Annotated in this window: 49 protein-coding genes and 1 pseudogene (1 of these 50 cut by a window edge); 21 read left to right on the top strand and 29 right to left on the bottom strand. The window is 69.3% G+C overall.

The features are described 5' to 3' along the window. The 7 genes from OGL92_RS05985 to OGL92_RS05955 all read right to left on the bottom strand — a co-directional run. Positions 1 to 210: the start of a YCF48-related protein gene (locus OGL92_RS05985; RefSeq protein WP_263142114.1), read on the bottom strand. Its footprint begins 858 nt before the window's first position; the window shows 210 of its 1,068 coding nt (coding positions 1-210); it begins with the start codon at positions 208 to 210; its stop codon lies beyond the left edge, outside the window. Positions 211 to 601: 391 nt separating this feature from the next. Beyond that, on the bottom strand, positions 602 to 3,271 hold the full coding sequence (pepN, locus tag OGL92_RS05980; RefSeq protein WP_263141665.1) for an aminopeptidase N: 2,670 nt from the start codon (positions 3,269 to 3,271) through the stop codon (positions 602 to 604). Positions 3,272 to 3,284: 13 nt separating this feature from the next. Further along, a complete protein-coding gene (locus OGL92_RS05975) occupies positions 3,285 to 4,115 on the bottom strand; it encodes a DUF2797 domain-containing protein (protein ID WP_263141664.1) in 831 nt (276 codons plus the stop codon). Next, on the bottom strand, positions 4,115 to 4,375 hold the full coding sequence (locus tag OGL92_RS05970; RefSeq protein WP_263141662.1) for a DUF1315 family protein: 261 nt from the start codon (positions 4,373 to 4,375) through the stop codon (positions 4,115 to 4,117). The genes OGL92_RS05975 and OGL92_RS05970 overlap by 1 nt, the downstream gene beginning before the upstream one ends. Before the next feature lie 45 nt (positions 4,376 to 4,420). Continuing rightward, positions 4,421 to 5,296: a rhomboid family intramembrane serine protease gene (locus OGL92_RS05965; protein ID WP_263141661.1), complete on the bottom strand. Its 876-nt coding sequence runs from the start codon at positions 5,294 to 5,296 to the stop codon at positions 4,421 to 4,423. Then, entirely contained in the window at positions 5,293 to 6,264 is a 972-nt protein-coding gene (locus OGL92_RS05960; protein ID WP_263142113.1) for a metallophosphoesterase, read from the bottom strand. Before OGL92_RS05960 ends, OGL92_RS05965 begins: the two co-directional genes overlap by 4 nt. Before the next feature lie 2 nt (positions 6,265 to 6,266). Next, positions 6,267 to 7,154, bottom strand: coding sequence for an NAD(+) kinase (locus tag OGL92_RS05955; RefSeq protein ID WP_263141659.1), 888 nt, complete (start codon positions 7,152 to 7,154; stop codon positions 6,267 to 6,269). Positions 7,155 to 7,269: 115 nt separating this feature from the next. Here OGL92_RS05955 and OGL92_RS05950 point away from each other — a divergent pair, with 115 nt between their 5' ends. After that, positions 7,270 to 8,229, top strand: coding sequence for a DUF1853 family protein (locus tag OGL92_RS05950; RefSeq protein WP_263141658.1), 960 nt, complete (start codon positions 7,270 to 7,272; stop codon positions 8,227 to 8,229). On the opposite strand, the gene OGL92_RS05945 is transcribed toward OGL92_RS05950, so the two are convergent. From OGL92_RS05945 to OGL92_RS05930, 4 genes are all read right to left on the bottom strand, one after another. Beyond that, positions 8,226 to 9,335: a cyclic nucleotide-binding domain-containing protein gene (locus tag OGL92_RS05945; protein WP_263141657.1), complete on the bottom strand. Its 1,110-nt coding sequence runs from the start codon at positions 9,333 to 9,335 to the stop codon at positions 8,226 to 8,228. The genes OGL92_RS05950 and OGL92_RS05945 overlap by 4 nt on opposite strands. Further along, on the bottom strand, positions 9,332 to 10,255 hold the full coding sequence (locus tag OGL92_RS05940; protein WP_263142112.1) for a pyridoxal-phosphate dependent enzyme: 924 nt from the start codon (positions 10,253 to 10,255) through the stop codon (positions 9,332 to 9,334). The genes OGL92_RS05945 and OGL92_RS05940 overlap by 4 nt, the downstream gene beginning before the upstream one ends. Positions 10,256 to 10,308: 53 nt before the next feature. Then, positions 10,309 to 11,673 (bottom strand): chromosome partitioning protein ParA, encoded by a 1,365-nt coding sequence (locus OGL92_RS05935; protein ID WP_263141656.1) that lies wholly within the window; start codon positions 11,671 to 11,673, stop codon positions 10,309 to 10,311. A gap of 255 nt (positions 11,674 to 11,928) precedes the next feature. Beyond that, the gene (locus OGL92_RS05930) at positions 11,929 to 13,965 is read right to left on the bottom strand and encodes an NADPH-dependent 2,4-dienoyl-CoA reductase (protein ID WP_263141655.1); all 2,037 of its coding nucleotides are present in this window, start codon (positions 13,963 to 13,965) and stop codon (positions 11,929 to 11,931) included. A gap of 207 nt (positions 13,966 to 14,172) precedes the next feature. Here OGL92_RS05930 and OGL92_RS05925 point away from each other — a divergent pair, with 207 nt between their 5' ends. The 3 genes from OGL92_RS05925 to OGL92_RS05915 all read left to right on the top strand — a co-directional run bounded on the left by OGL92_RS05925 (position 14,173) and on the right by OGL92_RS05915 (position 16,882). Further along, on the top strand, positions 14,173 to 15,288 hold the full coding sequence (locus OGL92_RS05925) for a carbon-nitrogen hydrolase family protein (protein WP_263141653.1): 1,116 nt from the start codon (positions 14,173 to 14,175) through the stop codon (positions 15,286 to 15,288). 6 nt (positions 15,289 to 15,294) lie between these two features. Continuing rightward, on the top strand, positions 15,295 to 16,332 hold the full coding sequence (locus OGL92_RS05920) for an AraC family transcriptional regulator (RefSeq protein WP_263141651.1): 1,038 nt from the start codon (positions 15,295 to 15,297) through the stop codon (positions 16,330 to 16,332). 91 nt (positions 16,333 to 16,423) lie between these two features. Next, entirely contained in the window at positions 16,424 to 16,882 is a 459-nt protein-coding gene (locus OGL92_RS05915; protein ID WP_263141648.1) for an HIT domain-containing protein, read from the top strand. A 255-nt stretch (positions 16,883 to 17,137) separates the two neighbouring features. Here the strand turns inward: OGL92_RS05915 and OGL92_RS05910 are convergent, their stop codons facing one another. The 5 genes and pseudogenes from OGL92_RS05910 to OGL92_RS05890 form a co-directional block, all read right to left on the bottom strand. Beyond that, entirely contained in the window at positions 17,138 to 17,800 is a 663-nt protein-coding gene (locus OGL92_RS05910; RefSeq protein ID WP_263141645.1) for a polysaccharide lyase family 7 protein, read from the bottom strand. Between the two features lie 376 nt (positions 17,801 to 18,176). After that, positions 18,177 to 19,262 carry a copper-containing nitrite reductase gene (nirK, locus tag OGL92_RS05905; protein WP_263142111.1) on the bottom strand — a complete coding sequence of 362 codons (1,086 nt, stop codon included), beginning with the start codon at positions 19,260 to 19,262 and terminating at the stop codon, positions 18,177 to 18,179. Positions 19,263 to 19,540: 278 nt separating this feature from the next. After that, positions 19,541 to 19,725 (bottom strand): annotated as a pseudogene (locus OGL92_RS05900) (pirin family protein); the annotation flags it as partial. Between the two features lie 204 nt (positions 19,726 to 19,929). After that, entirely contained in the window at positions 19,930 to 21,321 is a 1,392-nt protein-coding gene (locus OGL92_RS05895) for an L-cystine transporter (protein WP_263141617.1), read from the bottom strand. A gap of 307 nt (positions 21,322 to 21,628) precedes the next feature. Further along, the gene (locus tag OGL92_RS05890; RefSeq protein ID WP_263141614.1) at positions 21,629 to 24,019 is read right to left on the bottom strand and encodes a membrane-bound PQQ-dependent dehydrogenase, glucose/quinate/shikimate family; all 2,391 of its coding nucleotides are present in this window, start codon (positions 24,017 to 24,019) and stop codon (positions 21,629 to 21,631) included. A 221-nt stretch (positions 24,020 to 24,240) separates the two neighbouring features. Between OGL92_RS05890 and OGL92_RS05885 the strand changes: the two genes are divergently transcribed. After that, positions 24,241 to 24,816: a diguanylate cyclase gene (locus OGL92_RS05885; RefSeq protein ID WP_263141613.1), complete on the top strand. Its 576-nt coding sequence runs from the start codon at positions 24,241 to 24,243 to the stop codon at positions 24,814 to 24,816. A gap of 15 nt (positions 24,817 to 24,831) precedes the next feature. Here OGL92_RS05885 and OGL92_RS05880 read toward each other — a convergent pair whose 3' ends face one another. Continuing rightward, positions 24,832 to 25,740 (bottom strand): LysR substrate-binding domain-containing protein, encoded by a 909-nt coding sequence (locus OGL92_RS05880; RefSeq protein WP_263141611.1) that lies wholly within the window; start codon positions 25,738 to 25,740, stop codon positions 24,832 to 24,834. Between the two features lie 89 nt (positions 25,741 to 25,829). Here OGL92_RS05880 and OGL92_RS05875 point away from each other — a divergent pair, with 89 nt between their 5' ends. Together OGL92_RS05875 and OGL92_RS05870 are read left to right on the top strand one after the other, a co-directional pair. After that, positions 25,830 to 26,888: a nitronate monooxygenase gene (locus tag OGL92_RS05875; RefSeq protein WP_263141608.1), complete on the top strand. Its 1,059-nt coding sequence runs from the start codon at positions 25,830 to 25,832 to the stop codon at positions 26,886 to 26,888. 345 nt (positions 26,889 to 27,233) lie between these two features. Continuing rightward, on the top strand, positions 27,234 to 28,439 hold the full coding sequence (locus OGL92_RS05870; protein ID WP_263141606.1) for a GAF domain-containing sensor histidine kinase: 1,206 nt from the start codon (positions 27,234 to 27,236) through the stop codon (positions 28,437 to 28,439). A 27-nt stretch (positions 28,440 to 28,466) separates the two neighbouring features. On the opposite strand, the gene OGL92_RS05865 is transcribed toward OGL92_RS05870, so the two are convergent. From OGL92_RS05865 to OGL92_RS05840, 6 genes are all read right to left on the bottom strand, one after another. Beyond that, positions 28,467 to 29,261 (bottom strand): SDR family oxidoreductase, encoded by a 795-nt coding sequence (locus OGL92_RS05865; protein WP_263141604.1) that lies wholly within the window; start codon positions 29,259 to 29,261, stop codon positions 28,467 to 28,469. Positions 29,262 to 29,358: 97 nt separating this feature from the next. Beyond that, on the bottom strand, positions 29,359 to 29,766 hold the full coding sequence (locus OGL92_RS05860; RefSeq protein ID WP_263141602.1) for a hypothetical protein: 408 nt from the start codon (positions 29,764 to 29,766) through the stop codon (positions 29,359 to 29,361). Continuing rightward, positions 29,763 to 31,229: an efflux transporter outer membrane subunit gene (locus OGL92_RS05855; RefSeq protein ID WP_263141600.1), complete on the bottom strand. Its 1,467-nt coding sequence runs from the start codon at positions 31,227 to 31,229 to the stop codon at positions 29,763 to 29,765. The genes OGL92_RS05860 and OGL92_RS05855 overlap by 4 nt, the downstream gene beginning before the upstream one ends. Further along, positions 31,226 to 32,305 (bottom strand): HlyD family secretion protein, encoded by a 1,080-nt coding sequence (locus OGL92_RS05850; RefSeq protein WP_263141598.1) that lies wholly within the window; start codon positions 32,303 to 32,305, stop codon positions 31,226 to 31,228. The genes OGL92_RS05855 and OGL92_RS05850 overlap by 4 nt, the downstream gene beginning before the upstream one ends. Before the next feature lie 27 nt (positions 32,306 to 32,332). Continuing rightward, a complete protein-coding gene (locus OGL92_RS05845; protein WP_263142109.1) occupies positions 32,333 to 33,850 on the bottom strand; it encodes an MFS transporter in 1,518 nt (505 codons plus the stop codon). Positions 33,851 to 34,148: 298 nt separating this feature from the next. Beyond that, entirely contained in the window at positions 34,149 to 35,051 is a 903-nt protein-coding gene (locus OGL92_RS05840) for a LysR family transcriptional regulator (RefSeq protein ID WP_263141596.1), read from the bottom strand. Between the two features lie 136 nt (positions 35,052 to 35,187). Here OGL92_RS05840 and OGL92_RS05835 point away from each other — a divergent pair, with 136 nt between their 5' ends. From OGL92_RS05835 to OGL92_RS05805, 7 genes are all read left to right on the top strand, one after another. Beyond that, a complete protein-coding gene (locus OGL92_RS05835; protein ID WP_263141595.1) occupies positions 35,188 to 35,643 on the top strand; it encodes a universal stress protein in 456 nt (151 codons plus the stop codon). 313 nt (positions 35,644 to 35,956) lie between these two features. Further along, positions 35,957 to 39,121, top strand: coding sequence for a PAS domain S-box protein (locus OGL92_RS05830; protein ID WP_263141593.1), 3,165 nt, complete (start codon positions 35,957 to 35,959; stop codon positions 39,119 to 39,121). Positions 39,122 to 39,385: 264 nt separating this feature from the next. Beyond that, a complete protein-coding gene (locus OGL92_RS05825; protein ID WP_263141590.1) occupies positions 39,386 to 39,649 on the top strand; it encodes a LysR substrate-binding domain-containing protein in 264 nt (87 codons plus the stop codon). 203 nt (positions 39,650 to 39,852) lie between these two features. Then, the gene (locus tag OGL92_RS05820; protein WP_263141588.1) at positions 39,853 to 41,364 is read left to right on the top strand and encodes a CoA-acylating methylmalonate-semialdehyde dehydrogenase; all 1,512 of its coding nucleotides are present in this window, start codon (positions 39,853 to 39,855) and stop codon (positions 41,362 to 41,364) included. A 100-nt stretch (positions 41,365 to 41,464) separates the two neighbouring features. Beyond that, positions 41,465 to 42,361, top strand: a complete 897-nt coding sequence (gene mmsB / locus OGL92_RS05815) for a 3-hydroxyisobutyrate dehydrogenase (RefSeq protein WP_263141586.1) — start codon at positions 41,465 to 41,467, stop codon at positions 42,359 to 42,361. Then, positions 42,358 to 43,416, top strand: a complete 1,059-nt coding sequence (locus OGL92_RS05810; RefSeq protein ID WP_263141585.1) for an enoyl-CoA hydratase/isomerase family protein — start codon at positions 42,358 to 42,360, stop codon at positions 43,414 to 43,416. Before mmsB ends, OGL92_RS05810 begins: the two co-directional genes overlap by 4 nt. Positions 43,417 to 43,441: 25 nt before the next feature. Continuing rightward, positions 43,442 to 44,593: an acyl-CoA dehydrogenase family protein gene (locus OGL92_RS05805; protein ID WP_263141582.1), complete on the top strand. Its 1,152-nt coding sequence runs from the start codon at positions 43,442 to 43,444 to the stop codon at positions 44,591 to 44,593. A 32-nt stretch (positions 44,594 to 44,625) separates the two neighbouring features. On the opposite strand, the gene OGL92_RS05800 is transcribed toward OGL92_RS05805, so the two are convergent. Both OGL92_RS05800 and OGL92_RS05795 read right to left on the bottom strand, forming a co-directional pair. Further along, entirely contained in the window at positions 44,626 to 45,522 is an 897-nt protein-coding gene (locus tag OGL92_RS05800) for a LysR family transcriptional regulator (RefSeq protein ID WP_263141580.1), read from the bottom strand. Positions 45,523 to 45,834: 312 nt separating this feature from the next. Further along, positions 45,835 to 46,506: a TetR/AcrR family transcriptional regulator gene (locus tag OGL92_RS05795; RefSeq protein WP_263141578.1), complete on the bottom strand. Its 672-nt coding sequence runs from the start codon at positions 46,504 to 46,506 to the stop codon at positions 45,835 to 45,837. A gap of 118 nt (positions 46,507 to 46,624) precedes the next feature. Here OGL92_RS05795 and OGL92_RS05790 point away from each other — a divergent pair, with 118 nt between their 5' ends. The 5 genes from OGL92_RS05790 (at position 46,625) to OGL92_RS05770 (ending at position 51,362) form a co-directional block, all read left to right on the top strand. Beyond that, positions 46,625 to 47,761, top strand: a complete 1,137-nt coding sequence (locus tag OGL92_RS05790; protein ID WP_263141576.1) for an ABC transporter permease — start codon at positions 46,625 to 46,627, stop codon at positions 47,759 to 47,761. Next, positions 47,758 to 48,552, top strand: coding sequence for an ATP-binding cassette domain-containing protein (locus tag OGL92_RS05785; protein ID WP_263141573.1), 795 nt, complete (start codon positions 47,758 to 47,760; stop codon positions 48,550 to 48,552). The genes OGL92_RS05790 and OGL92_RS05785 overlap by 4 nt, the downstream gene beginning before the upstream one ends. Further along, positions 48,552 to 49,487 carry an MlaD family protein gene (locus OGL92_RS05780; protein ID WP_263141571.1) on the top strand — a complete coding sequence of 312 codons (936 nt, stop codon included), beginning with the start codon at positions 48,552 to 48,554 and terminating at the stop codon, positions 49,485 to 49,487. Before OGL92_RS05785 ends, OGL92_RS05780 begins: the two co-directional genes overlap by 1 nt. After that, on the top strand, positions 49,484 to 50,125 hold the full coding sequence (locus OGL92_RS05775) for an ABC-type transport auxiliary lipoprotein family protein (protein WP_263141569.1): 642 nt from the start codon (positions 49,484 to 49,486) through the stop codon (positions 50,123 to 50,125). Before OGL92_RS05780 ends, OGL92_RS05775 begins: the two co-directional genes overlap by 4 nt. A gap of 163 nt (positions 50,126 to 50,288) precedes the next feature. Then, entirely contained in the window at positions 50,289 to 51,362 is a 1,074-nt protein-coding gene (locus OGL92_RS05770; protein WP_263141566.1) for an NAD(P)-dependent alcohol dehydrogenase, read from the top strand. Between the two features lie 101 nt (positions 51,363 to 51,463). On the opposite strand, the gene OGL92_RS05765 is transcribed toward OGL92_RS05770, so the two are convergent. After that, a complete protein-coding gene (locus tag OGL92_RS05765) occupies positions 51,464 to 52,300 on the bottom strand; it encodes a hypothetical protein (RefSeq protein WP_263141563.1) in 837 nt (278 codons plus the stop codon). Here OGL92_RS05765 and OGL92_RS05760 point away from each other — a divergent pair. Beyond that, entirely contained in the window at positions 52,299 to 52,427 is a 129-nt protein-coding gene (locus tag OGL92_RS05760; protein ID WP_263141560.1) for a hypothetical protein, read from the top strand. The genes OGL92_RS05765 and OGL92_RS05760 overlap by 2 nt on opposite strands. A gap of 226 nt (positions 52,428 to 52,653) precedes the next feature. Here the strand turns inward: OGL92_RS05760 and OGL92_RS05755 are convergent, their stop codons facing one another. The 3 genes from OGL92_RS05755 to OGL92_RS05745 form a co-directional block, all read right to left on the bottom strand. Next, a complete protein-coding gene (locus OGL92_RS05755; protein ID WP_263141557.1) occupies positions 52,654 to 53,739 on the bottom strand; it encodes a sigma-54 dependent transcriptional regulator in 1,086 nt (361 codons plus the stop codon). A gap of 255 nt (positions 53,740 to 53,994) precedes the next feature. After that, on the bottom strand, positions 53,995 to 54,612 hold the full coding sequence (locus tag OGL92_RS05750; RefSeq protein ID WP_263141554.1) for a hemolysin III family protein: 618 nt from the start codon (positions 54,610 to 54,612) through the stop codon (positions 53,995 to 53,997). A gap of 163 nt (positions 54,613 to 54,775) precedes the next feature. Continuing rightward, on the bottom strand, positions 54,776 to 55,639 hold the full coding sequence (locus tag OGL92_RS05745) for an exodeoxyribonuclease III (RefSeq protein WP_263141551.1): 864 nt from the start codon (positions 55,637 to 55,639) through the stop codon (positions 54,776 to 54,778). A 253-nt stretch (positions 55,640 to 55,892) separates the two neighbouring features. Between OGL92_RS05745 and OGL92_RS05740 the strand changes: the two genes are divergently transcribed. After that, complete coding sequence (locus OGL92_RS05740; RefSeq protein ID WP_263141548.1) at positions 55,893 to 56,579, top strand: hypothetical protein; 687 nt, start codon at positions 55,893 to 55,895, stop codon at positions 56,577 to 56,579. Positions 56,580 to 56,599: the final 20 nt, after the last annotated feature.

Genomic DNA, 56,599 nt, shown 5'->3' with positions numbered 1-56,599 from the left:
CGCGATGTCGATCAGCAGCCCCTGGGCCGCGCGCGGCGACTCGATGGCGTACGGGGTGGCATCGGCCGCGTGCAGGGACAGCGGAGTGGCGAAGAGGGTCAGGACGGAAAGCGCCGCCACCAGCGGCAGGACCCTGGCCAGCGGAAGGTGGAAGCGGAACGTCGCGAGGGACGGAAGCTGCTCATGCACATCGGACGGGGTGCGCCACATGACGGGCTCACTCATACACCTTCCCCTTTATTGTTATTAGGTGGTACTGCTTCATGGCAGGAAAGCCATCCTAGCCAGTTTTCGAAAGCCCTGACAATCGCCGCGACGTTATGTTTTGTTAAGCCGAAACCCGCGTCGTTGAGGCTCCATTGCCCTGCTGAATCGCGGCTGCGCAGGCCCCTGAATGATGCTTGCGCGCACCCTGGAAATCCGAAGCGAAGCCGGTGGGCGGATGGCTGGCGCCGAACCCGTGCACCACGTGCCGCGGTGGCCGGGCGCGTCGGACGACGGCGGCCGGACCGAACGGATGCCGCCGCTGGAAGCGAGAAGACGGCGCGCGACGGACATCCGCGCGCCGGGAAGAAGCCGGCCCGGTGGTCGGGCCGGGCGATCAGGCGAGGCTTTTGCTGACCACTTCGTAGACATCGCTGGACAGCGCGCCGGAGGCGAGGATGCGTTCCAGTTCGCCGCGCATCAGGCCCTGGCGCGCCTCGTCGTACTTGCGCCAGCGGGTCAGCGGGGTCAATTGCCGGGAGGCGATCTGCGGGTTCAGCGCATTGAGGACGATCACCTGGTCGGCGAGGAAGCGGTAGCCGGCCCCGTCCGCCCGGTGGAAGTTGACCAGGTTCTGGTTGGCGAAGGCGCCGATCAGCGCGCGCACCTTGTTCGGATTCTTCAAGGTGAACGCCGGATGCCCCATCAGCGCCTGGACTCGCTCCAGTCCGCCGGGCAGCGGATTGCCGGCCTGCACGCTGAACCATTGGTCCATGACCAGCGGGTTGTCCTTGAAATGCTCGGCGAAGGCGCCCAGCGCCTTGGCCTTTTCATCCTCGAAGCTGGAATTCACCAGCACCGCCAGGGCGGTCAGCCGCTCGGTCATGTTGTCGCAATGCTGGTACTGGTCCAGGCAGGCCTCGAGGATCTCGGTCTTGCCACTGAGCATCAGGTAGGACAGCGCGATGTTCTGCAGGCTGCGCCGGGCGATCTGCCCGGCCTCGGCGGCGTAGGCCACCCGTTGCGACTCCGCGCGGTTGGCGCGGTAGCGGGCCAGCAGCGGCTGGTACAAGGCCTCGGCGAGGCTGCGGCGGGCGAATTCGCGGGCCGCATGGATGGCATCGACGTCGGCGACCTCGCTGATTTCCGCCAGATAGGCCTCGCTCGGCAGGGACAGCATCTCGGCCACCATCGCCTGATCCAGGCTGTCATCGGCCAGCAGCGTGCCGAGGGCCTCGACCAGCCGCGGGTCCAGCACCAGCGCCTCGCCGCGCCGATGGGCCGCGATCAGTTCCTGCAACACCTGCACCGCCAATTGCTGCCCGGCGTCCCAGCGGTTGAAGCCGTCGCTGTCGTGCTGCATGAGGAACATCAGTTGGTCGCGGCTGTAGGGGAAGCTCAGCTTGACCGGCGCGGAGAAGCCGCGCAGCAGCGACGGCAGCGGTTTCTCGGCGATGTCGAGGAAGGTGAAAGTCTGCTCCGCCTCGGTCACGCGGATCACCCGGTTGCCGCCTTGGGCGCTGTCCTCGCCTTCCAGGCGCAGCGGCAGTTCGCGACCGGCAGCATCGAGCAAGCCCAGTTCCACCGGGATCACGAAGGGCTCCTTGTGGGGCTGCCCCGGAGTCGCCGGGCAGCTCTGGCGGAAGGTCAGGCTGTAGCGCCGCGCCTGCGGGTCGAAGCGCTCCTCCACCGCCAGGCGCGGGGTGCCGCCCTGGCTGTACCAGCGCTTGAACTGGGTCAGGTCGACGCCATTGGCGTCCTCCATGGCCTTGGCGAAATCGTCGCAGGTCACCGCCTGGCCGTCGTGGCGCTGGAAGTACAGGTCGCTGCCCTTGCGGAAGCCCTCGGCGCCCAACAGCGTATGGATCATCCGCACCACTTCCGAGCCCTTCTCGTAGACCGTCAGGGTGTAGAAGTTGGAAATCTCGATGAAGGCGTCCGGGCGCACCGGGTGGGCCATGGGGCCCGCGTCTTCGGCGAACTGGTGGGTGCGCAGGTAGGCGACGTCCTCGACGCGCTTGACCGTGCGCGAGTTCATGTCGGCGGAGAATTCCGCGTCGCGGAACACGGTGAAGCCTTCCTTCAGCGACAACTGGAACCAGTCGCGGCAGGTCACCCGGTTGCCCGACCAGTTGTGGAAATACTCGTGGGCGACGATCGCCTCGACCCGCTGGTGAGCGGCGTCGGTGGCGGTCTCCGCCTTGGCCAGCACGGCGCTGGAGTTGAAGATGTTGAGCCCCTTGTTCTCCATGGCGCCCATGTTGAAGTCGTTGACCGCGACGATCATGAAGATGTCCAGGTCGTACTCGCGGCCGTAGACCTCCTCGTCCCAGCGCATCGACTTCTTCAGGCTGTCCATGGCGTGCTGCACCTTGTCGATGTTTTCCGGCTCGACGTAGATGCGCAGCGTCACGTCGCGGCGGCTCATGGTGGTGAACACGTCTTCCACGCACCAGAGGTCGCCGGCGACCAGGGCGAACAGGTAGGCGGGTTTCTTGAACGGGTCTTCCCAGGTCGCCCAGTGGCGCCCGCCCTCCTCGCTGCCGGTGGCCCGCGGGTTGCCGTTGGAGAGCAGCACCGGATAGCGCTGGCGTTCGGCGCTGACGGTGGTGGTGAAGACGCTCATCACGTCCGGGCGGTCGAGGTAGTAGGTGATCTTGCGGAACCCTTCGGCCTCGCACTGGGTGCAGAACATCGTGCCGGACTTGTACAGGCCCTCCAGCGCGGTGTTGCTTTCCGGGTGGATGCGCACCGTGCTGTCCAGGGTGAAGCGGGCCTGCTGCGGCTGCAGGGTCAGGTGGCTGTCGTCGAGGCGGTAGTCGCCGGGCGCCAGGGCGCGGTCGTCGAGGGACAGCGAGAGCAGCTCGAGCTGCTGGCCGTCCAGCATCAGCGGCGGCAACGCGCCCGCCTGCTCGCCTTGCCGCTCGGGGTTGCGGCGCATGATCAACTGCGCATGGACCAGGGTGTGGTCCTCGAACAGCTCGAAGGTCAGGTGGGTCTCGTCGATCAGATAATCCGGCGCCTGGTAGTCCTTCAGGTAGATCATCTTCGGCTGTTCGGTGCGCATGGGCTTCGTGCCTCTAGTGAGCGTGCACGGCCAGTTGGTAGGCCGTGTACTTGCGGATATTGATCACGCCGGTATCCAGGATCAGATACTGGCCCTTGATGCCGTGCAGGGTACCTTCGACCACCGGTGTCTTGTCCAGATCGAGACTGACGATCTTGCTCGGATAAGCCTCCACCGGGTAGCGGATGTCGATGGGCTTGATCCCGGTCAGCAACTGGATCGCTTGCAGGCCGTGACGCTGCTGCAACGCCAGCAGGCCCTCGGCGCAAGCCCCGAGGATGCTGTCGCGCAACGCCGCCAGGTCCAACTCCGGGGCCTCGCCTTTGAGCAGGGCGCGCCAATTGGTGCGATCGCCCACCTGGCTGCGCAGCAGGTCCTCGACCTGGCCGGATTGCTGGCGGGTCGCCACCCGCAGGATCGGCAGCGCCTGACGCGCGCCCTGGTCGATCCAGCGGGTGGGAATCTGGCTGGCGCGGGTGATGCCGACCTTGATCCCCGACGAGTTCGCCAAGTAAACGATGTGGTCGCTCATGCAGAAGCGCTGGCCCCACTCCGGGTCGCGGCAGGTGCCCCACTCGTGGTGGCATTTCTCCGGGCTGACGATGCAGATGTCGCACTGCGGCAGCGAGGTGAAACAGGGGTAGCAGTAGCCCTGGGCGAAACTCTTGTTGGTGCGCCGCCCGCAATGGCTGCAGTGGATCGCCCCGAGGTATTCCAGGCGCAGGCGGCGGCCGATCAGCGGGTTGACCTGCACCTCGGATTCGCCGAGGCGGAAGGCGTAGCGCACCGGCGAGTCCAGTTGCACGGAGAGTTTGCTGAGGGCGCCACGGCCGAGCTCGACCATCAGTGCAGGGCGTCCGACTTCAGCAGGATGTTGGGAACCGGAGTGCCCTTGGAGGCGCATTGCTGCTCGCCCATGTAGCCGGTGCGCTGTTCTTCCGGCAGGTGCTTGGCCTCGTAGGCGATCATCGCCTGCAGGCTCAGCTCCTTCTGTTCCTGGGTCAGCTTGCGGCCATCCGACCATTTGCCGGTTTCCACCGCCAGCTTGAGGCTTTCGTAGACGTCGGGGGTGATGTTGCTGATCAATTGGGCGAACGAGGACATGCAGGGCTCCCGGGGGCGAGAAAGGAAAATGGAAGGGCGACCAGTCTAGCGACGCCGGCGCGCCAGCGCACCGCCCAGCAGCCCGGTGACGCAACCGGCCAGCAGGCCGCCGACGTGGGCGGCGTTGGCCACCGCGACGCCGCCCAGGGAGAAGACGTCGGTCAGGCAGATGGCCAGCCAGCCGAGCATCATCGCCACCACCCCGCGCGGCAGGCGGAAGGCGGCGTTCGGCGCCAGCCACTGGTACAGCCAGCAGTGCCCGAGCAGGCCGTAGAGCACCCCGGACAACCCGCCGAAAATGGTCGGCCCGCCGAACAGGTACTGAGCGGCGTTGGAAACCAGGCCGAACGCCAGGGTCAGCCCGAGCAGCATCCAGCGGCCCTGATGCGCCTCGATGCGGCGCCCCAGCTCCCAGAACCACAGGGCGTTGAACACCAGGTGCAGGGGGCCCATGCCGGGAATCCAGAAGTGCAGGAGGATCGGCGAGAACAGCCGCCACCACTGGCCGCTGGACAGGGTCTCGGCGAATGGCGCGAACCACAGGTAGTCGCCGTGGACGCTGAAATCGACGAAGGTCAGCCAGTGCACCAGGGCGAGGTTCTCGCCCATCAGCGTGGCCAGGGAAACCGCCAGCGCCGCCAGCAGTACCAGCAGGGTCAGCGGGCTCGAACGCGCCTGACGCAGCAGGCGCCCGTCGCCGGCGGCGGGCACCTGGACCACCCGCGCGGCCTCGGCTTCGCCTTCGGGAAAACGCGCATAGAGCGCGCGCACGTCCTCGGCCAGGCGCGCGTCCGGCACCCAGACCACCTGTTCGCCGGACTCCTCGCTGATCCGGTGCGGCACGCGCAGGCGCAGCAACAGGCCGACGAAGGCCTGGAGGTCCCGCTCCAGGGGCAGGCGCAGGGCTTCCACCGGCTTCATGGCAGGGCTCCCGCGCGCTCGACCTCGACCCAGACGAACTTGTCCGGGTCGAGGCGGGTTTCCCGGTCCAGCCGGTAGGCCACCAGCTTGCCATGCATCACCGCGCTGTAGTCCAGGCAGGCCAGGTTGTCGCGGATCGGCGCCGGGCGTCCGCGCCGCCAGTAGTGGCCGACGAACAGCAAGGGCTCGTCGGCGCCGTAGAGCAACAGGTTGGCCTTCTGCGCCGGGCTCAAGGGCCGCTCGGCGACGTGCTCGGGCAAGGCATCGGGCTGGAACACCACGTCGCCATAGGTCTGCGGGTCTTCCTCCCAGAACTTGGTGCGGAACGCCGTGCGGGTCAGGCCGTCGCGGCCGGTCAGGGCCATGCCCTGGGGCAGCGGCAGGTCGGTGCCGCGCAGCAGGCGCTCGGCCACTCGCGAGGCGAAGCTGGCGGGCGAGGCCGATGCGCGGACGAAGGCCGCGTCGATGCGCCCGTCGGGATGGGTCGCGCGCAAGGCCCCGATCAGGCCGGCATCCCAGCAGGCATGCACCAGGCGGAAGCGTCCGGCGTCGATGAACAGCGGCAGGCGGTAGAACCAGGCGAGGAAGTCGCGCCAATCGTCCGGGTAGGCCTCGAACTGCTCCAGGGTTTCTTTGAGCAACCGCGCGTGGCGCGGCGTGTGCTCGCGGACGAAGGCCCGGCCGCTGTCGGCCGGCGCCGGCGTGCTCCAGCCGAGGGCGCTGTACTCGTGGTTGCCCATGATGCACAGCGCCTCACCGGCCTCGACCATGCCGTGCACCAGGTGCAGCGTCTCGCGGATGCGCGGACCGCGGTCGATGAGGTCGCCGAGGAACAGCGCCATGCGCCCTGGGTGGCGCCAGACGCCGCCCTGGAGCCGGTAGCCGAGCTCGCTCAGCAGGCGCTCGAGAGTGTGGGCGCAGCCGTGGATGTCGCCGATCAGGTCGTAGCCGCGATCCGGGTCGAGGATCATCAATCGACCCCGCCCAGCCGGTTGCTCCAGCCGAGCTTGGTCCGGCAGATCTCGTAGTAATTGTGATCGATGGGGTGGATCAGGCGCAGCTTCTGCGGCTTCTTGTTCACCGTGATGGCATCGCCGGGGGCACAGGTGAAGTGGTTCTGGCCGTCGCAGGAAACCAGCGGGTAGATCTGCAGGTTGGGCGAGACGACGATCTTCAGTTCGCTGTTGCTGTCCACCACGATGGGCCGGCTCGACAGGGTGTGCGGGCACATCGGCACGATGACGATGGCGTCCAGCTTGGGATGCATGATCGGCCCGCCGGCGGACAGCGCGTAGGCGGTGGAGCCGGTGGGCGTGGCCACGATCAGCCCGTCGGCCTTCTGCGTGCAGACGAACTGGCCGTCGATGTGCATCTCGAACTCGATCATCTTGGTCGACTTGCCGGGGTGCAGCACCACGTCGTTGAGCGCGTTGCCCTGGCCGATGGCCTCGCCATGGCGGCGAACTTCCGCCTCCAGCAGAAAACGGCTCTCGACGATGTACTCGCCGTCGAGCACCTCGGCGACCTTCACTTCCAGTTCGTCGGGTTTGATGTCGGTGAGGAAGCCCAGGCTGCCGCGGTTGATCCCCAGTACCGGCACCTTGTGCCGGGCCAGGGCCCGCGCGGCGCCGAGCATGCTGCCGTCGCCGCCGACCACGATCACCAGGTCGCAGACTTCGCCGAGATTCTTCCGCGAGGAAATCTGCAGGCCGTGGCCGGGCAGCACTTCAGCGATGGTTTCTTCGAGGATCACATGGAGCTGGCGGTCGAGCAGGAAGCGCTTCAGCCGGCGGATGGTGTCAAGGACCTGGGCACTGCCCAGGCGACCGATGATGCCGATGTTCCGGAATTGCTCCATGGGGCTCTCTGCGGCGGGCGGTAGGCGTCGATTATGGGCGAAAGCCCGGCGCAGCGGCAAACGCCACGGCCGGACGGGCCTGCGCGAAGCCCGCCGGCGCGGGTATGCTGCGCGCATGACGCCCTTCGCCGAACTTCAGGACCTGCCGCGCCGCCTGCGTGGCGCCACGTTGCGCGACCTGGCCTGGACGCTGCTTTCCCCGCCCCTGCTGGCGACGCCCGGCGCCCCGCAGCGGCATCCCTTGCAGGCCAGCGAATGGGCGGCGCGGCCCTCCGCGCTGGCCGACTGGCTGCTGGCCCTGCAACGGGATCCGGCGCCGCTGCTGGCGGGGTTGGCCGAGCCGGCGAATCCTCGCCTGGGGCGCTATTACGAAAGGCTCTGGCAGTTCGCCCTGGGGCAGGCGCCGGGCATCGAGCTGCTGGCCAACAACCTGGCCATCCGCCAGGACGGCCGCACCCTCGGCGAACTGGACCTGCTGCTGCGCGACGCCGAGGGCCTCCACCACCTGGAACTGGCGGTGAAGTTCTACCTGGGTCACCGCGACGCAAGCGGCACGACCCGCTGGATCGGCCCGTCCCGGCATGACCGCCTGGACCTCAAGCTGGCGCACCTGCGGGAGCGCCAGTTGCCGCTGTCGGCCCACCCATCCACCCTGGCCCTGCTCGCCGGGCGCGGCCTGGGTGCGCCCGAGCCCGGTCTGTGGCTCGGCGGTTATCTGTTCTATCCCTGGCGGGAAGGCTGCCCGCCGCCGCCCGGCGCCCCTTCCCATCACTCGCGCGGCCGTTGGCTGTTTCGGCGCGATTGGCGGAAGTTGCAGGCGGAATGCCCGGGAGGCCGCTGGCAGCCGGTGCCACGCATGGCTTGGCTGGCGCCGCTGCGCCTGGAAGAACCGCCCCCGACCTTGGACTGCGAATCCTGGCGGGGCGCTCTGGAGGTCCCTGCCCCGGCCATCCTGCTGGCACGCCTGGAACCCGGCGCCGAGGGTGGCTGGGAGGAACGCGAGCGCTGTTTCCTGGTGCCCGATGCGTGGCCGGCCACGGACCACCCGCCGCGCGACGCGACGCCGCGTCCCTAGCGGCTGCGCTCGGTGCGCCCGCCGGAGCGCGCCAGGTAGCCCGAGCCGGTTTCGCAGAGCAAGCCGTCGCGCTGCACCGCCGGCAGGCTGTCCAGCCCGTCGCGCAAGGCATAGGCCCGGTAACCCAGTTGCGAGAGCAGAAATACCGCGCTGGCGCTGCGCTTGCCGCTGTCGCAGTAACACAGGTAGGTGCGCGCCTTGTCCAGCAGCCGCGCCTTCAGCCGCAACAGGTTCAGCGGCATGCTCAGGGCTTCGTGGGCGTGCCCGCGCTGGTACTCCTCCAGCAGGCGCACGTCGAGCCATTGCGCGCCGCTGCCGAGCAGGCGCGCCGCCTCGCCGAGGGAGACTTCGTCGACCACCGGCGCCTTGAGCAGGGCGAAGAAGTCCTGGCGGTCCAGTTGCAGCACCGTGCCCGCCTCGAGCAGCGTCACCGTGGCGTTGCGCGGGCGGTCGGCCAGCAGCGCTTCCTCGCCGAAGCAGGCGCCGACCTCCAGCTCCGCCAGCACCTGTTGCTCGCTGGCGGCGCCGCGGATCACCTCGGCGCGCCCGGCCTTGAGGAAATAACAGCAATCGCCGGCCTCGCCCTCGCGCAACACCTCGTGCCCGGCCGGCAGGTCCAGGCGCCGCAAACGGGCGAGCATGGCGCGCACGTTGCCCGGCGGCACCTTGGCGAACAGCGGGTTCTCCAGCAGGCGCTCCAGCCATTCGATGTCCTCGCCGTCCTGGCCGAGTTCGAGCAGCAGGTCCTGATAGGCCGAGCGCCAGGTCACCAGGCGCGTCAGGGTGGCGCTGTCCAGCGCCAGCAGGCTGACCTCGGTGAGCGCGCGGGCTTCCTGCAAGCGCGGCAGGCTCGGCGAGAGCGGGTGGCAACTGGCGCGGCTGCCGGCGACCAGCCTCTCTTCGCGGCCCTCGGCATCGCACAACAGCAATTCGCCGGAGAGCAGGTAATAGGTCATTCGCGCGTGATCGCCGCGTCGGAACAGCACCTGGCCGGCCAGCAGCGGCTGTGGCACCAACTGCCCGCGCAGCTCCCGCCACTGCTGCTCGGAGAGGACGTTCAGCGGCGTCAGGCTGCGCAATTGTTCGGGATTCAGCGGTTCGCTCATGGGGCCTCCCTGACGCCATCGCCTTGAGTGTAGCCAGCCAGTTCGCGCAAGCGCGGCAGACAGGCGCGTCGCCCTTGCAGGCCGCCGGTATGCAGCATCACCAGCCGCGTACCCCGGGCAATATGACCGCTCTCGACCGCCTGGCGCAAAGCCAGTAGCGCCTTGGCGGTGTACAGCGGCTCCAGCTCGATCGAAGCCTCGGCTTCGCAGGCGAACAGGAAGGCCGCCAGCTCGGGGTCCAGCCGGGCGAAGCCGCAGCGGCTGGCATCCGTCAGGCGATAGCCGGCATCTTCCCGCCCGGCCTCCCGCAGCAGTCGCCCCACCTGGGCCTCGACGCCATGATCGGCGGGCACCGCGAGGGCGCCGTGCACCGGGTGCCGGCCCGCCTCGCCGAGGACCAGGCCGGCCAGGGTGGTGCCGCTGCCCACCGCCAGCCAGAGGGCGTCGTAATCGGTCCAGCCCAGCCCCGGCAGGCCGGCGCGGACCTGCTCCACCAGTTGCGCGCAACCGCGGGCACCCTCCAGCCCGCCGCCGCCCTCCGGCACCGGCAGCAACTCGGGCCGCAAGGCGCGCCAGGGCGCCCAGAAACCGGGCTGGTGGCGTGCCCGGTAGCCGCCATAGCCGAGCCAGTGCAACTGCATGCCGAAGGCTTGCAGGTCACGCACGGTGGGCGTGTCTTGGGGATGACCGCGCAGCAGACCGGCGGTGGCGAAACCGAATCGGTGCCCCGCCGCGGCGAGTGCATGCAGGTGATTGGAGTGGGCGCCGCCCAGGCTGATCAGGCCTTCGGCGCCCAGGCGCGCCGCGCGGGCCAGGTGCGGCTCGAGCTTGAACCACTTGTTGCCGGAGATCAGTGGATCGAGACGATCCAGACGCAGCAGGGCCAGTTCGACACCCGCCCGCGCCAGCCAGTCGAACATCAGGGCGTGCAACGGCGCGCGCGGGCGCCAGTCGGGCAGGCGCAGCGGCAATGTCAGTTCAGTGCGCGCACGCGGCTGGTCGCCTTGTGCCGGGCGCAGCAGTTAGAGTCGCCGGGGACGAAGCGGCTCGGCGAGTCGACCCGGTCGATGGGCATGGCGCAGCGCTCGCCGCCGGGCAGCGCGGCCTCGCAGGTGGGCTGCTGGTAATGGCCCAGCCACTGGCGGTATTGCGCTTCGGAGACGAAACACTTGGCGGCGGCGTAGGCCAGCGGGTTGTCCTGGTAGCGGGCGATGTCCTGCAGGGCGATGGTCAGGTGGCCGGCGCCGGGGTGGTAGACCACGAAGACCACGCCGAGCTTGGCCAGGCGCTCGAGGATCTGGTCGCCGCTGAGGCTGGCGAAGCGGTCGCGCTCCTGCTTGAGGCGGTCGATTTCCTCCTGCAACTGGGTATCCAGCTCGTTGCGGTAGGCCAGCTCGACGTCGCGGATGGCGATCTGCTCCTTGTACTCGATGACCGCGGCGGCGATCTTCGCCTGCAATTCGTTATCGAACTGGGCACGCAGGATGTCCGCCTCGGTGCGGCCGTGGCGCTCCAGGGCGCGCAACTGCCGGCTCATTTCCTCGCGGCTCTTCTGGAAACTGTCGCCCTGGGTGGCCAGTTGGGTCTTCAGGCTGGCATGCAGGCTCTCCTGCTGGCGCAACGCTTGCCGCAGGGCCTGGATTTCCGTCGCCAGGGCTTTCCGCTGCTCCTCGGCGGCCAGCTTGAAGCGCGCCAGTTCCTCTTCATGTTGCTGGGTCAGGCTCTGGATCCGCAGGCGCTGCTGCTTGATCAGTTGCGCGGTCTTCAGGCGGTGCTCGCCGTCCAGCTTCGCGGCGAGCTGCTCGGCCGCCTCCAGGGAAGGGTCGGCGGCGTACCACTTGTCTTCGGGGGCCATCTGCAGGCGCTGCGGCTCGACCGGCGGCGCGTCGTCCTCGACCAGGATGCCGAGGTTGTTGCGCTTGGCCGCATCGCGCAGCAGCACCAGGTCGTTCTGCGCGGGGGCGAGGCTCGGGTCCCACATGTGCATCTGGTGCCAGGACACCGGGCACTGGCTGCGGCACGCCAGGCGAATCGGCCCGGCGCCCAGGTCGGGGCCGCGCCCGGCGCGTTCGGCGAGGTGCCGCAAAGGCATGTTCCAGCCGCCGTCGGCCTGGCCCTGCTCATCGAAATCCAGATAGAAGAACACCACCGAGCGCAGCAGCAGGCGGGGATTGATCAAGACGTAGGCGACGCGCATCTGCTGGTCGGCGAACTCCGCCATGTTGACCACCCCGTCGAGCATCGCCTCGAACTCGGTGAACAGCATTTCTTTGCAGATGCCGCGTTCGTTGAAGAACATGACGGCTTCCACCATGCGTGGCTTGCTCTGCATGCTCATCGGGTGTCCTCCAGGCCAACGGGGTATGTCCCGGACGGGACAGACGCGGCGCGCCCGAGGCCGGCGCCGGTCTTTTTTCGCCAGTCTAGGGGAAACGCCGGTCGCAACACTGTGACTGGGTTGGCAGAGCCTGGCGCTTTCCGTCGCCAGGACGCCGGCGCGCAGCGAAAACTGTGAACGGGTTGGTAGCGAAGAAAAAAATTTCCTTCGCGCCGGGACCGGCTCGGCCCCGGCGGTCCGGGCTGGCGCCGGTCGCTACAGCGCGGCGGCTAGCCGCGAGCCCTGGTCGATGGCGCGCTTGGCATCCAGTTCGGCGGCCAGGTCGGCACCGCCGATCAGGTGCACGCGCTGCCCGGCGGCCAGCAGGCCTTCCTGCAGTTCCCGTAGGGGGTCCTGGCCGGCGCAGACGATCACCGTATCCACCGGCAGCAGCCGCGGCGCGTCTTCGCCGACGCGGATGTGCAGGCCATCGTCGTCGATCTTCAGGTACTGCACGCAATTGAGCATCTGCACGCGCCTCATCTTCAGGCCGGCGCGGTGGATCCAGCCGGTGGTCTTGCCGAGGCCATCGCCTACCTTGGCCTTCTTGCGTTGCAGCAGGAACACCTCGCGCGCCGCCGGATGGGGCTGTGCCCGGATGCCGGCGACGCCGCCCCGCGCCTCCAGCCGGGTGTCGATGCCCCACTCGCGCCAGAAGGCCTCGCGGTCGAGGCTGGTGGAGCGGCCTTCCTGGGTGATGAATTCCGAGACATCGAAGCCGATGCCACCGGCGCCGATCACCGCGACGCGTTGCCCGACCGGCTTGCGCTGAAGGATGGCGTCCAGGTAGCCGATGGCTTTCGGATGGTCGATGCCAGGGATGTCAGGGGTACGCGGCACCACCCCGGTGGCCAGGACGATCTCGTCGAAGCCCTCGGCCACCAGCGTGTCCACGGTCGCCACCTGGTTCAGGCGCAGCTCGACGCCGGTGGTCTCCAGCTTGCGGCCGAAATAGCGCAGGGTCTCGTAGAACTCTTCCTTGCCGGGGATACGCTTGGCCACGTTGAACTGACCGCCGATCTCGCTGGCGGCGTCGAACAGCGTCACCCGGTGCCCGCGCTGGGCGGCGACGGTGGCGGCGGCCAGCCCGGCGGGGCCCGCGCCCACCACCGCGATCTTCTTCGCCTGGGCGGTCGGCAGGTAGTTCAGCTCGGTCTCGTGGCAGGCGCGCGGGTTCACCAGGCAGGTGGTCAGTTTGCCGCTGAAGGTGTGGTCCAGGCACGCCTGGTTGCAGCCGATGCAGGTGTTGATCTCGTCGGCGCGTCCGGCGGCAGCCTTGGCGACGAACTCCGGATCGGCGAGGAACGGCCGCGCCATGGACACCATGTCGGCGTCGCCTTCGGCGAGCACCCGTTCGGCGACTTCCGGGGTGTTGATGCGGTTGGTGGTGATCAGCGGGATCTTCACTGCGCCGCGCAGCTTGGCGGTGACCTTGGTGAAGGCCGCGCGCGGCACCTTGGTGGCGATGGTCGGGATACGCGCCTCGTGCCAGCCGATGCCGGTATTGATCAGGGTCGCGCCGGCCGCCTCGATGGCCCGGGCCAGGGTGACGATCTCCTCCCAGGTGCTGCCGCCTTCCACCAGATCGAGCATCGACAGCCGGTAGATGATGATGAAGTTCGGCCCCACCGCCTCGCGCACCCGGCGGACGATCTCCACCGCCAGGCGCATGCGGTTCTCGTAGCTGCCGCCCCAGCGATCGTCGCGCTGGTTGGTGTGGGCGGCGAGGAACTGATTGATGAAGTAGCCTTCCGACCCCATGATCTCGACGCCGTCGTACTCGGCGACCTGGGCCAGCCGCGCGCAGGTGACGAAGTCGGCGATCTGCTTCTCGATGCCCGCCTCGTCCAGCTCGTGGGGCTTGAACGGGTTGATCGGTGCCTGGATCGCGCTCGGCGCCACCGATTTCGGGCTGTAGGCATAGCGCCCGGCGTGGAGGATCTGCATGCAGATCTTGCCGCCCGCCTCGTGCACCGCCTGGGTGACGATGCGGTGCTTGGCCGCTTCTTCCTCGGTGCTCAGCGTGGCCGCGCCGGAGTAGACGCCGCCCTCCACGTTCGGGCCGATGCCGCCGGTGACCATCAGGCCGACGCCGCCCCGCGCGCGCTCGGCGAAATATGCCGCCATGCGTTCGAAGCCCTCGGGCTTTTCCTCCAGGCCGGTGTGCATCGAGCCCATCAGGGTACGGTTGCGCAGGGTGGTGAAGCCCAGGTCCAGGGGCGCGAGCAGGTGCGGGTAAGGGGCGGCGGTCATGGCGTCCTCCACATCGGGCGATGCATTCACGGATGAAAATGCCGGCGCCTACGCGGGCGCCGATCGGTTGTGCGGCAGACGATAAAGAGCGGGCACCGGTCGCTCAATGATCGAAAATGACAACTCACTGATCGAAACGCACAACCGGGCTTGGCAAGCGACGGCCCGCCGCTTACCCTGGCCGCTTACCCTCGAGCCGCGAAGCCCATGCGCATACCCTCGCTCACCCTGTCCGGCATCCTGCTGCTGTCGGCGCTCTTCGGCAGCTATGCGGCCTGGACCCTGCAGCGCCCCGCCGCCCACTACCTGTCCGACCTGCGCAGCCGGCTCGACTTCAGCCGCGGCCAGGCCAGCGGACGCGGCAACCTGGTGGGCATCCAGCCGGAACTCTTCCCGGCCGACTACCAGAGCGTCGGGCGCTTGCGGCTGAAACTCGCCGCCTATCTGGACAAGGCCCGCGACGAAGGGCTGCTCAACGACAAGACCGTGGTGGTGCTGCCCGAGCACATCGGCACCTGGCTGGTGGCCACCGGCGAAAAGGATCAGTTGTACCGCGCGCGCACCCTGGGCGAAGCCATGGCCTGGCTGGCCCTGGGCAATCCGCTGAGCACCCTGACCGCGCTGGTCCGCGCCGAAGGCGAGGATCGCCTCGGCGACGCCCTGCTGCGGATGAAGGCCGAGCGCATGGCCGCCGACTACCAGGCGCTGTTCGGCGGGCTCGCCCGCGCCTACGGCGTGACCCTGGTGGCGGGCTCCATCGTGCTTCCCGAACCCCGGGTGGAGCGCGCCACCCTGCGGGTCGGCGACGGCCCGCTGTACAACGTCAGCCTGGTGTTCGCCCGCGACGGCCAACCGCTCGGCCAGCCGCAACGCAAGGTGTTGCCGGTGGGTGGCGAGCGACGGGTGACCGGCAGCGCCCGGCGCGACGCCCTCGGCGTGGTGGACACCCCCGCGGGGCGCCTCGGCGTGCTCTTCTATGCCGACAGCGACGACCTCGCCAGCCATGCCGAACTGGCCCGGCATGGCGCGCAACTGCTGGCCGTGCCCGCGTTCCTCAGCGCCCACCGCGAAGACCAGGCCTATCGCCTGGCGGCCCTGCCCGCCCCGCTCCAGCCGAACGCCTGCACCGCCACCGCCACGCCGGTGTTCGCCAGCCCCGCGGCGCGCCTGCGCGCCAGCGGTGCCGAGGCCGGGATCGCGGTGTTCATGCGCGGGCGGCTATGGGACCTGGGCAGCGCCGGGCGCAGCCTGGTGCTCGGCCAGGACGGCACGCAGCTCGCCGAAGACGGGCGTGGCGCGCGCCTGATCAACCTCTGGCTGTAGGCCACGATGAAACCAGCGCGGGTGCGCCTCGGCGACCTCTCGGTGGGCTTCGTCGACAGCCTGGTGGCGGCGATCCAGGCCCTGGATCGGGATGCCGCGCCATTGCTGGCACAGTACGGCCTGGACGCGACGCGCCTGGGCGAGCCCCGCGGACGCCTGTCGATCCCGCGCTACATGCGCCTCGGCCACGCCGCCATCCAGTTGACCGGCGACGAGGGCCTCGGCCTGCGCATGGGTCGCCACAGCCGCCTCAGCCAGGCGGGACTGGCCGGGGTGACCGCGGCCCAGGCTCCCAGCGTCGGCGAGGCCGCGCGGATGCTGACCCGTTTCGAACCCCTCTACGCCCATAACTACCGCGGCCAGTCGAGCCTCCACGAAGACCCGGGCGGCGCCTGGCTGCGCTTCTACTCCATCAGCCCGTACAACCGCTACAACCGCTTCGTGGTAGATTCGGTGCTGTCCGGCTGGACCCGCCAGCTCGGCCTGCTCGCCGGCCTGCGCCTGCCGGTGGAGCGGGTCGAGATCGAATTCCCCGCGCCCGCCTACGCCGAGCGCTACGCCGAGCTGTTCGAGTGCCCGGTGGAGTTCGGCGCCGCGGCCAACCAGGTGCGGCTGTCCGCCCAGACCCTGGCGCTGCCGGGCGTGGAACACTGCCCCAGCACCTGGGCCCAGTTGCGCGAGCTCTGCGAGCGCGAGCTGGAGCAACTGACCCGCACCCGCAGCCTGCGCGAACGGGTCACCCGCCTGCTCGGCCCGCTGCTGCACGGCCGCGAGCCGGATCTGGGGGAAATCGCCGCGCACCTGCAACTGCCCACCTGGACCTTGCGGCGCAAGCTGGCCGAGGAAGGCACGCAATTCCGCGCCATCCTCAACGACACTCGCCGCGACCTGGCCATGGCCTACATTCGCGACACCGAGCTGGCCTTCGGCGAAATCGCCTACCTGCTCGGCTTCGCCTCGGCGGAAGCCTTCCAGCGCGCCTTCAAGCGCTGGAGCGGCGCCACGCCGGGCGAATTCCGCCGCGAACAGCGGCAGGCGGGATGAACAACCCGCGAGCGGAGGGACGCGACGTCCTCCGCACGCCCGGCGTCCCTGCGTTCGACACCGGCCCATTGACTTCAGGCGACCCTCGACCATGGCTGACCACCTGATCTTCGCGACCGCGCACTGGCACGTCAGCCACCGACGCGATGCGCGCTACCCCGGCTACCTGATCGTCGCAGCCCGTGCCGCCGTCACGGAGCTCCACGCGCTCCCCGCGGACGCCTTGCAGGCGCTGGGCCCGGTGCTGCAGCGCACGGAGCGGCTGTTGCGCCGGGTCTACGCGCCGCGCAAGGTGATCGTCTACAAACTGGGCTTCTCCACGGGCTTCAGCGTTCATTTTCACGTCGCCCCGGTAACCGAAGGCCTGCTGGCGGACATCGCCGCCCACCCCGCCTACGCCGACGAGCCCGACGGCAACGACGTCATCCTCTTCCTCAGCCGCGAATACGCCGAACGCCCCCTCGACGCCGAGGAAACCGAGCGGATGCGCCGGGAAATCGAAAAGCTCAAGCACGCCATCGGTGAGGTCCAGCCGATGCCGGGGGCGTGAGCGGAGCCCAGGGGGTGACGCCATGACGGATGAGGGATCGCCACCGGCTGGCCACCACTGTCCAGGAAGAAAATGCGCTTCGAGGAACGATGGACATCCCATCCGGATGAGCGGCGGGGCGAGATGGTTCAAGGCGCCTTGCCAGGAGCGCCCATGCACCGGCCGCCCACGAAAGGCCCGGCACGACGCCGGGCTTTTCCTGCCTTTGCGATCCTCGCGGCGCGAGGGCGAACGTCCGGGGACGGTATCGAGCCTCTAGTTCTGGTGCACCACGCTCAGGTCGGCGAATTCGGCCTGCCCGCCTTCGGTCGATGGGCCCCGGTTGTCCAGGGTGTAGACCCCCGCCTTGAAGTAGAAATGCTTGCCGGCCCAACTGGGATCGATGCGGTTGACGTACTGCTGCCCGGCGATATCGATCATCAACTGGCCGGTCCGGGTGATGGTGATGCTGTAGTCGAAGAAGTAGTCCAGCGGCATGCTCTTGTAGGTCATGACCAACGGGCTCTTCACGTCGTTGGGCCGCTGGCGCAGGTAGGCCTGAACATACCCGACCCCCTTCACCTGGCTATACACCAGCTTCACGTAGGGCGTGAGGTTGTCCTTGGCGTGCACCTGACCGATGACGATCTGGCCGGTGGACGGCACCTTGTTCACCGCCAGGCGGGCACTGAGGACATGATTGCCCTCGCTGTAGAGCCAGTTGCGCGCCTTGCCGTCGGGGTAGACCTCGCGCAGTTCGCTGCGCGGAAAATCGCTGTTGCCGGTGGCGGTTCCGGTGACCGGCGCCCAGAAAACGAACGAGTTGCCATTGCGGTAGAAGTACTTGCTGTTGTAGCCGGACTGCATCTGCCGGGTTTCGATGGTCCGCAGCGGGACCTGCTCGGGAAGCGTGAGATTCCAAACACTGAGATCGATCATCGGATAGGCACTTTGGGTGCTGCCCTCGACAATCCTCATTCCGGGCAGGCGTGGAAAGCGCTCACGCGATCCTGCGTGCGGCGTCGACCAGGCTATCGTCGGGAGAGGCGCGGGCTTGAGCGCCGGGCGGACCAACGGTAAGCCTCGGGACCGGCCGTGCCGTGTGCGTCTTTCGGCGCTGTTCCACCAGTTCCCGATGAATCCTGGCCGCCAGCCGAGGCACCCGCGTCCAGGCGACGAAATCGACCGGACGGACGGTTCGAAGCGGGCCCAGTGCCAGCCCCCGGATCGTCGGCGCGCCGAGGGTTCACTCCGGGCGGTCGCCGGCGACAATGAAAAAGCCCGGCGCCAGGCCGGGCTTTTCGTCCACGCAGGATCAGTTCGCGGCGGCCGGAGCCTCCACCGGCAGGGTCAGGTCGGTGTCGGCCTTGATCGGGGCGACCGGGCCCAGCTGGGTCATCAGGTCGTGGTCCCAACGGTCGCCGTCGACCACCACCTGGGCGGCGGCGCCCAGCTCGATGGCCTCGATCAGGTTGTGGTTGAGGTACACGTAGGTACCCGGCTGGCGGAAGCTGTACAGCGCGGCACCGGCGGAGCCGCCGCGGATGAACCAAGTCTCCAGGTCGCGCAGCGGCGGGTTGTTGAACTTGCCCTCTTCCCAGACGTAGTCGCCGTGGCCGCCGATCAGGTGCGGGCGGGTATCGCGGTTGGCCTGGGAGTGCACGAAGAGCACGCGCTCGCCCACCTTCGCGCGCAGCGCATGTTCGCCGGTCAGGGCCCCGACCGCGCCGTTGAACACCACGTGGGTGGGCACCAGGCCACGCATGGCCTGCAGGGTATCGCCCATGGACGCGCCGAGGGAGTCATAGCGCTTGTAGGCACCCTGGGCGTCCTTGGGCACGTAGAACTCGCTCTCGCCGATGTAGTAGGCGCGGTCGTACTTCAACGGCTGGCCTTTTTCGTCCTTCAGCCCGTCGCGGGGCAGCACCATCACCGCGCCCTGCATGCCCTGCACCAGGTGCCAGGGGGTCATCGAGCCGCCGGGGGCGCAGTGGTAGACGAAGGTGCCGGGACGGGTAGCCTTCCAGCGGAGGGTGACCTGCTGGCCGGGGGAGACATGGGTGAAGTCGCCGCCGCCCATGGCGCCGGTGGCGGCGTGGAAGTCGATGTTGTGGGGCATGGTGTTGCTGGCCAGGTTGACCAGGGTCACTTCCACGTAGTCGCCTTCGTGGACCACCAGCATCGGCCCGGGGATGGAGCCGCCGAAGGTCATGCCGTGGATGGTCGTCCCCTTGGCGTCCAGCACGATGTCCTTTTCCTGGATCGGCAGGGTGAACTGCACGACTTTCGGGCCGCCCTTGGCCACCTGGTCGTGGGCGTGGATGAAGGGTGGGCGCACCAGTTGCACACGCTCATGGGGCAGGCTGGCCAGATCGGGCGCCTGGTCGCGGCTGCTCGCCATGATTTCCGCGGCCCCCGCCGCCTGTGCCGCAGGCAGGACCATGAAGAGGCCCGCCATCCCGATCGCCGCCGCCAGAACCGCCCGTTTCATACTACTCATGACTACTCCTCGCTCCCCACGATGGGGACAGTGGAGCCAAGCATCGACGACTCGGGCGGATCGCTCATTGACCGGTATCAAAACCCGGGCGTGCCCGCACCAGAATGGCGCAGGCGATCAGGCGGAGCGTTGTGGCCATTCGTGGGCGCGCGCGGCACCGTCCGGTACGTAGCACATGTTTCCATGTCGCGATGGCCGTGCTCGCCGAAGCCCATACCCGGCGCGACGCGGTCGCCGTTGATCACCAGCAGGTCGGAAAACCCACCTGCTGCGGATCGAAACAGTCGGCGAAGGAGAAGCTGGGGCGCGACTGCTACCAGCCGTGCTCGGCGACACCACGTCGGTCGGCCTTGCGGACATCCATCGAACGCTCCCGGGGGGCGCGCCGAAGCGGCCTGCGGCGAAATGAAGGGGGTCTGGCAGGGTAGCGCAACCGCACAGGGTAGCCTTCCCCCGAGGACGCGGGTTCTGGCTGCGTGGAGAATCGAACGCAGCCCAGCCGCGGCACCCGCCTCGCCCGTAAAGAAAAGGCCGGCAAAGGCCGGCCTTCCTCTGCAACCGCTCCGACCTAGGCGTGCACCAGCTCGGCGTGTTCCTCGCGGTTCAGCAGCGCCGTGTCGGTCACCCCGAACCAGCGGCTGGTGAGCGAACCGGCGGTCAAGGAGCCGTTGACGTTCAGCGCGGTGCGGCCCATGTCGATCAGCGGTTCGATGGAGATCAGCAAGGCCACCAGGGTTACCGGCAAACCCATGGCCGGCAGCACGATCAGCGCCGCGAACGTCGCCCCGCCGCCCACGCCGGCGACGCCCGCGGAACTGAGCGTCACCACGCCGACCAGGGTGGCGATCCACATCGGGTTCAGCGGGTCGATGCCCAGGGTGGGCGCCACCATCATCGCCAGCATCGCCGGGTAGAGACCGGCGCACCCGTTCTGCCCGATGGTCGCGCCGAAGGAAGCGGAGAAGCTGGCGATGGACTCCGGCACGCCCAGGCGCCGGGTCTGCGCCTCGACGTTCAGCGGAATGCTGGCGGCGCTGGAGCGGCTGGTGAAGGCGAAGGTCAGCACCGGCCAGACCTTCTGGAAGAAGCGCAGCGGGTTGATGCCGTTGATCGCCAGCAGCAGCGCGTGCACGCCGAACATGATCGCCAGGCCGAGGTAGGAGGCGACCACGAAACTCCCGAGCTTGAGGATGTCCTCCAGGTTGGAGCCGGCGACCACCTTGGTCATCAGGGCCATCACGCCGTAGGGCGTGAGCCGCATGATCAGCCGCACCAGCTTCATCACCCAGGCTTGCAGGGTGTCGATGGCAGCCAGCACGCGACGACCTTTCGCCTCGTCGTCCTTGAGCAGTTGCAGGGCCGACACGCCGAGGAACGCGGCGAAGATCACCACGCCGATGATGGAGGTGGGGCTGGCGCCCGTGAGGTCGGCGAAGGGGTTGTGGGGCAGCAACGAGAGCAGCAGCTGCGGCACGCCGAGGTCGGCCACCTTGCCCACGTAGTTGTTCTGGATCGCGGTGAGCCGGGCGGTTTCCTGGGCACCCTGCACCAAGCCGTCGGCGGTCAGGCCGAACAGGCTGGTGACGAACACGCCCACCAGCGCCGCGATGGCGGTGGTGAACAGCAGCACGCCGATGGTCAGCACACTGATCTTGCCCACCGAGGAGGCGTTGTGCAGGCGTGCGACCGCGCTGAGGATCGAGGCGAAGACCAGGGGCATCACGATCATCTGCAGCAGTTGCACGTAACCGCTGCCGACGATGTCGATCCAGGTCAGCGTGGTTTTCAGGACCGGCGCATCGGCGCCGTAGATCAGGTGCAGCGCCAGTCCGAAGGCCACGCCGAGGAGCAGGCCGAGCAGCACCTTCTTCGACAGGCTCCAGTGGGCCCGTGCGCTCCTGGCGAGCACCAGCAACAGCACCAGGAAGGCCAGGACATTGAGCAAGAGCGGTAGGCTCATCCTTTTTTCTCCGCTTAAACGCGCTACGGCAGCCTGGAAACGGCTGCCGTAGACGGGGGACATTAGGGGTTTGAATCACGGCTGGCATGGTAGCAGCCCCCGCGCTAGAGCCCTTAGACCCAAAAAGAATGGGTAATAACCGTTTCGCCGGGCGGTCCTCGCCTGGCGGGGCGCGAGCCCACCAGGCCGACCGAACATCGTCGTTGGAGAGCAGGACCCAGCCGGGCGAAACCGGGAAAACGCGCGTCGGCATCCTCGGCGGGATTGCAAGCCGCCCCTCGCCCTGAATCGCCGTGGTCGACGGGACCTAGCGCGCCTTGGCCGGCAACGCATAGGCCTTCAGGTAATCCCCCGAGCGGGTCTGCAAGCCGCCATGGCCACCGGCGGCGATCACCACGTACTGGCGGCCGTCCCGGCCCAGGTAGGTCATGGGGGTCGCCTGGCCGCCGGCGGGCAAGCGGGTCTTCCACAGCTCGCGTCCGCTGCTGGCTTCGAAGGCGCGCAGATAGTCGTCCGCGGTGGCGCCCATGAAGATCAGCCCGGAGCGGGTATTGATGTTGCCGCCGATGTTGAAGATCCCGGTGGGGAACGGCAGGTTCAGGTGCAGCCCGAACGGCCCGGTATCGCGGGTGGTGCCCACGTCGTGCCGCCACGCCAGTTGCCGGTTATCCAGGTCCACCGCGGCCAACTGCCCCCAGGGCGGCGCCTTGCAGGGCGCCTGGAACAGCCCGAGCCAGGGCTCGACCTTGACCACGTAGGGCGTGCCGTACTGCGGGTTGATGGAGAAATCCTTGGGCCGTGGCGGCGTGCCGCGGCCATTCCAGGGCTCCACCAGGCCCTCCGCCTCCGCGTCCTGACGCGCATACACCCGGGCGGTGAAGGGGATATAGCTGAGGTTGGCGTACAACCGCCGGTGCAGCGGGTCGAGGGACGCGCCATGCCAGTCGATCACCCCGTCGAAGGCCGGGTAGACCAGGGTCTTCCGCTCCAGCACGAACGGCGTGTAGGCGCCCTGATAGTTCATCCGCCGGAACTCGATGCGGCACAGCATCTGGTCGAACGGGGTGACGCCCCAGGCGTCGCTTTCGCGTATCGGCGGCGGCGCGAAGGACGGCATGCCTACCGAATAAGGCTGGGTCGCCGCGACCGGCTCGCCCGGCAGGCCACCCTGGGGCGCGGGGCGCTCGGCCACTTCCGCCAGGGGCTGGCCGGTCTCGCGGTTGAGCAGGAAGAGCTCGCCGCGCTTGGTCGTCTGCAGCAGCGCCGGAACGCTGGCACCCTGCTCGCCGGGCAGGTCCACCAGGGTCGGGCCTATGGGTACGTCCATGTCCCAGAGGTCGTGGTGCAGGGTCTGGAACGTCCAGCGCGGCGCGCCGGTGCGGATGTCCAGGGCCACCACCGAGCTGGAGTAGCGCTCGTCGAACGGGCGCCGCTTGGCCCCGTAGTAGTCGGGGACCGCGTTGCCGGTGGGCAGGTAGACCAGGCCCCGCTCGACGTCCGCGGTATAGACGCCCCAGGCGTTCGGCGTGCCGGCGGTGAAGGTCTCGTCGGCGGCCGGGTGGACCACCGGCGAATCCGCGCGACCGATGTCCCAGGCCCAGGCGATCTCGCCGCTGACCGGATCGAAGGCGCGGACGGCGCCGGAGGGTTCGTGGGTCTTCTGCCCGTCGTAGATCCAGCCGCCGAGGATCACCCGGTCCTGCGCCACCAGCGGCGGCGAGGTGACGAAGTGGAACCCCTTGGGCACCTCGCCCAGGTGCTTGCGCAGCGAGACGAAGCCCTTGTCGCCGAAGCCCTCGCAGAGTTGCCCGGTGTGGGCGTCCAAGGCCATCAGCCGCGCATCCGCCACCGGGGCGATGATTCGTTGCCGGCAGGGCGTCCCGGCCGGCGCTTCGTAGTAGGACACGCCCCGGCAAGCCAGGTAGGCGTTGTTAGAGGTCTCCGGCTTCGGGTCGAACCGCCAGCGCTCCTGGCCGGTGTCCGCGTCCAGGGCGATGACCTGGCTGTGGGGCGTACAGATGTAGAGGCTGTCGCCGACCTTGATCGGCGTGACCTCGAAGTTGAATTCGTAGCCGTGCTGGTTTTCGCCGGACTTCGCCAGGTCGCCGGTCTGGTAGGTCCAGACGTTCTCCAGGCGGGCGACGTTGTCGGGGGTGATCTGGTCCAGCGGCGACCAACGCTCGCCGCGCGGGGTACGCCCGTAGTACTGCCAGTCTGCCTGGGCCACGCCATCGGCGACCGGCGCCGCGACCTGGGCCAGGTCCGCCGCCGGCTGTGAGCGCGGATGGGCGAACAGCAGGGCCAGCACCAGCAGCACCGCCACCAAGGGCACCGCCAGGGCGCCCCAGGGGGACGGCCGGCCAGCGCCGTCGAGCTTGCGCCGCAAGCTCGGCAACAGCAGGTAGAGGCCCATCAGGGTCGGCAGCATCAGGCGCGGCTCGAGCTGCCAGACGTCCGTGCCCACTTCCCACAGCGACCAGCCGAGGGTGGCGAGCCAGAACGCCCCGTACAGCCATAGCGCCTGGCGCTGGCCGCGTATCAGCAGGCCGCCGGTGAGTGCCAGGCTCACCCCAGCGCACAGGTAATAGAGGCTGCCGCCGAGGATCAGCAGCCAGATGCCGCCCAGGATCAACAACGCACCGAGGAGGAGGAACAACCAACCGGAGAACACCGGTCTGGAGCGGGAGTAAATAGGCATGTAAGACATTTCCCAGGCCACTGCACCCCTGTTGGAGTGACCGGAAATAAAATTTGTTCTGAATATTTCAGGGCTCCTGGGCGGCTCCCGTTGCACGGCCCGCCGCTCCCCGCAGAAGGCTCGGCAAAAGGGAACTCCGAAGCGGGAAACGTCTCGGATGGGAAACCGATCACCCGCACCGGTCACGCCGGTCCACCCCCGCTGGAAAACGAAGTCCCGCCATGCCCGACGAAAATCTCGCCACCGCCTACCTGATGTATTTCCTCCTGCCGGTCTGGCTGCTGGCCGGCTTCGCCGACTGGCTGTGCCACCGGCGCACCTCGATCAGCACCACCACCGGGATCAAGGAATCGCTGATCCATTTGCTGATGCTGCTGGAAATCGGCGTTCCCCTGCTGGCGGCGATGTTCCTGCAAGTCAATGCGCTGATCTTCCTGTTGATGCTCGCCGCCTTCGTGCTGCACGAACTCACCGCACTGTGGGACGTGAGCTATGCGGTCAGCCTGCGCGATGTGAAACCCAGCGAACAGCACGTGCACAGCTTCCTGGAAATGATCCCGCTGATGGGGCTGAGCGTCCTCGCGCTGTTGCACTGGCAGGCGTTCCTTTCGCTGTTCGGGCTCGGGGAGGCTCCGGCCGAGTACGCCTTGCGCTGGAAACAGCAACCGCTGCCCGCCGGCTATCTCGCCTGCGTGCTGGGCGCCACCCTGCTGCTGGCGGTGCTGCCCTACCTGGAAGAACTGCACCGCGATTGGCGCGATCGCCGCCGCGCGGCGGCCTCCACCCCCGCGCGCTGAGCCGCGCGGCCGGCCTCAAGCGAGCGTCACCGGGTCCCGCCCTTCGGTCAGCAGGTTGCGAAAGGCGTCGAACGCCGCACTGGCGTAGTCGCCGCGCCAGACCAGCAGGGTTTCCACCCGGGTCAGCGCCAGGGCGCGCAGTCGCGGCGGCTCCCGTTGCAGGTCCAGCACGGAACGCGGCATCACCGCGGCACAGGCGCCCGCCGCCACGCACGCCAGGATGGCGTGATAGGAGCCCACCTCCTGCACCCCGAGGGGCGCGGCGCCCCCGGGCCGCGCGGACTCCAGCCAGCTCTGCGCCAGGCTCCGGTAGGCACAGCCGCTGGCGAAACCGGCGAGGGTCCGCAGGCTCACCTCCCCAGGGTGGCTGACCGGCGGGTGGCTCTCCGGCAGGATCAGCAGCAATTCCTCTTCGAACGCCACGCGGCTCTCGAGACCCGCGTCCAGGGGGTCGTCGACCCAGTCGCCGGCGGCGAAGCGGCGCCCCCGAGCGACCAGCGCGCAGTCCAGGCGGCGGGCGGACACCGCGTCCATCAGCGACAGGGTCGGCCCGGTGCGAACCTCCAGCGTCACCTCCGGCCAGTTCCCGTGGTAGCGCGCCAGCAGCGCCGGCAAGCGGCTCGCCGCGGTGCTCTCCATGCTGCCGAGACGCAGCTTCCCGCCCGGTTGCCCGGGCTTCATCGCCTGCCTCGCCTCTTCAGCCAGGGCCAGCAGGCGTTCCGCATAAGCCAGGTAGGCATGGCCGCGCTCGGTCAGGGTCATGCGCTTGCCGTCGCGGAGGAACAGCGCCACGCCCAGTTCCTCTTCCAACTGACGAATCCGCGTGGTGACGTTCGACTGCACCCGCTGCAAACGCACCGCCGCGCGGGTGACGCTGCGCTCGGCGGCTACCGCGCGGAAGATTTCCAGGCTGGACAGATCCATAATCCATCTCTTTCGAAGAACGACTTTCAAACAATGTTCTTCCTGTGAGATAAATCGAGCAAGCGATTTCAACCCAGCAGGTTATTGCCATGTCCTCCGCCGCGCTGTCCCTCCTCGGTATCCGCCACCCGATCATCCAGGCGCCCATGGCCGGGGTTTCCACGCCCCGCCTGGCCGCCGCCGTGTCCGAAGCCGGCGGGCTCGGCTCCCTCGGGCTCGGCGCCAGCTCGGTGGAGCAGGCGCGTGCCGCGATCGCCGAGACCCGCGCGCTCACCCCCAAGCCCTTCAACGTCAACCTGTTCTGCCATCGCCCGGCGGTGGCGGACGCCCGACGCGAGGACGCCTGGCTGCGCCATCTCGCGCCCTTCTTCGCCGCGTTCGGCGCCCCGCCGCCGACCGGCCTGCACAGCCCCTATCGCAGCTTCGTCGACGACGAGGCGATGCTGGAGATGCTGCTCGCCGAGCGCCCGCCGGTGGTCAGCCTGCACTTCGGCCTGCCGCCCGTGGAGCGTATCCGTGCCCTGCAAGCCGCAGGCATCCGCGTGATGGCCAGCGCGACCGGCCTGGACGAGGCGGAGCAGGTGGAAAACGCCGGGGTCGACCTGGTGATCGCCCAGGGCATCGAGGCCGGCGGGCATCGCGGGGTGTTCGAACCCGAGCAGAAAGACCCCGGCCTCGGCACCCTCGCCCTGGTCCGGCTGCTGGCCGCCCGCGGCAGGCTGCCGGTGATCGCCGCCGGCGGCATCATGGACGGCCAGGGCATCGACGCGGTGCTGGCCCTGGGCGCCTGCGCCGCGCAACTGGGCACCGCGTTCATCCTCTGTCCGGAATCCGCGGCCGACGCCACCTACCGCGCCGCCTTGCGTAGCGAGCGGGCGCGGCATACCGCGATCACCTCGACGATCTCCGGGCGCCCGGCGCGCGGCCTGGCCAACGCGTTCCACCGCGCGGTGGACGTCGCCCAGGCGCCGGCGCTGCCGGACTATCCCATCGCCTACGACGCCGGCAAGGCCTTGCAGCGCGCCGCGGTGGCAGCCGGCAACCACGACTTCGACGTGCACTGGGCCGGCCAGGGCGCGCCGCTGGCCCGCGAGCTGCCGGCGGCGGAACTGCTGCGCAGCCTGCTCGCGGACATGCGCCGCGCCTGAGACGCGCGAACGCCATGGACGAGGGCCACGCGCCGGGGCCTTCCGCCAGAGGTTTCGTCATGGGGGGACGAGGGCCGTTGGGCCGGGACTTCCAAAACCGCCCTTGGGCCCCGGAGGAGTCGAACGCTCCACGTCCTCAGGCAGACTCGAACGGCCGGCGAGCGAGAGCCTGCACGGGTTGCCCGCCCCCCCTTCACCCGGCCAGGACGCGCGTCGTGGTTGCCCTGCCCGGCCATTGGTCGCACACTCCGGCGCAGACATCGCCGCTCAGGAGCGCCGATGGCCGTTTCCCGCTTCCGCCAGCCGGCTCGTTCCTGGCTCGCCGATCATCCCTAGAGGCAACACGTGGCTTATAAGCAGCAGGAGTGCGCGACGCGTTCGGTCGAGAGCGACATCGCCAGCATCGGTCGGATCGGCGCGGTCTCGGCGATCCTGCAGATCATCGTCGAGAGCACCGGCCTGCGCTTCGCCGCCATCGCGCGGGTCACCGAGGACTCCTGGACCGCCTGCGCGGTACTCGACCGGATCGGTTTCGGCCTGGAGGTGGGCGGCGAGCTGGAAGTGACCAGTACCCTCTGCCACGAGATCCGCTCCAACCAGCGCGCCGTGGTGATCGACAAGGCCAGCGAAGATCCGTGCTACCGCGACCATCACACGCGGCGTCGATACCGTTTCGAAAGCTACATCTCGGTGCCGGTGTTCCGCGTCGACGGCAGCTTCTTCGGCACCATCTGTGCCCTCGACCCGCTGCCGGCCAAGCTCTCCGAGCTGAATATCGAAGCGGTCATGCACTCCTTCGCCCGCCTGCTGGCCCTGCAACTCGATGCCGAGGAAAGCCAGCAGCGCACGGAAACCGCCCTGCTGGAAGAACGCGAGACGGCCGAGGTGCGCGAGCAGTTCATCGCGGTGCTCGGCCACGACCTGCGCAACCCGCTGTTCGCCATCACCGCCAGCGCCGAGATGCTGCTGCGCAAGGCCGCGCTGGACGCCTACTCGAGCACATTGGTCAACCACATCCTCACCTGCGGCCGGCGCGCCTCGAAGCTGGTGGAGGACGTGCTGGACTTCGCCCGCGGCCGGCTCGGCAACGGCATCCCCCTCGACCTGCACGACTGTGCCGACCTGGAAGCGGCCCTGCTGCACGTGGTCGACGAGGTGCAACGGGTCCATCCGAAGCGGATCATCCGTTCGCGCATCCAGGGCATCAATGGGCTGCGCTGCGACTGCGAGCGCATCGCCCAGTTGCTTTCCAACCTGGTGGCCAACGCCATCGCCCACGGCACGCCCACCGGCATCGTCGACGTCGAAGCGGTGCTGCGCGACGGCGCCTTCGTGCTGTCGGTGAGCAACCAGGGCACGCCGATCGCCGAGGACCACCTGGCGCGGCTGTTCCAGCCCTATTCGCGGCCTTCCAGCCCGATGCCGCGCGCCGGCCTCGGGCTGGGGCTGTACATCGCCAGCGAGATCGCCCGCGCCCACGGTGCCAGCCTCGACGTGCGCTCCACGGCGAAGGAAGGCACCACCTTCACCTTCACCCTGCCGCTGGCCTGAGGCGGCCGCCCGGCGCGGGCGACTCGCTCAGGCGATCGACCGCAACACGCCGCCGTCCACCCGCAGCGCCGCGCCGGTGGTGGCCGAGGCCTGCGGCGACGCCAGGTAGACCGCCATGTTGGCCACCTCTTCCACGCTCGCCAGACGCTGGATCACCGAGCTGGACCGGTGCTCGCGGATGAAGTCGCGCTCCAGTTGCTCCATGGGCGTCTGGCTGCCGGCGGCCATGGACGCGAAGAACTCGCCCACGCCTTCCGAGCGGGTCGGCCCCGGCAATACCGCGTTCACCGTCACCCCGCTGCCCGCCAGGGTTTCCGCCAGGCCGCGGGACACCGCCAGCAGCGCGGTCTTGGTCATGCCGTAGTGAACCATCTCGGTGGGGATCTGCAGCGCCGACTCGCTGGACAGGAACAGCACCCGGCCCCAGCCGCGCGCGACCATCTTCGGCGCGTAGTGGCGCGACAGGCGCACCGCGCTCATCACGTTGACCTCGAAGAAGCGCTGCCAGTCGGCGTCCTCGATCTCGAAGAAGCCCTTGGGCTCGAAAATCCCCAGGTTGTTGACCAGGATGTCCACCTCCGCCACCTCGGCGAACAGCCGCGCGGCACCGGCGGCATCGCCCAGGTCGGCGGCCACGCCCTGCAGGCGCGCGGCCGGGTGTTCGCCGCGCAGCGTCGCCAGGGCCTGCTCCACGCGAGCGGGGGTGCGGCCGTTGATCACCACCTCGGCGCCTGCCCCGGCCAGGCCGCGGGCGATGGCCAGGCCGATGCCGGCGGTCGAGCCACTCACCAGGGCGCGTTTTCCAGTCAGATCGATGTGCATCGGAGTCTCCAAGAGTCAGCAAAGAAGTCGGACAGACTAGGTCGTGTAGGGAAAACCGTCGACCGCAGGGCGGGCGCGGCGCGCGGCCTCCGGCCGCTCAATCGGCTTCGCCGGCGAGCCAGCGCCGCGCGATGTCCTGTGCCTCCGGCCAGGACCCCGCCATCTCCTGGCGGATGCCGAAGGCCTTGATCGCCCCCTGCATGGCGGCGCGTCGCGTTTCGCGGTGCCCGGCATCCGCCTCGATGACCAGCAGCCCCCGGCAGACCTGGCCGAGGGCCGCCTTGTTGCGCTTGAGCCAGAGTCCGCGCGCCTTGCGGTCGTCGTGGGCCTCGTCGCGACGCGCCCCGTCGAAGACCACCACGAAGGCCTCGCCGTGGCGCATCAGGGCCTGCATGTCCGCTTCCCAGGCAGGGGCGTAGCCGGGTATCGCCGCTTCGTGACGGAAGCGCACCAGGGGGAAGGCCTGGATGTCGTGGACGAGAAACGCTGTGTGATCGAGGGTCATGGTCGACTCCGGGTAGGGGAAGAGGAAGCGAGGGCCTGCGGCTCGTCGAGGGTCTGCCACCCGCCGCCGAGGGCCTTGTAGAGGCTCACCAGGGACAGCGAGACCGCGGTGGTGCTTTCCACTTGGGCGGCCTGGTTGGCCAACAGGCTGTTCTGCAGGGTGAGTACGTCGAGGAAATCCAGCGTGCCCTGGGCATATTGCCGTTGCGCGCTCTCCAGGGCGCGGCGGCTCTGTACCACCGCTCGCCCGAGACTGGCGCGACGGCGCTGCTCGGCCTGGTAGGCGTTCAAGGCGTCGTCCACCTCGTGCCAGGCGCCGAGCACGGTCTTCTGATAGGCGATGGCGGCTTCCTGCTGGCGTGCCTCGCGCAGGCGCAGCGCGCCGCGCAGCCGCCCACCCTCGAACAGCGGTACGCTCAGCGCCGGGCCGAAGGCGAAACGGCGCGAATCCCAACCGCCGAAATCCGCCAGTTGCAGGGCCTGGAAACCGAGGTTGCCGGACAGCGTGATGCGCGGATAGAAGTCGCCCCGGGCGACGCCGATGCCCGCGGTGGCGGCATGCAGCTCGGCTTCGGCGCGGCGGATATCGGGACGCCGCGCGGCCAGCTCGCTGGGCAGGCCCAGGGGCACCTCGGTGGGCCCGGCGGGCACCGGCGCCGGCTCGCGCAGTTCGTCCTGCAAGGCCCGTGGCGCCTGCCCCAGCAACAGGCTCAGGGCATTGCCCAGTTGCGCCTCGCGCTGTTGCAACGCGGGGAGCCGCGCCTCGATGGCGGCGACCTGGGCGGCGGCTTCGGCCACCTCGAGATCGGTGGCGATGCCCTCGGCGAGGCGCGCACGGGTCAACCTCAGGCTGCGCCGGGCGATCTCCAGGTTCTGCCGAACGATGTCCAGGGCGTTCTGCGTGCCGCGCAACTGGATGTAATCCCGCGCGGTTTCCGCCATGACCGCCAACGCCACGCCGTGGCGTTCCTCCTCGGCCACCCGCACCTCGGCATCGGCCGCCTCGATCTGCCGGCGCACGCGCCCCCACAGGTCCAGCTCCCAGCCCAGGTCGAAACCGCCCTGCCAGAGGCTGTAGGCCGAATCGCCGGCGCGCCCGGAAGGATCGCTGAGGCCATCCTGGCTGTTGCGCGCGCGGCTGTAGTCGAGCCCGGCGTTCACCGCGGGCAGGGCATCGGCGGCGAGCACGCGGCGGGCCGCGCGGCTCTGTTGCAGGCGGCTGGCGGCACTCTGCAGGTCCAGGTTGAGGGTCGCCGCCTCGTGCACCAGGGCGGACAGGCGCGGATCGCCGAAGGCGTCCCACCAACGCGCGGCCACGGCCCCCTCCTCGGCGCGGCCGCCATCCGGCAGCGCCCAATGGGCATCCAGGTCCGCGCGCGGCGGCTGGAAATCCGGGCCGACGCTGCACGCGGCCAGGCTGGCGCCGAGCAGCAGCCCGGCGCAGGCGAACGGCAGCCGGATCATCGGGCGAGCTCCCCGCGCTGGGCGACGGGCAGTTCCCCGGCATCGGCGGTATCGATGCGCGCCTCGACGGACATGCCGACTCGCAGCCGCTCCAGCAAGGCCTGCTGCGCATCGAGGGCGATCTTCACCGGGATGCGCTGCACCACCTTGGTGAAGTTGCCGGTGGCGTTGTCCGGCGCCAGCGCGGCGAAGGTCACGCCGGTGGCCGGGGCGATGCTCTGCACGTGGCCGCGCAGCACCTCGCCGGGGTAACCGTCCACCTCGATCTCCACCGCCTGGCCGGGGCGCACCGCGGTGAGCTGGGTTTCCTGGAAGTGCGCGCGGACATAGGCATGCTCCAGCGGCACCAGAGCCATCAGTTCGCTGCCGGGGCTGACGAAGGCGCCGATGCGCACCGCGCGGCGGCCGACGGTGCCGGCCAAGGGCGCCACCACACGGGTGTGGGACAGGTCCAGTTCGGCCCGGGCCTCGGCGGCCAGGGCGCGCTGGACGCCGGCCTCGGCCGCGTCGCGCTGGGCGGCGAGCACCTCGGTCTGCTTGCGCGCGGCGTCCAGCGCGGCGCGGTCGCGGGCCTGCCCGGCGCGAGCGCTGTCGAAGCGGCTCTGCGCCTGCTGCGAATTCTGCAAGGTGCCGGCGCCCTGCCCGGCCAGGTGCCGGTAGCGCTGCACCTCGAATTCGGCGAACGCCAGTTCGGCGCGGTCCGCCGCGACCCTGGCCTCGGCCTGCTCGATCAGCGAACCCTGGCGTTCCAGGGAGGCCTGGGCATGGGCCTGCTGCGCCCGGGCGCTGGCCACCTCGGCCTGCGCCGCCTGCAGCGCGGCGCGGTAGTCGCGGTCGTCGATCTGCGCCAGCAACTGGCCGGCTTCCACGTGCTGGTCGTCCTCCACCCGCACCTCGCTGATGAAGCCGGCGACCTTGGGCGCGATCAGGGTGTAGTCGGCGGCCACGTAGGCGTCGTCGGTGCGCTGGAACCGGCGCGGGCCGGAGAACCCGAGCCAGACGGCATAGGCCAGCAGTGCGAGGCCCAGGACGAGGCCCAGGAACAGGGCGGTCTTGCGTGTTGCGGTGTCGCTCATGATGTCGCTCACGATGAAGGTCCGGTGTCAGGCGACGGCGCGCGGCGGGTAGATGCGCGTCGGCACGAAGGGAATGAGAAAGATCAGGGCGACGGCGAGCGCCGCCATGTACAGGTAGAGGTCCGCCGAGGCCAGCACCACCACCTGCCGATGCAGACGCGCGGCGAGGCCGGGCAGCGAGGCGGGGTCGAGGGGCTGGGCGGCGTTGCCCAGCTGATCGACCAGCGCGTTGGAATGGAAATGCCGGCGCGCCGTGCCGAGCGCGTCCAGCACCCCGCCGGCGAGCACCGCGGAAAACCCCTTGACGGTGTTGAACCAGGACGAGGCGTAGGGGCCGTCCTGGGGCGCCAGGCCGCCGGTGGCCAGCATCAGCAGGGGGATCACCGCCATCGGCTGGGCGAAGACCTGCACGGCCTGCATCAGGTAGAAATCCTCGCGGATCCACGCCGAGGTGAGCCGCGAGCCCAGGTAGCAGGACAGCGCCAGCAGGCCCAGGCCCAGCGCCAGCACCGCACGGCAGTCGACCCGCCGCAGGTTGCACAGCGCCGCCACCAGCGGCAGCGCCAGCAATTGCGGCAGGGCCACCCAGAGCATCACCGGCGCCGTCTGCAAGGGGCGGTAACCCTGGACCTGGGCGAGATAGCCGGAAGGGATGAGGATCACCGCCAGCAGCACGAAGAGCACGCCGCCGAGGGTCACCAGGGCATGGGTGAGGTTGCGCTTGGCGAGCATCTGCAACTTGAAGAACGGCAAGGGGTGGAACCATTCGTTGACCAGGAACAGCACCAGCAGCAGGCTGCCGCCGCCGATGCACGCACGGATGGCCGCGGACTCGAACCAGTCCAGGCGCTCGCCTTGCACCAGGCCGATCACCAGCAGGCAGATGGCCGGGAACCCCAGCAGCAGGCCGCGCCAATCGAATTGACGGAAACGCTCCAGGCGCAGCGGGTCCTGCGGCAAGCCCCAGGCCACCGCCGCCATCGCCAGCAGGCAAGGCGGGACCACCTGCCAGAACGCCCAGCGCCAGCCGACGTACTCGGTCCACAGCGCCGCGAGCGGGGTGCCCAGGCTCGGCCCGAAGGTGGCGGTCAGGGCGTAGCCGGCCAGCCCGTAGAGTTTCACCCCGGGCGGCAGGAACCGCAGCGCCACGGTCATCAGCATCGGCGGCAAGGCGCCGCCGGCAAGCCCTTGCAGCGTGCGCAGCAGCAACAGGCACTCGAGCGTGGGCACCAACGGGCAGAGGAAGCCGAGCAGCATGAAGGCGCCGATCGCCCACAGGGTGAAGCGCCGCAGGGAAAAGGTCACCGAGCACCAGGGCGCGAACGCCATGGCGCTGACCGAGGTGGCGGCGTAGAGCGCGATCAGCCAACTGCCTTCGTCATGGCCGATGCCCATGGCGCCGCGGATGTCGGCCAGGGCCACCTTGGTGACGTTCTCGTTGAGGCCGGCGACCAGCACGGCCAGCAGGACGCCCACCAGGCCGGTGGCGATGCGCAGGCCGAAGGCCGAGGGCGCCGCCACCGGCCGGGCCGCGGCCTCCGGCATGGCGGAGGCGGCGACGCTCATGGGCGGCGCCTGCGAGGGCTGCGAAAGGATGGGGTAGGCATGAAGAACTGCTCCGGAAGGATCGACCCGGGCAGTCTAGGGAGGGCGAATGCCTATAAAAATTGATAAATGGCTAATACTGAATTGCGCCGCACGCACCTATTCAGATACCCCGGCGCCAGCCGCGAAGGCCAGCCGGGCCAAGGAAGGCATGGCGCACCGCCGGCCAGGCGGGATGAAGGCCGTCCGTTCGGAAGCGGTACCGAATGCACCCGCCCTCGCCCGGACGATCCGCGCCTCAGAGGCCTTCGCAGGTCTGCTTGATCATCCGCCGCAGCCAGCGATGGGCATGGTCGTGGTCCAGCCGCGGGTGCCAGGCCTGCACGACGGTGACCGGCTCCAGCGGGATCGGCAGGTCGAAGGCCCGCAGGCGCAGGCCCAGCCGCCCGAGGTTGTCCAGCATGGGCCGGGGCATCAGCGGCAGAATGAGATCGGAACCGGCCAGGGCGAAGATCGCCGAATGGAAGTTGGCGGTGACCAGCGCCACGTGCCGGCTCAGGCCCCGCTCCGCCAGCAGCGCGTCTATCGGCCCCTGGGCGCGCCCACGGCGGGACACGCTGATGTGGTCGAAGGCGACGAAGCGCGACGGGTCGATGTCGTCGGCGAAGATCGGATGAGCCTCCCGCGCCAGGCCGACGAAGGCGGTGCTGAACAGCGTCTGCACCTTGATATCGGCGCCGAAGTGGCGGGTCGAGCCGATGTTCAGGTCGATGCGCCCTTCGCGCAGGGCGTCGTCGTCGGTATCGCCCTCCGGCACGAAACGCAGCACCGTGCGTGGCGCGTGCCGGCGCAACTGCTCCAGCAACTGGCCGCTGTAGGCGCCGACGAACACGTCGTTGGCGCGCAGGCTGAAGGTGCGCTGCAGGGTGGCCAGGTCCACCTCGCGCCCGGAGGTGAACACCGCGTGGGCCTGCTCGACCACCCCGCGCACCTGCTCGCGCAGCTCCAGGGCCCTCGGCGTGGGCGTCAGGCCACGCCCGGAGCGCACCAGCACCGGGTCGCCGATCGCCTCGCGAATGCGCGTGAGGGTGCGGCTCATGGCGGGCGCGCTGAGATTCATCCGCCGCGCCGCGCCCACCACGCTGCCTTCCTCGAGAAGGATGTCCAGGGCCACCAGCAGGTTGAGATCGGGCAATTGCATGGGGCGCAAGCATAGCGCCCCGGCCACCGCGATCCCACCCGCTTGCCGTGCTCCCCCTGCACTCGGCGAATGCGCCGGGCGGCATTTATCGCCGTGCGCGTGGGTTCGAGAATGCGGCTTTCGACGAGGCCCCCTCATGTTCAAGCAGATTCTCCTGGCACTGGACGGCTCGCCCCAGTGCGAACGGGTCAGTGCCCTGGCCGGTACCCTCGCCCTTTCCGGCGACCTTTCCGGTGGGCGTTCGAGCCTGCACCTGGTCTGCGCGGTGGACGCCGCCTACGTCCTCGACAGCGACGACCCCGAGGCGCGCGGGGACTTCCCGGCGGCGGCCGCCCAGCAGACAGATGCCCAGGCCCTGATCGCCGCTCAGCTCGCGCACCTGCGCGGCCTTGGCCTGGTCGCCAGCGGCGCGGTGCTCGCCGGCGAGCCGGCCGCAGCGATCTGCGACGAGGCGGCTCGCCGCAACTGCGACCTGATCGTCATCGGCCATCGCCATCTTTCGCGGCTCGGCCGCCTGTTCGATCCCTCGATCGGCGCGCGCGTGCTGGACGCCGCGCCCTGCCCGGTGCTGGTGGAAGTCCGCGACGCCTGACCCGTTGCGCGCCCGCCCTCCCTTCGCCGTCGCGACGTCGACGCCTTCGCCCCACCGCCATTCCCCGTCCCTCGTCCGGCCCGGCCCTACGCCGCTCTCCCGCCGGAAAACGAAGCCCCGGCGCCGGATGACACCCGGCCATGGGCACGCCATACTCCGTCGCATCCAGATTTTCCAGATTCGCTCGACCCTCCTCCCTGTGTCCGGCAACCGCGCCCGTAGCCGGCCGGCACGCCCCTGGAGCGATCTACGAGCGCCAAGCGGCCGACCCCCATCGTGCCGGCCCGTCCATATCGAAGTAGGACAGCCCAGCATGTCTGAGACAGAACTCCAGCACCTGCGCCTGCGCGTGGCGGAACTGGAAACGGAAAATGCCCGTCTGCGCGGCAGCGGCGCCACCGACGCCCGCCGGCACCGGGCGATTTTCGACAGCGCGGTGGACTTCGCGATCATCGCCACCGACCGCGACGGCCTGGTCACCGACTGGAACAGCGGCGCCGAACGCATCCTCGGCTGGACCGCCCGGGAGATGCGCGGCGAGGCCGCCGACCGCTACTTCACCCCGGAAGACCGCGCCGCCGGCCGGGTCAGCACCGAGATGTACCAGGCCTTGCAGAGCGGCCGCGCCTACGACGAACGCTGGCACCTGAAGAAGGGCGGCGAACGCTTCTGGGCCAGCGGCGAGATGATGCCGCTGCGCGACGAGGACGGCCGCCACCTGGGGTTCATCAAGATCCTCCGCGACCAGACCCGCCAGCGGCAGGCGGCCGAAGCGCAGCGCGCGGACACCGAGTTCCTCCGCGGGGTGCTGGCCTCCTCCGGCGATTGCATCCAGGTGCTCGACCTCGACGGCAGCCTGATCTTCATGAGCGAAGGCGGCCAGCGTGCGATGCGGATCGAAGACCTCGACAGCCTGCTCGGTTCGCCCTGGGAGACCTTCTGGCAGGCCCAGAGCCTGGAGGCCGCGCGCAACGCCCTGGACGCCGCCCGGGCCGGCGGCGCCGGGCAGTTCCAGGGGCTCGCCAGCCCCTTCGGCGGCCTCGGCACCTGGTGGGACGTCCGCCTCACGCCGATCCTCGGCCCGGACGGTGCGCCGCAGAAAGTGCTCTCGGTCGCCCGCGACATCACCGCGACCCAGCAGGCCGAACAGGCGCTGCGCGAGGCCCAGAGCCTGAACACCCTGGTGCTCAATTCCAGCCGCGACTGCATCGTGGTGCTCGACCTCGACGGCCACGTGCAGATGATCAGCCCCGGCGGGGTCGAGGCGATGGAGTTCGACGACGAACAGAGCGCGCTCGGGATTCCCTGGCTGGAGGAATGGAAAGGCGCCGACCACCAGGCGGCGCTCGACGCCGTGGCCGAGGCCCGCGCCGGCGGGATCGGCCGCTTCCAGGGCGCCTGCCCGACCGCCAAGGGCAAGCCCAAATGGTGGGATCTGATGATCTCGCCGTTGCCCGGGCCCGACGGGCGCCCGCAGCGCCTGGTCTCGGTGGGCCGCGACATCACCGAGCGGACCCTGGCGGAAACCGCCCTGCGGGACAGCGAAGCGCGCCTCGCGGCGATCTTCGCGGAAGCCGCGGTGGGGCTTTCCGAGCGCTCCCTGGACGGCCGCTTCCTGCGCGCCAACGCGGAACTCTGCCGCCTGCTCGGCCGGGCGCCGTCGGAAGTGCTCAACGCCACCGCGTCCCAGGTCACCCACCCGGAAGACCTGCCGAAAAGCAGCGCGGCCTTCCAGCAGGTGCTGCATTCCGATCGCCCGGTGATCCTGCAGAAGCGTTACATCCGCCCGGATGGCGAAATGGTCTGGACCCACAGCAGCCTCAGCCGGCTCGACGACGAACAGGGCAGGCCGCGCTCGGTGCTCACGGTCACCGTCGACCTGACCGAGCGCATCGCCGCGGAAGAACGCCTGCGCGCCAGCGAGGCCAAGCTCCGCGAACTGAACGAGACCCTGGAACAACGCGTCGAGACCCGTACCCGCGAACGCGACCAGGTCTGGCAGACCTCGCCCGACATGCTCTGCACGGCCAACCTCGACGGCTATTTCATCAACCTCAATCCGGCGTGGGCGAAAACCCTCGGCTGGTCCGACGCGGAGATGAAGAACCAGCCGTTTTCCGAACTGCTGCATCCCGAGGACCTCGAACGCACCGCCCAGGCCATGCAGCAGCTGCGCCGGGAGCGCAGGGTGACCGCGTTCGAGAATCGCTACCGGCATCGTGACGGCGGCTACCGCTGGTTCTCCTGGAACGCGGTGCCGCGGGACGGGCTGGTCTACGCCACGGTGCGCGACGTGACGGCCATGAAGGAACAGGCCGAGGCCTTGCGCCTGGCCGAGGAACGCCTGCACCACAGCCAGAAGATGGAAGCCGTGGGGCAACTCACCGGCGGCCTGGCGCACGACTTCAACAACCTGCTGACCGGCATCATCGGCAGCCTCGACCTGCTGCGCACCCGCCTCGGCCAGGGTCGCATCGGCGATATCGAACGCTACGTCAGCGCGGCCCACGGCGCCGCCAATCGCGCCGCCGCCCTCACCCACCGGCTGCTGGCGTTCTCCCGCCGGCAGACCCTCGACCCGAAGCCGACTCAGGCGAACCGCCTGATCGCCGGCATGGAAGAGCTGATCCAGCGCACCGTGGGCCCCGCGGTACGGGTCGAAACCCGCGCGGCGGAGTCGCTGTGGACCACTCTCTGCGACCCCAACCAGTTGGAGAACGCACTGCTCAACCTGTGCATCAACGCGCGAGACGCCATGCCCAACGGCGGCCAGTTGATCATCGAAACGGCCAACGCCCGCCTCGACGAGGCGGAATTGCCCGCCGGCCCCTACGTGGCCATCTCGGTCAGCGACACCGGCAGCGGCATGAGCGCCGACGTGGCGGCGCGGGCCTTCGACCCCTTCTTCACCACCAAGCCCCTGGGCATGGGCACCGGGCTCGGCCTGTCGATGATCTATGGCTTCGCCAAGCAGTCCGGCGGCCAGGTCCGCATCCATTCGGAAGTGAACGTCGGCACCACGGTCTGCCTGTACCTGCCGCGGCACCTGGGGGAACCCGAGGAGGAAGTCGCCGAAGCGGAGTTCTCCCAGGCGCCCCGCGCCGAAGCCGGCGAAACCGTGCTGGTGGTGGACGACGAGTCGGCAGTGCGCATGCTGATCACCGAGGTGCTGGAAGAACTCGGCTATGCCGCCATCGAGGCGGGAGACGGCGCCGCCGGCCTGCAGGTGTTGCAATCAGACGTGCGCATCGACCTGCTGATCACCGATGTCGGCCTGCCCGGCGGAATGAACGGCCGGCAGATGGCGGACGCCGCGCGCCAGGCGCGGCCCGGGCTGAAGGTGTTGTTCATCACCGGCTACGCCGAGAGCGCGGTGGTCGGCAACGGCAACCTGGAACCGGGCATGCACGTGCTGACCAAGCCCTTCGCCCTGGAAATGCTCGCCACCCGGATCAAGAGCATCATCCGCACCGGCTGAACGCCGGCGGGCCGGCGGCGTGTGGCGGCGGCGTGTGGCGGCGACCACGGGCGTCGACGCGCCCAGGGACGGGCCGGCTCGGGCGGCCGCGCTCGCCGGCACTTCGTAGAACCGGCTCGGCAGGCTCATCCAGCGCGCAAAACGGCGTGCCCTCGCCCGATGTTCGCCTCGCACCTGCCTTCCACGACTTCCGTCGCCGCGGGAGGCCTCCCCAGCGGCGGCCAGCTCCAGGCATGGCGCCTGCGCGAATGCGAGGGCGACGCCTTGGCAGATTCCCGGCAACCTGACCTTCACCCACGTGGAAGCGCTGATCTGCGCCGCGACGGAGGGTCTGGGTTCGCCTGCCTGCCGGACTGCGCTATCCGCCGGCAACTGCGCGACGGCACCCTGCTGAAGGTGCCGGACGAGCGCCACGAGGTCGAAAGAAGGTTTTCCGTGCGTTGGCCCGGCAGCCGCCCCGCGTTGCCCAGGCTGCGGGTGTTCGCCGCGTTCCTCACCGAGCGCCTGTTGGCCGACGCCGTCGGCTGAGCCCGGCGCCGCCGGGCGGCGATCCGATGGCCCCGCCTGGGTCGTCCGCAAAGAGATGGAGTCGGGTCGAGCAGGCTCCTGTGGATTAATGCAGAGCCGCTATGCGCAAAGCCGCATTGATCAAAGCAAATTTGCATTGCTAGGATCGTCCCGATCGCTGCCCTGGACGCAGCCCCTACAACAACAATCGAGCAGGCCCCGCCATGCCCCACGCGAACGCCATCCCCACCGTCAAGTTGCTGATCGGTGGCGAATTGATCGAATCCAAGACCACGCAGTGGCGCGACGTGGTCAACCCGGCCACCCAGGAAGTCCTCGCCCGCGTGCCCTTCGCCACCGCGGAGGAAATGAACGCCGCCGTCGCCAGCGCCAAGGACGCCTTCAAGACCTGGCGCAAGACGCCCATCGGCACCCGCGCGCGGATCTTCCTCAAGTACCAGCAACTGATCCGGGAAAACTTCAAGGAACTGGCCGCGATTCTCACCGCCGAGCAGGGCAAGACCCTGCCGGATGCCGAGGGCGACGTGTTCCGCGGCCTGGAGGTGGTGGAGCACGCCGCCGGGATCGGCACCCTGCAACTGGGCGAACTGGCCAACAACGTCGCCAGCGGCGTCGACACCTACACGCTGATGCAGCCGCTGGGCGTGTGCGCCGGCATCACCCCGTTCAACTTCCCGGCGATGATCCCGCTGTGGATGTTCCCGATGGCCATCGCCACCGGCAACACCTTCGTGCTCAAGCCGTCCGAGCAGGACCCGATGGTGACCATGCGCCTGGTCGAGCTGGCCATGGAGGCCGGCATCCCGCCGGGCGTGCTCAACGTCATCCATGGCGGCGCCGAGGCGGTCAACCTGATCTGCGACCACCCCGACATCAAGGCGGTGTCCTTCGTCGGTTCGACCAAGGTCGGCACCCACGTCTACAACCGCGCCACCCAGAACGGCAAGCGCGCCCAATGCATGATGGGCGCGAAGAACCACGCCATCGTCCTGCCGGACGCCCACAAGCAGCAGACCCTGAACAACCTGCTCGGCGCCTCCTTCGGCGCGGCGGGCCAGCGCTGCATGGCGTTGCCGGTGGTGATCCTGGTGGGCGAAGCCCAGGCCTGGCTGCCCGAGCTGGTGGAAAAGGCCAAGACGCTCAAGGTCAACGCCGGCGTGGAAGCCGGCACCGACGTCGGCCCGGTGGTGTCCTGCGCGGCGCTGGATCGCATCGGCGGGCTGATCGCCAAGGGGCTCGAGGAAGGCGCCGAACTGGTGCTGGACGGCCGCGATCCGCAGGTGCAGGGCTACGCCAAGGGCAACTTCATCGGCCCGACCATCTTCTCCAAGGTCACGCCGGAGATGACCATCTACCGCGAAGAAATCTTCGGCCCGGTGCTGTGCGTGCTGCAGGCCGCGACCCTGGACGAGGCCATCGAGCTGATCAATGCCAACCCGAACGGCAACGGCACCGCCATCTTCACCCGCTCCGGCGCGGCGGCCCGGCACTTCCAGGAAGAGATCGACGTCGGCCAGGTCGGCATCAACGTGCCCATCCCGGTGCCGGTGCCGATCTTCTCCTTCTCCGGCTCGCGCGCCTCCAAGCTGGGCGACCTCGGCCCCTACGGCAAGCAAGTGGTGCTGTTCTATACCCAGACCAAGACCGTCACCCAGCGCTGGTTCGACGAGAACGATGTGGGCGGCGCGGTGAACACCACCATCACCCTGAAATGACCTCCCGGCGCCCGCCGGCGACGGCGGGCGCCGACCCATTCCCTCGCGCGGCGCGGCCCACCCGCGGCCCGCACGCCAACAGAACAAGAAGGACAAGGCCATGCATATCGGATTCCTCGGACTGGGCAACATGGGCGGCCCGATGGCCCAGAACCTGCTCAAGGCGGGCCACGAAGTCAGCGTGTTCGATCTCTCCGCCCCCGCCGTCGCCGCCCTGGTGAGCGCTGGCGCCCGCGACGCCGGCTCGGTGGCGGCCATCGCCAAGGCCGAGGTGGAAGTCATCATCACCATGCTGCCCGCCGCCGCCCACGTGAAGCAGGTCTACCTGGGCGAGGACGGCCTGCTCGCCGGGCTGCCGGCCGGCGTGCTGCTGATCGACTCCTCCACCATCGACCCGCTGAGCGCCCGCGAAGTCGCCAAGGCGGCCGCCGCCCGGGGCAACCCGATGCTCGACGCCCCGGTATCCGGGGGCACCCTCGGCGCCGCCGCCGGCACCCTGACCTTCATGGTCGGCGGCGCCAAGGCCGACTTCGAACGGGCCCAGCCGATCCTCGCCGCCATGGGCAAGAACATCGTCCACTGCGGCGATGCCGGCAACGGCCAGGTGGCGAAAGTGGCCAACAACATGCTGCTGGGCATCTCCATGATCGGCGTGGCCGAGGCCATGTCCCTGGGCGTGGCCCTGGGCATCGACGCCAAGGTACTGGCCGGCATCATCAACTCGTCCAGCGGGCGTTGCTGGAGCTCGGAGGTCAACAACCCCTTCCCCGGCGTGCTGGAGAACGCTCCGGCGTCCCGCGGCTACAGCGGCGGCTTCGGCACCGACCTGATGCTCAAGGACCTCGGCCTGGCCAGCGAAGCGGCCCGCCAGGTACGCCAGCCGGTGATCCTCGGCGCCCTGGCCCAGCAGCTCTATCAATCCTTCAGCCAGCAGGGCAACGGCGGCCTGGACTTCTCCGCGATCATCGAGCTGTACCGCCAGGGCGATCGCCCATGAGCGCCGTGGACGAAGCGCCGATCGGCGCCGAGCTGCGCCATCGCGTCGGCTACCTCACCCTGCAGCGCCCCGCCGGGCTGAACGCCCTGACCCTGGAGATGGTGCGGTTGCTGCACCGCCAGTTGAAAGCCTGGGCCGACGATCCCCAGGTGCTCGCCGTGGTCCTGCGCGGCGCCGGGGAAAAGGCCTTCTGCGCCGGCGGCGACATCCGCTCGCTGTACGACAGCCACAAGGCCGGCCGCGACGACCACCTGGTGTTCTTCGCGGAGGAATACGCCCTCGATCAATACATCCACGCCTACGCCAAGCCGGTCCTGGCGCTGATGGACGGCTTCGTCCTCGGCGGTGGCATGGGCCTGGTCCAGGGCGCCACCCTGCGGGTGGTCGGCGACCGGGTCAGGATGGGCATGCCGGAAACCGGCATCGGCTATTTCCCCGACGTCGGCGGCAGCTACTTCCTGCCGCGCCTGCCGGGGCACCTGGGCGTCTACCTGGGCCTGACCGGCCTCCAGCTCGGCGCCGCCGACGCGCTCTATGCGGGGCTGGCGGACCATCACCTGCCCAGCGCCGACTTCGCCGCCCTGGAGGCGCGCCTGGACGCCCTCGACTGGCAGCGCGCGCCGCTCGACAGCCTGCAGGATCTGCTGCGGGAAATGGCCGTCACGCGCCTTCCGGACGCACGCCTGGAAGCCCTGCAGGGCGCCATCGACCGCCACTTCGGCCAACCTGGCGTCGCCGAGATACGCGCGTCGCTGCAGGCGGAGACCGATCCCGAGCTGCGCGGCTGGGCCACGGAGACCCTCGTGCTGCTGGACCAGCGCTCGCCCCTGGCCCTGTCCGTCACCCACGAACTGCTGCGCCGCGGCCGCTCGCTGTCGCTGGCCGACTGCTTCCGCCTGGAAACCCATCTGGACCGGCAGTGGTTCGACCAAGGCGACATCATGGAGGGCGTGCGCGCCCTGATCATCGACAAGGACAAGCGACCGCGCTGGAACCCGCCGACCCTGGCCGAGGTGACGCCCGCGCGGGTCCAGGCGTTCTTCGCCGGTTTCTGAGCCCCTTTTTTTCAAGGAAACAGCGATGCACGACATCGAACTGAGCGAAGAACAACGCATGATCCGCGACATGGCGCGCGACTTCGCCCGCGCCGAGGTCGCGCCCAAGGCCCAGGCCTGGGAGAAGGCCGGCTGGATCGACGACGCCACCGTCGCCCACCTGGGCGAACTCGGCCTGCTCGGCATGGTGGTGCCGGAAGAATGGGGCGGCACCTACTTGGACTACGTGGCCTATGCCTTGGCGGTGGAGGAAATCTCAGCCGGCGACGGCGCCCTCGGCGCCTTGATGAGCATCCACAGCTCGGTCGGCTGCGCCCCCATCCTCAAGTACGGCAGCGACGAGCAGAAACGCGCCTGGCTGCCCGACCTGGCAGCCGGCAAGGTCATCGGGTGCTTCTGCCTCACCGAGCCCCAGGCCGGCTCGGAAGCCCATAACCTGCGCACCCGCGCGGTGCTGGAAAACGGCGAGTGGGTGCTCGACGGCGCCAAGCAGTTCGTCAGCAACGGCAAGCGTGCGCAGCTCGCCATCGTCTTTGCCGTCACCGACCCGGAGCTGGGCAAGAAAGGCCTCTCGGCCTTCCTGGTGCCCACCGACACCCCCGGCTTCGTGGTGGATCGCTCCGAACACAAGATGGGCATCAAGGCCTCGGATACCTGCGCGATCACCCTGGAAGGCTGCCGGATTCCCGAGGCCAACCTGCTCGGCCCGCGCGGCAAGGGCCTGGCCATTGCCTTGTCGAACCTGGAAGGCGGGCGCATCGGCATCGCCGCCCAGGCCCTGGGCATCGCCCGCGCGGCCTTCGAAGCCGCGCTGGGTTATGCCCGCGAGCGGGTCCAGTTCGGCAAGCCGATCCAGGAGCACCAGAGCGTGGCCAACATGCTCGCCGACATGCATACCCGGCTCAACGCCGCGCGCCTGCTGATCCTGCATGCCGCGCGCCTGCGCAGCGCCGGCCAGCCGTGCCTGTCGGAGGCCTCGCAAGCCAAGCTGTTCGCCTCGGAAATGGCCGAGTGGGTGTGCTCCAAGGCGCTGCAAATCCACGGCGGCTATGGCTACCTGGAGGACTACCCGGTGGAGAAATACTACCGCGACGCGCGGATCACCCAGATCTACGAGGGCTCCAGCGAGATCCAGCGCCTGCTGATCGCCCGCGAACTGCGCGACTACCCGCTGTAACGCGCGAAGGCCGCCCCCGGGCGGCCTTAGGTTCAGCGCCCTGCCCGACCGAGCATGACGTCCTGGTTGCGCGCGGCCACTTCCCGAAGGAAGTCCCAGCAGACGCGCATCCGTGCGATTTCCTTGTGCTCGGTGGGCATCAGCATCCAAAAGGTGCGGACGAACTCGATCTGGTCCACCAGCACTTCGCGCAGGCGCGGTTCCTTGCAGGCGGCGAACGCCGGCAGGATCGCCAGGCCAGCGCCCGCCGCCACCGCCTCCTGCTGGGCGAGGATGCTGGTGCTGCGCAATGCGCTCTGCCGCGGCCGGGCGATCTCGTCCAGATAAAGCAGCTCCTTGCTGTACAGCAGGTCCTCGATGTAACTGACGAACACGTGCTCGCGCAGGTCCTCACCGCTGCGGATCGGCGGATGGGCCTCCAGGTAGGTTTCCGAGGCATAGAGGCGCAGCACGTAGTCGGTCAGCTTGGTGATCAGATAAGGACCGCGCTCCGGGCGTTCCAGGGTGATCACGATGTCCGCCTCATGGCGCGCCAGGCGCACCGTGCGCGGCACCGCCAGCAGGTCCACGCCCAGGTGCGGGTAGCGTTGGGTCAGGTTCGCCAACTGGCCGGCCAGCATCACCGTGCCGTAGCCCTCGGTGGCGCCGATGCGCACCTGGCCGGACAGGGTGTCGGCGCTGCTGCTGGCCTGCTCGATGGACATCACCGCGCTTTCCATGGCCTCGGCCTGCACCAGCAGGACGCGACCCGCCTCGGAGAGGCGGTAGCCCGCCTTGGTGCGGATGAACAGTTGCCGGTCGAGCTTCTTCTCCAGCGCCTGTACCCGACGCGCCACCGTGGTGTGGTCGACGCCCAGGCGCCGCGCCGCGGCGGTCAGCTTGCCGGCGCGCGACAGTTCGAGAAAGAAGCGCAGGTTGTCCCAGTCCATGATCGGTCCAGCCAAGGGCGAAGAAACAGCCGGCGAGTGTATGCGTCGCGCCGCCGCTCGGGAACCCGCGGCCCGACGCTCGCCAGGGTCGGAACGCGAGCATCGCGTCGAGCGGCAAGGCCGGCAGGCGAAGGTCCGGCGCCGTCGGCCGTTCTCCGCGAGAGGCGCCGCCTGCGTCGATCCCAGGAGGGGTGCGGGCTTAGCGGCCGTTCGTTCCGGGCATCCAGGGCTCGGGGCCGCGGATGTCGACTCGCACGCCGGGTGGACGCCGCTCATGCCGCGCCATGCCCGGATGGCGGCCATGGCCTCCCGTCAAGGGTGACCGGGTTCGGACTCGATCGCCCTGACGTAGGCCAGCGCCGCCTGACGGGCCTGGGCCATCAGCGCCTCGCGGGTGGGCGACGGGAAATCCATCGCCAGTTGCAGGATGCCCTTGGGGATCGCGGTCAGCGCCAATGCATAGACCTGGCGCCGCTGTGCATCGACGGTGGGCAGGCGCACCGCCAGCACGGTGTCGAGCAACGCCCGGAAACCCGCCTCGATATGCGGGAACATCAGCGTCTGGTCGGGGCTGCCGCGGCCCATCTGCAACAGCGTGGGGTTGTACTCGATGTAGCGGAAGTAAGGCGTCAGCAGCCGCTCGACCCAGCCGGCGGCGTCCTGGGCCCGCCATTCCTCCCCGGGGACCCGCGCCAGTTCCGCGGTGATCGCCGCGAGCGCCCGCTCGTGGCGGTCGGCCAGCGCGCGCAGCAGCCCGTCGCGGTCGGCGAAGAAATGGTAGAGGGAGCCGATGGAAGCGCCGGCGCCCTTGGCTACGCTGTGCATGGTCACCCCGGCCAGGCCTTCGCGGGCCAGCAACTCGGCGGCCGCGTCCAGCACCGCCTCGACCCGGCTGAGCCCGCGGGCCTGGCGCGGCGGGCGCTGGGCGCAGCGCGCCGGATCGGCACGTTCGGCTTGCCCTGCCGGGAGATCCTTCTTACTCATCCGGTCACCTTCGCCTCCAGGCGAAAACTAGAACGAAGCGTCTATTTTGGGCATGATGGCCCACTCGCGGCTTCCCTACCCGGAAGCGTCCCATCGTCCCTCCTCGATCCGGAACGCCATGGCCCGCTCGCCCAACCCGCCCGCCAGTCTACAACTGCTCCGCGCCGAGGGAGCGGACCGGCTGCTCGTCAGCGGCGACTGGGTGCTGGAACACTATGTGCGCCTGGAGGCCGAGGTCGCCGCCCTGGCCGGGGGCTTGCCGGAGGACAGCGAAGTCGACCTGGAGGCACTCGGCCGCCTCGACACCGCCGGCGCCGCCCTGCTGGTGCGCCTGCTCGGCGAACGCCGGGCGCTGGCGCTGGACCGGCTGCCGCCGAAGAAGACCGCGTTGTTGCGCATGGTCACCCAGGCCCTGCACGAGCCCCCGCCAGCCGGCGCGCACGAGCACCCGGACAGCCGCTTCGCGCTGCTCGAACACATCGGCGTGGCCATGACCGAGGTGTGGAAAGGCGCCGTGGAGCTGCTCGGCTTCATCGGCCTGACCCTGCAGACCCTGCTGGCCAGCCTGCTCCGCCCGCGCCGTTGGCGCCTCACCTCGGTGGTCGCCCACCTCGAACAGACCGGCCTGGACGCCCTGCCCATCGTCGCCCTGCTGACCTTCATGGTCGGCGCCGTGGTGTCCTTTCTCGGCGCGACGGTGTTGCAGAGCTTCGGCGCGAGCATCTTCACGGTGAACCTGGTGGCCTTCGCCTTTCTTCGCGAATTCGGCGTGCTGCTCGCGGCGATCCTGATCGCCGGGCGCACCGCCAGCGCCTTCACCGCGCAGATCGGCTCGATGCGCGCCAACGAGGAAGTCGACGCCATCCGTACCCTCGGCCTGGACCCGGTGGAGCTGCTGGTGCTGCCGCGCTTGCTGGCGCTGCTGGTGGCGCTGCCGATCCTCACCTTCGTCGCCATGCTCAGCGGCATCCTCGGCGGGCTGACGGTCTGTGCGCTGTCCCTGGACATCTCGCCGGGCATGTTCCTCGGCATCCTGCACAGCGACGTCGAGGTCCGGCACTTCTTCGTCGGCTTGGCCAAGGCGCCGTTGTTCGCCTTCCTGATCGCGGTGATCGGCTGCCTGGAGGGTTTCAAGGTCAGCGGCAGCGCGCAATCCGTGGGCGAGCACACCACCTCCAGCGTGGTGAAGTCGATCTTCGTAGTGATCCTGCTGGATGCCCTGGCGGCGCTGTTCTGCATGGAGATGGGCTGGTGAAGCCGACGTCCGACCCGGTCATCGAAATCCGCGGCCTGAGCAACAGGTTCGGCCGCCAGGTGGTGCACGAGCACCTCGACCTGGACATCCACCGCGGCGAGATTCTCTCGGTGGTGGGCGGCTCGGGCAGCGGCAAGTCGGTGCTGCTGCGCACCATCGTCGGCCTCAACCGCCCCGCCGCCGGCAGCGTGCGGGTGTTCGGAGAAGACCTGCTGGCGCTGCCGGCGGAGCGCCGCTCGCGGCTGGAACGGCGCTTCGGCGTGCTGTTCCAGCAGGGCGCGCTGTTTTCCTCGCTGACCGTGATCGAGAACATCGCCCTGCCGCTGATCGAGCATGCCGGGCTGTCCCGCGCATCCGCCGAACGCCTGGCCGAGGTCAAGCTGGCCCTGGCCGGGTTGCCGGCGCTGGCCGGCGACAAGTACCCGGCCTCGCTGTCCGGCGGGATGATCAAGCGCGCCGCCCTGGCCCGCGCGCTGGCCCTGGACCCGGACATCCTGTTCCTCGACGAACCCACCGCCGGCCTCGACCCCATCGGCGCCGCGGCCTTCGACCAGTTGATCCTGACCCTGCGCGACGCCCTCGGCCTGAGCGTGTTCCTGGTGACCCACGACCTGGATACGCTCTATACCATCTCCGACCGGGTCGCCGTGCTGTCGCAGAAGCGCGTGCTGGTGGCGGACCGGCTGGACGTGGTGGCGCAGACCGACGACCCCTGGATTCGCGAATACTTCCACGGCCCCCGCGGACGCGCGGCCCGGCAAACGCACGAACACCCGCGGGAGGATGACTGATGGAAACCCGAGCCCATCATGTGTTGATTGGCCTGTTCACCCTGATCGCGGTGGCCGCCGCGCTGCTCTTCGCCTTCTGGCTGGGGCGCTCCAGCGAGGGCGACTACAAGGAATACGTGGTCCTGTTCAACGAGACGGTGAACGGCCTGTCCCAGGGTAGCCCGGTGCAGTACAGCGGCATCCGCATCGGCGATGTCGAGGACCTCGGCCTGGACCCCCACGACCCGCGCCGGGTGGTCGCCCACATCCGCGTGCGTGCCGACACGCCGATCAAGCGCGACACCCGCGCGCGGCTGTCCATCGCCGGCGTCACCGGCGCTTCGCGCATCCAGTTGAGCAGCGGCACCCCGGAGAGCCCGGAGCTGGTCGGCGAAAAAGGCCAGCCCCCGGTGATCGTCGCCGACCCCTCGCCGATTTCCCAGCTCATGGCCAACGGCGAGGACCTGCTGACCGGCGTGAGCCAGGCGCTGGCCAACGTCAACCGCATGCTCTCCGCGGAAAACGCCGAGCGCATCAGCCGGACCCTGGACAACCTGCAGCAGGCCACCGGGGTGATCGCCGACCAGCGCGACGAGATCCGCATGGCGGTGGGGCAACTGGCCAAGGTCAGCCAGCAGGCCAGCGGCACCCTCGAGCAGACCACCGCGCTCCTGCGCAACGTCAATGGCCTGGTGGACGACCAGGGTCGCAGCATCCTCCAGCGCGCTGACCACACCATGGCCTCGTTGCAGGAAAGCAGCCTGCGCCTGGACAAGATCCTGCAGACCAACAGCGATTCCCTGGCCAACGGCCTGCAAGGCCTGGGCGAACTGGGCCCGGCGATCCGCGAACTGCGCGATACCCTGGCTTCGTTGCGCCAGGTCACCCATGGACTCAACGAGAACCCGGTACGCTACCTGATGGGACGGGAAAACGCCGAGGAGTTCGAACCATGATCAGTACCCCCCTGACACGCCTCGGCTGCGCGCTCGCCGCAGCCGCTCTGCTCGGCGGCTGCAGCCTGCTATCCAAGCCTCAGCCTACGGTGATCTACCTGCTCCCCGGCGGCCAGTTCGCCGCGGCCAATCCCGCGCCCAGGGTCGACTGGTCGTTGCGCGTGACCCGGCCGAAGACCAATGCCGGCTCGGAAAGCGCGCGCATCGCCGTGGTGCCGGAGCCCGACCGCCTGAGCTTCTACAAGAACGCGCGCTGGAGCGACCCGGCCTCGGTGATGCTGCGCGACCGACTCATCGAGGCCTTGCGCGCCAGCGGACGCCTCGACCGCCTCAGCAGCGACGACGACAACCTGCGCGCCGACTACGTGCTCGGCGGCAACCTGCGCGGTTTCCAGAGCGAATACCGCGCTGGCGTGCCGGAAGCGCGGGTCAGCCTCGATGCGCAATTGATCGACGCGCGCAGCCGCGGCCTGCTGGCCAGCCGGCGCTTCGAGGTGCGCCGCGGCGCCAAGAGCAGCGCGGTGACGGACGTGGTGCAGGCCTTCGGCGAAGCCAGCGACGAGGTCGCTCGCCAGGTTCGCGACTGGGTCCTGCAACAAGCCCTGCCGGCCGCGCCGGCGGTGCCGACGCCGCGCTGATGGCGCCTTTCCCCGCCTGCCCGCTCGTCCTCTGGCGACGCCCAGCGCCGCGACGACGAAGACCCGGGCGGTGCGCCGGCTGACGCCGGGTATCGCTCGTAGCCGTCTCCCCCCGGACCGATGGGATCGCCCGATCCCCGCAACCCCTTATGGAGAACGCACCATGCCGAAAATGAAAGCCGCTGTCTTCGTCGAGAAGAACCGCATCGTCCTGGAAGACAAAGCCATCCCCGACGTGGGGCCGTTGGACGCGCTGATCCGCATCACCACCACCACCATCTGCGGCACCGACGTGCACATCCTCAAGGGCGAGTACCCGGTCGCCAAGGGCCTGACCGTCGGCCACGAGCCGGTGGGCATCATCGAGAAGCTCGGTTCCGCGGTGGCCGGCTTCAGCGAGGGCCAGCGGGTGATCGCCGGCGCCATCACCCCCAGCGGCCACAGCTTCGCCTGCCTCTGCGGCTGCGCCTCCCAGGACGGCGCCGGCAGCAAGCACGGCTTCACCGCCACCGGCGGCTGGAAGTTCGGCAACATCATCGACGGCTGCCAGGCCGAGTACGTGTTGGTGCCGGATGCCATGGCCAACCTCAGCCCGGTGCCGGACGGCCTCAGCGACGAAGAAGTGCTGATGTGCCCGGACATCATGTCCACCGGCTTCTCCGGCGCGGAAAGCGGCCAGGTGCAGATCGGCGATACCGTGGTGGTGTTCGCCCTGGGCCCCATCGGCCTCTGCGCGGTCGCCGGCGCCAAGCTCAAAGGCGCCACCACCATCATCGGCGTCGACACCGTGCCGGCGCGCCAGGAGGTGGCCCGCCAGCTCGGCGCCAGCCACATCGTCGACTTCAAGCAGGGCGATCCGGTGGCACAGATCATGGCGCTGACCGATGGCCGCGGGGTCGACGTGGCCATCGAGGCCCTCGGCAGCCAGGCCACCTTCGAAGCCTCGCTGCGGGTCCTGCGGCCGGGCGGCACGCTGTCCAGCCTGGGCGTCTACTCCACCGACCTGCGCATTCCGCTGGACGCCTTCGCCGCCGGGCTCGGCGACAAGAAGATCATCACCACCCTCTGCCCGGGCGGCAAGGAACGCATGCGCCGGCTGATGGAAGTGGTGGCCTCCGGCCGCGTCGACCTCAAGCCGCTGGTGACCCATCGCTACAAGCTGGACGACATCGAGGCCGCCTACGACCTCTTCGCCAACCAGCGCGACGGGGTGATGAAGGTCGCCATCACGCCCTGACTGGCCGGCCACCGTCGCGCGATTCGCGCGGCGGGAGGCCGCACCGTAACGGGCATACCCGGCGCCGTGGCGCGATGCAGCCAGGGCCGCAAGCTCGACCCTCAGGGGGCCGGGCTCAATTCCAGCACCCGGTCGCGTCCACCCTCGGCCAGCAGGTAGGTGCCGTCCGGTCGCGCCAGCAATTGCTGCGGCGCGCGCAGGTGCGACAGCACCAGGTTCAACCGACCCTGCTCGTCCAGCAACAGCAGACGCGCCAGGTGGGTGGAGTCTTCGCTGATCCACAGGCCGCGCGCGTCGCACAACAGTGAACTGGGCTCGCGCAGCCCGTCGACCAACACGGGGTCCGTGCCGTCGTCGGCGAGCACGCGGATCACGCCCCTGGCCTTCTCCGTGTAAAGCATCCGCCCGTCCGGGCAGCGCGCCAGGGATTCGGCCTCGTGCAGGCCCTCGCGCAGCACGCTCAGTTGGCCGCTCGACGGATCGTAGCGCAGCAGCCGGCCCTCGCCCTTGCGGTCCTCGAGGGCGTACAGGTACGGCCCCACCACCAGCAGCCCCTGCACGTTGGTGCCTTCGAACAGGCGCTGGACGCCGCCCTGGTAGAGCCAACCGACGGGACGTTTGCCGCCTTCCTGGCTGAAGGCAATGCCGCCGCGATACACCGCCATGCCGTCCGGCTTGTCCAGGCCGACGACCACCTCGCTGCGCGTGCCGTCGGCGGCGATGCGCAGGATCCGGCCGCTGCCTTCGCGGCCTTCCTCGGCCACCAGCAAGTCGCCCTGGGTATCCATCACCAGGGCGCTGGCCTTGGTGATTCCGCTATGGAGCACCCGGTAGCGCCAGGGGGCTTCGGCGCTGACCGGGTAGAAATGCTGCCAGCCCATGTAGCCCGCGCCCGCGAGGACCGCCGCCGCCATCAGGATGCCGAAGATGAGTCCCATGCGCGCCTGGATCGAGCGCGGCCAGGCAGGGGCTTTCGAGGTCGGAAAACGCTGGGGCATCGTGTTCGGGTCGCCGCAGAGGAGAAAGGAAAACCAGGCGCCCGCTGCGCCCGTTGCCGGGCGCTAACGCCTGGCGTGGCCGAAGGATGCCGGGTAACGCATCCCGCCGCAATCGATACGGTCATTCCCGGGTGCGCAGGGGAAAGCGTCGGGCGACGCCGGACGAGCCCAAGGTGAGAGGGCACGTAGCGTCCGCGTGCGCTGATGTGCGGTCCGAACCGGCCCTGTGGAAGACCGTCGGCGAGTGCGGGACGGCCCCAGGCCTTCCCCGTGGAGCGCCGCCGCCTCGCGATTCAGCGAACCGCGAGGCGCGTCAGGGACGCCGAGGGCTCCAGCTCGCCGATCTTCTCCAGGCGGGCGCGTACGATGTTGCGGCTGATGTTGAGCAGGCGCCCGGTCTGCAACTGGTTGCCGTGGCAGAACCGGTAGGCGGTGCGGAAGAGCGTTTCCTCGATGTGGTCGTACAGGTTCGGCAGGTTTTTCTCGAACAGCGCGATCAACGCCTGCTCCAGCGCCACCTCCGGCTGGGCACCGGTCTCCGCCGCCGGCCCACGCGCCGAGCCGGAGGCCGGGGTGCGCAGTTCCACCAGGTGCAAGTCGGCGGGCTGCACGCGCCGGTTGCGGCACACCAGCAGGGCATGGTGGATCGCGTTCTCCAGCTCGCGGATATTCCCCGGCCAGCCATGGCCGAGGAGCTTGTGCTCCGCCTCCGGGCTGAGGGTGGCGCGCTGGTAGCCCAGGCGCTGGCAGTGCTCTTCCAGGAAGAATTCGGCCAGCGGCAGGATATCGCCGAGGCGCTCGCGCAGGGGCGGCAGGCGGATGTTCGCCACGTGCAGGCGATAGAACAGGTCCTCGCGGAAATGCCCGGCGACCACGGCGTCGGCCAGGTTGACGTTGGTCGCCGCCACCAGGCGCACGTCGATGGGGATCGGCGTGCGCGAACCGAGCCGTACCACTTCGCGCTCCTGGAGCACCCGCAACAGCTTCACCTGCATGTTCAGCGGCAGGTCGCCGATCTCGTCGAGGAACAGCGTGCCGCCGTTCGCCGCCTCGAACCAACCGGCCTTGGTCGAGGTGGCGCCGGTGAAGGCGCCCTTCTCGTGCCCGAACAGTTCGCTTTCCACCAGGGATTCCGGGAAGGCCCCGCAATTGACCGCCACGAACGGGCGGTCGCCGCGCCGGCTGAGCCGGTGCAGGTGCCGCGCCACCAGTTCCTTGCCGGTACCGGTCTCCCCCACGATCAACGCGTTCGCCTCGCTGGGCGCCAGGCACTCGATGCGCTTGAGCAACTCCTGGGAAGCCGGGTCTTCGAAGACCAGAACCGTGGCGCGGACCGATTTGGTCAACTGGCGGGCGTGGGGATGGGTGAGCAACGACATGACAAGCTTCCTGGTAAGGGATGCCTGCATACTGCCGGAAGTGCTTTATAAGTTAAAAATCATCAATAAACATTTGGTTATTCGTTTTACGAATATATGAGCCGGGACCAGCCTTCCTTTTCGAGTCGGGCGAGCGCGGAATGGCCTGGACTGCCCGAGGGCGGCGGGGCTGGAGCCGGATCGGACATGGCGAACGGGTGCGTGGAGCAGCACCACGAAAGCACCGGAGAATATCCAGGCGACAGACCGCTCGCGCTACAGCACGTAAAACAGGATCGCCACGAAATGCAGCAGGCTCCCCGCCATCACGAACAGGTGCCAGATGCCGTGCCAGTGGCGGAAACGGCTGTCGTAGACGAAAAACACGATACCCACGGTGTAGAACACCCCACCGGCGGCGAGCCAGGTGAACCCGGCGCGGCCCAGGGTGGCGAGCAACGGTTGCACCGCCACCAGCACGATCCAGCCCATCACCGCGTAGAGGACGATCGACAGCACCCGCGCCTCGGAGCGCGGCTTGATCTCCTGCAACATGCCGACGATGGCCAGGCCCCAGACGGTGCCGAACAACGACCAGCCCCAGGGCCCGTGAAGGGTCACCAGGCAAAACGGGGTGTAGCTTCCGGCGATCAGCAAATAGATGGACAGGTGATCCAGCTTGCGCATGACCACCTTCGCCCGCCCACGCACGCTGTGATAGACCGTGGAGATGCTGTAGAGCAGCAGCAGGGTGAGGCCATAGATGGCCACGCTGACGATCTTCCAGGGGTTGCCGTCCAGGCTGGCCAACACCAGTAGCCAAACGGCACCGATGGCGGCCAGTACCGCACCGACCAGATGGGTCCAGGCGTTGAAGCGTTCTCCGTGATACATGGGTTCTTGTTCCTCGAACTGCCCGCACGACGAGGCGACCCCAAGGCTTATCGCCGAAAGCGCCCTTCGTCGCAACGCTTATCCGTAGCGACGAAGCCGATACGCGGACAGATTCCGGATTTCCGACAGGGCTCCCATCGCGAAGCCCTCGCGTTGGGCAGCCTCAACCCTCAGCCGCATCGCCGGGCTGCTTGCGGGGGCGCTTGGCCGGGGTCTTGCGGCGCGGCGCAGGCTGCGCTTCGGTGGCTTGGTCGAGCAGAATCCAGGTCGGCGCGTGGTCGCTGGCGTGGGGCAGATCGCGCACCCAGCGATCGACCCCGGCATCGCGCAGGCGCGGTGCCAAGTCGGCGCTGAGCAGCAGGTGGTCGATGCGCAGGCCGGAATCCTTCTGCCAGTGCTGGCGGAAGTAATCCCAGAAGGTGTAGAGGCGCGCGTCCGGGTGGCGGGCGCGCAGCGCATCGGTCCAGCCCTGCTCCAGCAGGCGCGCGTAGCAGGCGCGGCTCTCGGGTTGCAGCAGCGCGTCCTTCTGCCAGGAGCGCGGGTTGTAGATGTCCTCGTCGGTGGGCACCACGTTGTAGTCGCCGGCCAGCACCACCGGGTGGCCGCTGGCGTAGAGGCCGGCGGCATGCTCGATCAGCCGCTCGAACCAGGCCAGCTTGTAGTCGAACTTGGGCCCTGGCTGCGGATTGCCGTTGGGCAGGTACAGGCAGCCGACGATCACCCCGTGGGCGGCGGCCTCCAGGTAGCGGCTGTGGGTGTCGCCCTCGCCGCCCGGCAGACCGCGGCGGATTTCCAGGGGCTCCATGCCACGGGCGAGGATGGCGACGCCGTTCCACGACGCCTGGCCCTGCCAGATCGCCCCGTAGCCCGCCGCGCGGATGGCCTCGGCGGGAAAGGCCGCATCGGGCGCCTTCAACTCCTGCAGGCAGACCACGTCCGGCGTCTCGCGCGCCAGCCACTCGAGCAGCGCGGGAAGCCGGGAACGGATACCGTTGATGTTGAAGGTGGCGATTTTCAGGGTTTCCACGGCGACGACCTCCTGGGGCTACAGGGTTACGACTGGCGGGGACGCGGTGGGTTCGCCGGCACCGCCCGGCGGAGACGAGCGCCCCGGCCCGCGGGCGGAGACGCCCTTCCGTGACCTCGCTCCCAGCGCGCGAAGCCCGCCCCGGCAGGCGGAACGCGCATCGCGCGCCCAGGCCCTTTAGACTGCGCGGTTTCGGCCGCCCACCCGCGGTGGCCACCACGGGCGGCGACGCCCCTTATCGACAGGACTTCCGATGAAACGCTACGTATGGCTGGACAGGGCACCCATTCCGGGCGGCGACGGCGCCCTGTGCCTGTTCGAGTATGGCGAGGACTACGTGATCAAGATCGAGGGCGGCAAGGGCGGCCAGTTGATGAACACCCGCATGCACGGCTCCGAGGACGCCCTGGCGGAAATCCCCTGTAAGCGCCTCGCCGCGCGTCCTGGGGTCCGCGTCCTGATCGGTGGCCTCGGCATGGGCTTCACCCTCGCCTCCGCGCTGCGCCACCTGGGCGAGGACGCCGAGGTGCAGGTCGCCGAGCTGGTCCCCGGGGTGATCGAGTGGAACCGCGGCGCGCTGGGCGAGAAGTCCGGGCGGCCGCTGGACGATCCGCGCACCCGGGTACTCAACGTCGACGTCGCCGAACCCTTGAAGGCCGGGCCGAAGGGCTTCGACGCCATCCTGCTGGACGTCGACAACGGCCCGGAGGGCCTCACCCAGCAGAGCAACACCTGGCTCTATTCGGCCGCCGGCCTGGCCGCCTGCGCCCGGGCCCTGCGCCCCGGCGGCTACCTCGCCGTGTGGTCGGCCAGCGCCGACCGGGGATTCACCCTGAAGCTCGGCAAGGCCGGCTTCGCCGTGGAAGAGGTGCAGGTCTACGCCCACGGCAACCGCGGCACCCGCCATACCCTGTGGATCGGCACCCGGGCCGCCCGCTGAGCCGGCGCCTCGCGCTCGCC

The organism is Pseudomonas sp. RIT-PI-AD, assembly GCF_025642785.1.
Classification (GTDB): Bacteria; Pseudomonadota; Gammaproteobacteria; order Pseudomonadales; family Pseudomonadaceae; genus Pseudomonas_T.
Note: the sequence above shows the minus strand (reverse complement) of the source record. Positions and strands in the feature narration are given on the sequence as shown.

Coding starts and splice junctions, on each gene's coding strand:
- pepN (WP_263141665.1), bottom strand. CDS start 3,271: ATGCGCACCGAACAGCCGAAGATGATCTACCTGAAGGACTACCAGGCG.
- OGL92_RS05975 (WP_263141664.1), bottom strand. CDS start 4,115: ATGGTCGAGCTCGGCCGTGGCGCCCTCAGCAAACTCTCCGTGCAACTG.
- OGL92_RS05970 (WP_263141662.1), bottom strand. CDS start 4,375: ATGTCCTCGTTCGCCCAATTGATCAGCAACATCACCCCCGACGTCTAC.
- OGL92_RS05965 (WP_263141661.1), bottom strand. CDS start 5,296: ATGAAGCCGGTGGAAGCCCTGCGCCTGCCCCTGGAGCGGGACCTCCAG.
- OGL92_RS05955 (WP_263141659.1), bottom strand. CDS start 7,154: ATGGAGCAATTCCGGAACATCGGCATCATCGGTCGCCTGGGCAGTGCC.
- OGL92_RS05950 (WP_263141658.1), top strand. CDS start 7,270: ATGACGCCCTTCGCCGAACTTCAGGACCTGCCGCGCCGCCTGCGTGGC.
- OGL92_RS05945 (WP_263141657.1), bottom strand. CDS start 9,335: ATGAGCGAACCGCTGAATCCCGAACAATTGCGCAGCCTGACGCCGCTG.
- OGL92_RS05940 (WP_263142112.1), bottom strand. CDS start 10,255: ATGTTCGACTGGCTGGCGCGGGCGGGTGTCGAACTGGCCCTGCTGCGT.
- OGL92_RS05935 (WP_263141656.1), bottom strand. CDS start 11,673: ATGAGCATGCAGAGCAAGCCACGCATGGTGGAAGCCGTCATGTTCTTC.
- OGL92_RS05930 (WP_263141655.1), bottom strand. CDS start 13,965: ATGACCGCCGCCCCTTACCCGCACCTGCTCGCGCCCCTGGACCTGGGC.
- OGL92_RS05925 (WP_263141653.1), top strand. CDS start 14,173: ATGCGCATACCCTCGCTCACCCTGTCCGGCATCCTGCTGCTGTCGGCG.
- OGL92_RS05920 (WP_263141651.1), top strand. CDS start 15,295: ATGAAACCAGCGCGGGTGCGCCTCGGCGACCTCTCGGTGGGCTTCGTC.
- OGL92_RS05915 (WP_263141648.1), top strand. CDS start 16,424: ATGGCTGACCACCTGATCTTCGCGACCGCGCACTGGCACGTCAGCCAC.
- OGL92_RS05910 (WP_263141645.1), bottom strand. CDS start 17,800: ATGATCGATCTCAGTGTTTGGAATCTCACGCTTCCCGAGCAGGTCCCG.
- nirK (WP_263142111.1), bottom strand. CDS start 19,262: ATGGCGAGCAGCCGCGACCAGGCGCCCGATCTGGCCAGCCTGCCCCAT.
- OGL92_RS05895 (WP_263141617.1), bottom strand. CDS start 21,321: ATGAGCCTACCGCTCTTGCTCAATGTCCTGGCCTTCCTGGTGCTGTTG.
- OGL92_RS05890 (WP_263141614.1), bottom strand. CDS start 24,019: ATGCCTATTTACTCCCGCTCCAGACCGGTGTTCTCCGGTTGGTTGTTC.
- OGL92_RS05885 (WP_263141613.1), top strand. CDS start 24,241: ATGCCCGACGAAAATCTCGCCACCGCCTACCTGATGTATTTCCTCCTG.
- OGL92_RS05880 (WP_263141611.1), bottom strand. CDS start 25,740: ATGGATCTGTCCAGCCTGGAAATCTTCCGCGCGGTAGCCGCCGAGCGC.
- OGL92_RS05875 (WP_263141608.1), top strand. CDS start 25,830: ATGTCCTCCGCCGCGCTGTCCCTCCTCGGTATCCGCCACCCGATCATC.
- OGL92_RS05865 (WP_263141604.1), bottom strand. CDS start 29,261: ATGCACATCGATCTGACTGGAAAACGCGCCCTGGTGAGTGGCTCGACC.
- OGL92_RS05860 (WP_263141602.1), bottom strand. CDS start 29,766: ATGACCCTCGATCACACAGCGTTTCTCGTCCACGACATCCAGGCCTTC.
- OGL92_RS05855 (WP_263141600.1), bottom strand. CDS start 31,229: ATGATCCGGCTGCCGTTCGCCTGCGCCGGGCTGCTGCTCGGCGCCAGC.
- OGL92_RS05850 (WP_263141598.1), bottom strand. CDS start 32,305: ATGAGCGACACCGCAACACGCAAGACCGCCCTGTTCCTGGGCCTCGTC.
- OGL92_RS05845 (WP_263142109.1), bottom strand. CDS start 33,850: ATGCCGGAGGCCGCGGCCCGGCCGGTGGCGGCGCCCTCGGCCTTCGGC.
- OGL92_RS05840 (WP_263141596.1), bottom strand. CDS start 35,051: ATGCAATTGCCCGATCTCAACCTGCTGGTGGCCCTGGACATCCTTCTC.
- OGL92_RS05835 (WP_263141595.1), top strand. CDS start 35,188: ATGTTCAAGCAGATTCTCCTGGCACTGGACGGCTCGCCCCAGTGCGAA.
- OGL92_RS05830 (WP_263141593.1), top strand. CDS start 35,957: ATGTCTGAGACAGAACTCCAGCACCTGCGCCTGCGCGTGGCGGAACTG.
- OGL92_RS05820 (WP_263141588.1), top strand. CDS start 39,853: ATGCCCCACGCGAACGCCATCCCCACCGTCAAGTTGCTGATCGGTGGC.
- mmsB (WP_263141586.1), top strand. CDS start 41,465: ATGCATATCGGATTCCTCGGACTGGGCAACATGGGCGGCCCGATGGCC.
- OGL92_RS05810 (WP_263141585.1), top strand. CDS start 42,358: ATGAGCGCCGTGGACGAAGCGCCGATCGGCGCCGAGCTGCGCCATCGC.
- OGL92_RS05805 (WP_263141582.1), top strand. CDS start 43,442: ATGCACGACATCGAACTGAGCGAAGAACAACGCATGATCCGCGACATG.
- OGL92_RS05800 (WP_263141580.1), bottom strand. CDS start 45,522: ATGGACTGGGACAACCTGCGCTTCTTTCTCGAACTGTCGCGCGCCGGC.
- OGL92_RS05795 (WP_263141578.1), bottom strand. CDS start 46,506: ATGAGTAAGAAGGATCTCCCGGCAGGGCAAGCCGAACGTGCCGATCCG.
- OGL92_RS05790 (WP_263141576.1), top strand. CDS start 46,625: ATGGCCCGCTCGCCCAACCCGCCCGCCAGTCTACAACTGCTCCGCGCC.
- OGL92_RS05780 (WP_263141571.1), top strand. CDS start 48,552: ATGGAAACCCGAGCCCATCATGTGTTGATTGGCCTGTTCACCCTGATC.
- OGL92_RS05775 (WP_263141569.1), top strand. CDS start 49,484: ATGATCAGTACCCCCCTGACACGCCTCGGCTGCGCGCTCGCCGCAGCC.
- OGL92_RS05770 (WP_263141566.1), top strand. CDS start 50,289: ATGCCGAAAATGAAAGCCGCTGTCTTCGTCGAGAAGAACCGCATCGTC.
- OGL92_RS05760 (WP_263141560.1), top strand. CDS start 52,299: ATGCGCGCCTGGATCGAGCGCGGCCAGGCAGGGGCTTTCGAGGTCGGA.
- OGL92_RS05765 (WP_263141563.1), bottom strand. CDS start 52,300: ATGGGACTCATCTTCGGCATCCTGATGGCGGCGGCGGTCCTCGCGGGC.
- OGL92_RS05755 (WP_263141557.1), bottom strand. CDS start 53,739: ATGTCGTTGCTCACCCATCCCCACGCCCGCCAGTTGACCAAATCGGTC.
- OGL92_RS05750 (WP_263141554.1), bottom strand. CDS start 54,612: ATGTATCACGGAGAACGCTTCAACGCCTGGACCCATCTGGTCGGTGCG.
- OGL92_RS05740 (WP_263141548.1), top strand. CDS start 55,893: ATGAAACGCTACGTATGGCTGGACAGGGCACCCATTCCGGGCGGCGAC.